Here is a 43,025-nt window from a genome sequence, read left to right as displayed (position 1 = left end):
CTTGTGCCGCGAAAGGGCCGCAAAGCGGCCCCGTCCTCTACTTACACTTTCTGGTACAGCTGGCTGCCTTCCTGGCGGAACCGCTCGGCCTGCTCGCGCATGCCCTGCTCGGCCGTCACATCGACGGTGTCGATCTTCGCGGCATACTCACGCACTTCCTGGGTGATCTTCATCGAGCAGAACTTCGGCCCGCACATCGAGCAGAAGTGCGCGACCTTGGCCGACTCCTTGGGCAGCGTCTCGTCGTGGAACGAGCGCGCGGTGTCCGGGTCCAGGCCGAGGTTGAACTGGTCTTCCCAGCGGAACTCGAAGCGTGCCTTGGACAGCGCGTTGTCGCGGATCTGCGCGCCCGGGTGGCCCTTGGCAAGGTCGGCGGCATGGGCGGCGATCTTGTAGGTGATGATGCCGGTCTTGACGTCATCCTTGTTCGGCAGGCCCAGGTGCTCCTTGGGCGTGACGTAGCAGAGCATGGCGCAACCGAACCAGCCGATCATCGCCGCACCGATGCCCGAGGTGATGTGGTCGTAACCCGGTGCGATGTCGGTGGTCAGCGGGCCGAGGGTGTAGAACGGCGCCTCGTCGCAGCACTCCAGCTGCTTGTCCATGTTCTCCTTGATCAGCTGCATCGGCACGTGGCCCGGGCCTTCGATCATGCACTGCACATCGTGCTTCCAGGCGATCTTGGTCAGCTCGCCGAGGGTTTCCAGCTCACCGAACTGGGCGGCGTCGTTGGCGTCGGCGATCGAGCCTGGGCGCAGGCCGTCGCCCAGCGAGAAGCTGACGTCGTAGGCCTTCATGATTTCGCAGATCTCGTCGAAGTGCGTGTACAGGAAGTTTTCTTTGTGGTGCGCCAGGCACCACTTGGCCATGATCGAGCCGCCGCGGCTGACGATGCCGGTGACCCGCTTGGCGGTCAGCGGCACGTAGCGCAGCAAGACGCCGGCGTGGATGGTGAAGTAGTCCACGCCCTGCTCGGCCTGTTCGATCAGGGTGTCGCGGAACAGCTCCCAGGTCAGGTCTTCGGCAACGCCATTGACCTTTTCCAGGGCCTGGTAGATCGGCACGGTGCCGATCGGTACCGGCGAGTTGCGGATGATCCACTCGCGGGTTTCGTGAATGTGCTTGCCGGTGGACAGGTCCATGACCGTGTCCGAACCCCAGCGGATGCCCCAGGTCAGCTTGGCCACTTCTTCCTCGATCGAGGAGCCCAGGGCGCTGTTGCCGATGTTGCCGTTGATCTTCACCAGGAAGTTGCGGCCGATGATCATCGGCTCGAGTTCGGTGTGGTTGATGTTGGCCGGGATGATCGCGCGGCCACGGGCGATCTCTTCGCGGACGAACTCGGGGGTGATCTCTTTCGGGATGTTGGCACCGAAGCTGTGGCCGGCGTGCTGCTGGCTCAACAGGCCGGCGGCGCGGGCTTCCTGCAGCTTCATGTTCTCGCGGATGGCAACGTATTCCATCTCGGCGGTGATGATGCCCTGGCGGGCGTAGTGCATCTGCGAAACGTTGGCGCCGGGTTTGGCGCGGCGCGGGTTGCGCACATGGGCAAAGCGCAGCTTGGTCAGCTCGGCATCGTTCAGGCGCTGCTGGCCGAAGTTGGAGCTCAGGCCTTCCAGGCGCTCGGTGTCGCCACGGGCGTCGATCCACGCCGAGCGCACATCGCCCAGGCCCTTGCGCACGTCGATGACGACGTTGGGGTCGGTGTACGGGCCGGAAGTGTCATACACCAGCACCGGGGCGTTCTTTTCGCCGCCGAAGTCGGTGGGGGTGTCGTGCAGGCTGATTTCACGCATGGGCACGCGGATGTCGGGGCGCGAACCTTCGACGTAGACCTTGCGCGAATTGGGCAGGGGTTGTACGGACTGTTGGTCGACTTGGGCCGACTCGCTCAGGCTGATAATTTTTTCTTGTTTGCTCATCACAGGCTCTCCAGACAGCTTCCTAGCGGGCGGAATGTCGGGGTGAACCTGAAAGGCGCGGACGCACTCGCGGTGACGAGTACAGTGCCGGATATGGGGTGCCATGAGCTGCATGCAGCTGTGACGATCCCGGACCTGGCACAAGAGGCTCCCGGGAAGTGAGAGCAATCTTGTTCCCTACGCAGGCGCTAACCTGATCAGGTTCAACGGGATCCGCAACTTTGCGATCTCAGCCTTTGCATCAAGGCACCCCGACAAGAACCTGCGCAGTCTAAGCTGGAGTGGTCGGCAAAGCCAAGCGGGTATTTGGGGGCATGACAAATGGCACAAACAGTGGATTGTTGATGCCTGCCCGTGGCACTACACTGGCGCACCGCTCGATACCCGACAGTACAGTAATTAAATCTTGATCAAGGATTGCCCTATGCTGCGCAAACTCTCACTGGCGATTGCCGTGTCTTGTGCGACCCACGGAGTGGCGTGGGCAGTGGATACGCCCACCACGGTCAAGACCGACCTGGTCAGCGTCTACCAGGAAGCGGTCGACAACAACGCCGACCTGGCCGCCGCCCGCGCCGACTACGGCGCCCGCCGCGAAGTGGTGCCACAGGCCCGCGCCGGCCTGCTGCCCAACCTGTCGGCCGGTGCCGAAATGATGAACACCCGCACCAAGATCGACGACCCGTCGATCACCTCCAACCGCAGCGGCAATTCCTGGAGCGCCACCCTGGCCCAGCCGATCTTCCGCGCCGATCGCTGGTTCCAACTGCAGGCCGCCGAAGCGGTCAACGAACAGGCCGCGCTGGAGCTGTCGGCCACCGAGCAGAACCTGATCCTGCAAACCGCCGAGAACTACTTCAGCGTGCTGCGCGCCCAGGACAACCTGGCCTCGACCAAAGCCGAGGAAGCCGCGTTCAAGCGCCAGCTGGACCAGTCCAACGAGCGTTTCGACGTCGGCCTCTCGGACAAGACCGACGTGCTGCAATCCCAGGCCAGCTACGACACCGCCCGGGCCAACCGAATCATCGCCGAGCGCCAGGTACAGGACGCCTTCGAGGCGCTGATCACCCTGACCAACCGCCAGTACAGCTCGATCCAGGGCGTGGTGCACACCCTGCCGATCCAGGTGCCGACCCCCAACGACGCCAAGGCCTGGGTCGAAACCGCCGGGCGCCAGAACCTCAACCTGCTGGCCACCAACCACGCGGTCGACGCCGCCGAAGAGACCCTGCGCCAGCGCAAGGCCGGCCACGCGCCGACCCTCGATGCGGTGGCCAAGTACCAGAAGGGCGACAACGACAGCCTCGGCTTCACCAACCCCTCGCAGAACGGCATCCGTTACGGGGGTGATGTGGAGCAGACCAGCGTCGGCCTGCAGTTGAACATCCCGATCTACAGCGGCGGGCTGACCAGCTCGCAGGTGCGCGAGGCCTACCAGCGCCTGAGCCAGAGCGAGCAGCAGCGCGAGAGCCTGCGCCGCCAGGTGGTGGAGAACACCCGCAACCTGCACCGCGCGGTGAACACCGACGTGGAACAGGTGCAGGCGCGCAAGCAGTCGATCATCTCCAACCAGAGTGCGCTGGAAGCCACTGAAATCGGCTACCAGGTGGGTACCCGCAACATCGTCGACGTGCTGGACGCCCAACGCCAGCTGTACACCTCGGTGCGCGACTACAACAACAGCCGCTATGACTACATCCTCGACAACCTGCGCCTGAAGCAGGCGGCGGGCACCTTGAGCCCGCAGGACCTGCAGGACCTGGGGCGGTACCTGAAGGCCGACTACAACCCCGACAAGGACTTCCTGCCGCCGGACCTGGCGGCGGCGGCGGCGAAGAACTTCGAACGCAGGCAGTGAAAGCAATACACCAGTAGCAGGGAAGGGTTTCGTGGGAGCGGGCTTGCCCCGCGATAGCGTCCGACCAGGCAACATCACTGCCTGATCGGGCCCTATCGCGGGGCAAGCCCGCTCCCACAGAGACCTACAGGTTCTTTAGCTCAAAAGCCGCGCCAACCCATCCAGCAACCGCTGCAACGCCCCCTGATTGGCCTGCATCACCGCCCTGCCCGCCTCGCCCATGCGTCGGGCATCCTGGGGCAGCTCGACCAAGCGCCGCACTTCCCCGGCCAGCCCCTCGGCATCGTCCACCTGCTGCAACGCCCCCGCCTCACGCAGCATCGCGCTGATCTCGAGGAAGTTGAACACATGCGGCCCCATCAGCACCGGCAACGCCAGCGCTGCAGGCTCCAGGGGGTTGTGCCCGCCGGTGGCCACCAGGCTGCCACCGACAAAGGCGATGTCGGCCAGGGCATAGAGGAACAGCAACTCGCCCATGGTGTCGCCCAGCAGCACCTGGGTCTGGGCCTGCACCGCCTCCCCCGTGGAACGGCGCACCGTGGCGAACCCGGCGCTGCACAGGGCATGTACCGCATTGAACCGTTCGGGGTGGCGCGGCACCAGGATCAGCAGCGCATCGCCGTGCACCTGCAGCAGTTGCCGATGCGCGTCGAGGATCAGCGCATCCTCGCCGTCATGGGTGCTGGCGGCGATCCACACCGGGCGCTGCGCCGCCCCCCATTGCTCGCGCAACGCCTGGGCGCGGGGCAGCAGTTGCTCATCGATCTTCAGGTCGAACTTGATCGAACCCGTCACCTGCACGCATTCGCTGCGCGCGCCAAGGCTGCGAAAGCGCTCGGCCTCGGTCTCGGTCTGCACGGCGATCAGGCTCATTTCTTCCAACATCGGACGGGTCAGCCCGGCGAAGCGGCCGTAGCCCCGGGCCGAACGCGCAGACAACCGCGCATTGGCCAACGCCACCGGGATGCCGCGCTTGGCACACTGGTGGATATGGTTCGGCCACAACTCGGTTTCCATGATAATGCCCAGCTTCGGGCGCACATGGTCGAGAAAGCGCCCGGCTGCCCATGGCAGGTCATAGGGCAAGTAGCAGTGCTGCACCCGCGGCTCGCCCTCGAACATCGCGCGGATGCGCTCCGACCCGGTCGGGGTCATGCAGGTCAGGGTGATCGGCAGGTCCGGGTACTGCTTGAGCAGCGCGCGAACCAAGGGCGCGGCGGCGATGCTCTCGCCCACCGACACCGCATGCACCCAGATCCCGCCCTGCTTGAGCGGCGGTAGCTTGCAGGCGAAGCGCTCATTGATGCGCGCACGGTACGCCGGCGCCTTGCGCCCGCGCAGGAACAGGCGCAGCGCGACCAGCGGCAGGCCCAGGTGAAACAGCAGGGAGTAGAGGGTTCTGTTCATGGCGGCGGAGTTTACCCGATCGCGCGCAGGTGCACGGCAAAACGCTCGGCCAGCCATTGCGCCGCCGGCCCCAGCGGCTCGTCACGGCGCCAGGCCAGCTCGGCCACCAGCGCTGGCGGGCGCCACTCGCTGTCCAGTTCGACCATCTGCGCCTGGTAGGTGGGGTACTGCACCACGTGACGCGGCAACCAGGCCCAGCCCAGGCCGCGCATCAGCAGCTCGGCCATGGCGTAGAAGCTGTCGGCACGCCAGACCTGCGGGCTGATCGCCTCGCCGCCCGGGTAACCGCTCTGCTGTGGGGTGATCAGCAACTGGCGATGACGCGCCAGTTGCTGACGGCTGACCTTGCCCTGCCCTGCCAGCGGGTGGCCGATGGCGCACACGGTGACCATCTCGACGCTGCCCAGGGCGCGCCGCTCCAGCGAGGAAGGAATGCTTTCGTGGTGGAAGAACAGGCCCAGGTCGGCACGTCGCTCCACCAGCTTGCGCGCCACATCGCCCTGGGCGCCGCTGGCCAGCTGCACTTCCAGGTAGGGGTAGTGGGTGGCCAGTTCGTCGAGGCTGTCGATCACCGGCTGGTAGGGCATGGCCTCATCCTGGGCCACCCGCAGCAAGGCTTCCTGGCCGCGCATCAGAGCCAGTGCCCGGCCATCCAGGCGCTCGCACTGGCGCAGCAGTTCACGGGCGTCTTCCAGCAGTGCCGCGCCGCTTTCGGTCAGCCGCGGCTGGCGGCCACTGCTGCGCTCGAACAGGGTCACGCCCAGGTCCGTCTCAAGCAGGGCGATGGCCGTGCTCACCGCCGACTGCGCCTTGCGCTGCTCGCGCGCCACGGCGGAGAACGAGCGCAGTTCGGCGGTGCGCACGAACAGACGCAATTGCTCCAGGTTCCAGTGTTCGGCCATGGCCAACCTATCTTGATTACAGATAGGTAATGACTTTACCCCATCCCAGCTTCCCCTAGAATGCCCGACCAGCAACGGAGGAACCGAACCATGAACGCCTATACCTATCTCGCCATCGCCATCTGCGCCGAAGTCATCGCCACTGCTTCCATGAAAGCGGTCAAGGGCTTGAGCACGCCGCTGCCGCTGCTGCTGATGATCTGTGGCTATGGCGTGGCGTTCTGGATGCTCACCCTGGTGGTGCGCAGCATCCCGGTGGGCATCGCCTACGCCATCTGGTCGGGGCTGGGCATCGTGCTGATCAGCGTCGCCGCGCTGGTGATCTATGGGCAGAAGCTGGATGTGCCGGCAATGCTGGGCATGGCCATGATCGTGGGCGGAGTTGTGGTGATCCAGGTGTTCTCGAACACTGCCGGGCACTGAGACCCGTCGCATTATTTACGTGGGAGCGGGCTTGCCCCGCGATGACGATAGTGGGGTGCCTACCTGATCGCGGGGCAAGCCCGCTCCCACGACCAGCACCGTCGCACAGCCTGTATACTGCGCACCTGTCCCAGCTTTAGAGGTGCCCGCATGCCATCCGCCATTTCCACCGACGTGCTGATCGTCGGTGCCGGGGTCGCCGGCCTCTGGCTCAATGCCCGCCTGCGCAAGCAGGGTTATTCGACCGTGCTGGTGGAGCGCGCCAGCTTGGGCGGCGAGCAGACCATCAAGTCGCAAGGCATCATCCACGGCGGCACCAAGTACGCCCTGCACGGCGCACTGACCGGTGCCTCCGAGGCCATCGCCGACATGCCGCGGCGCTGGCGCGAAGCCCTCGCCGGCACGGGCGAGCTGGACCTGACCGGCACCCGCCTGCTGTCCGATGCCCACTACCTCTGGTCCCCCGGCACCCTGGCCGGCAACCTCACCAGCTTCTTCGCCAGCAAGGCCGTGCGTGGCCGGGTCGACCAGGTCAAGGGCGAGCAATTGCCGCCGGCCCTGCAGGACCGAGCCTTCAAGGGCAAGGTGTACCGCCTGGCCGAACTGGTGATCGACGTCCCCAGCCTGCTGGCCAACCTGGCGCAGCTGGCCGGTGACAGCCTGCTGGCCGGCGAGCGCATCGAACCGCTGCGCGAGGGCGACGAACTGGTCGGGCTGAACGTCGATGGCCGCGAGATCCGCGCCCAGCGCATCGTCCTCAGCGCCGGTGGCGGCACCGAGGACCTGCTGCACGCGCTCGGCCTCAATCAGCCGACCATGCAGCGCCGCCCCCTGCACATGGTTCTGGCCAAAGGCCCGAACCTCAAGCCGCTGTATGCCCACTGCCTGGGCGGCGGGCCCAAGCCGCGCATCACCGTTACCACCCACCCGGCGGCCGATGGCCAGTGGGTGTGGTACCTCGGTGGCGACCTCGCCGAAGCCGACGGCGTCGCCCGCGAACCGGCCGCGCAGATTGCTGCCGCGCAAAAGGAAGTCGCCGGCCTATTGCCCTGGGTCGATCAGAGCCTGATCCGCTGGGCCACACTGCGCATCGATCGCGCCGAACCTGGACAAACGGGCCTGGTGCGCCCGGACAACGCCTTCCTCGCCGAGCAGCAGCGCCTGCTGGTGGGCTGGCCGACCAAGCTGGCCCTGGCGCCGGACCTGACCGACCGCGTGCTGGCCAGCCTTGAGCGCGACGGCATCCGCCCGGCCGCCCGCCCCGACCTCACCGACCTGCCGCGCCCGCCACTGGGCGTACCGGCCTGGGAGCAACTGCTGCCATGAGCCTGCCGACTCTGCACGACCATCACCGCGCACTGGGCAGCACCGGCCTGCGTGTTTCGCCACTGGGCCTGGGCACGGTCAAGCTCGGCCGCGACCAGGGCGTGAAATACCCCAACGGTTTCACCATCCCCGATGACGAAGCCGCCCGCCTGCTGCTCGCCCAGGCCCGCGAACTGGGCATCAACCTGATCGACACCGCACCGGCCTATGGCCGCAGCGAAGAGCGCCTGGGCCCGCTGCTGCGTGGGCAGCGCGACGAATGGGTGATCGTCAGCAAGGTCGGCGAAGAATTCGACGACGGCCAATCGCGCTTCGACTTCAGCGCCGCGCACACCCGCCGCTCGGTGGAGCGCAGCCTCAAGCGCCTGGAAACCGACCGCATCGAACTGGTGCTGGTGCACTCCGACGGCAACGACCTGGCGATCCTCGAACACGAAGCGGTTTATGAAACCCTTGCCGCCCTCAAGCAGGAAGGCAAGATTCTCGGCTATGGTTTCTCTGGCAAAACCGTTGCCGGTGGCCTGAAAGCCCTGGAACAGGGCGATTGCGCCATGGTCACCTACAACCTCAACGAGCAGGCGGAGCGCCCGGTGCTGGACTACGCTGCCGAGCACGGCAAGGCCATCCTGGTGAAGAAAGCCCTGGCCAGCGGGCACGTCTGCCTAGCCCCTGGGGTCGACCCGGTGCAGGCCAGCTTCGAGCTGCTGTTTGCCCACCCGGGTGTGAACAGTGCCATCGTCGGCACCATCAACCCGCTGCACTTGGCCCACAACGTGGCCACCGTCGCCCGCATCCTGGGCCGGCCCTGAGCCACCCGGGCGGGGGCCCAACGCAAGGAGGAGCCTCGTGCCGCGTACGCTGATCCGCAAGAACCCGAGCAACTTCAAGACCCTGCCGCTGCACGTCGAGGCCACCCCCGATGGCCTGACCTACCAGAGCATCGGCATGCCGCTGAACTTTGCCCAGACCCTGCAGCGGCGCAAGGCGATCCAGCTGGGCAATCCCGAACGCTTCGTGGTCGAGCTGGCCAACCTGGGCGTCTCGGTGCGCCTCACGCTGAACTGGCAGGGCCGCGACTACTGGGTGCTGGTGCGCCAGCGCCGCCAGGACCGCGGCGATGTGGTGCTCAAGCTGATTTCTGGCTATGTGCCTGCCCACGAGCTGAACCTGCCGCTGCTCACCGCTATTCAGGAAGTGGCCGAGGAATGCCTGCTGGAAACGCCCGAGGGCTGGCTGGGCGGGCGCTTCAACGATACCTGGCTGCCGGCCCCCTATGCCGCTGCCCTGCACTACCGCGAAGCACCGCCCTTCGTGCTCTCACCCGAATCCGGCGCTGCCCGCCCGGTGCACTGTGCCAACCTGATGCTGCTGGAGCGGCCACGGGCCTACGTGCACCTGCCGACGGCCTCGCTGCAACTGATCTATGACCTGCGCCTGCAGGTGCCCAGGGAAGCCAAGCCGCTGAGCCTGTTCCACGTCGATGAACGGCTGGAAGGTGATCAACTGGTGGCGCGACTGAACCGCAAGCGCCCGGACCTGTACCTGATGCCCTTGAAGGATGGCCAGCCGCTGCCTGAGCTCTACACCCTGAAGAAGGACCAGCTGCTGCCGGCGAGTACCCGCGGGTTGTGGCTGGCCGAAAGCTTTGCACGCCAGGAGGGTTGGGTAGTGCGCGATGAGCGGGTGCGCTGGCGTGATTGGCTGAAGCAACAGGGGCTGACGGAGAAGCGCAAGCCGGAAACGCACCTGCAGCGCTTCAGTGACAAGGCCCGCGAGTTGCTCGAGCGAGCACGGGGCACACTGCACAAATGATCGCGGGGCAAGCCCGCTCCCACGCTGCATGAGCGATGTGGGCTGCACCCATAAAGTGGGACACCAATCCAACCCTTGGGGCAGTCCAGTTCGTGGGAGCGGGCTTGCCCCGCGATTGCTACAGCATCAGTGCTTGCGGATCTTCTCGACGATGGCGGTGGTCGAGCTGTTCTCGACCAGCCCCAGCACCTTCACCGTACCGCCGTAGGCCTTGACGATGTCGGCGCCGACCACCTGGTCGATGCCATAGTCGCCGCCCTTGACCAGCACATCCGGCTTCACCTGGCGCAGCAGGTTCTCCGGGGTGTCTTCAGGGAAGCTGATCACCCAGTCCACCGCACCCAGCCCAGCCAGCACGGCCATGCGCCGGTCGACGCTGTTGATCGGCCGGCCCGGGCCTTTCAAACGGCTGACCGAGGCATCGTCGTTGATTGCGACAATCAGCCGGTCGCCTTGGGCGCGCGCTTGCTCCAGGTAGGTCACATGGCCGGCATGGAGGATATCGAAGCAGCCATTGGTGAAGACGATCTTCTCGTTGTGCGCACGCGCATCGTCGATCGCCAGCAGCAACTGCTCCAGGCCCAGCACGCCCCGCTCGGAACCTTCTTCGCGCTGGATGGCCCGGCGCAGTTCCGGGGCACTGATGGCCGCCGTACCGAGCTTACCCACCACGATGCCGGCGGCCAGGTTGGCCAGGGCGACGGCGTGGGGCAGCTCTTCACCGGCTGCGATGGCCGCGGCCAGGGTGGAGATGACGGTATCACCGGCACCGGTGACATCGAACACTTCACGGGCCCGGGCCGGCAGGTGCAAGGCCGGGTGGCCGGTGCGCAGCAAGGTCATGCCGTGCTCGCCACGGGTCACCAGCAACGCGCCCAGGTCGAGCTCGTCGAGCAGGGTGAGGCCCTTGGCGACCAGTTCGGCTTCGTCGGCACAACGGCCGACGATCGCCTCGAACTCGCTCAGGTTGGGCGTGATCAGGCTGGCGCCACGGTAGATGGAGAAATCCTTGCCCTTGGGGTCGGCCAGCACCGGAATGCCTTTGGCCCGGGCGGCCTGGATCAGCGCCTGGTGGTTCTTCAGCGCGCCCTTGCCGTAGTCGGAGAGCACCAGCACCTTGATGCCTTCGAGCAGACCGTCGACCTCGGCGCCCAGCGACAGCGCGTCGGTGGCGAAGGGTTCTTCGAAATCGATGCGCAGCAGTTGCTGGTGACGGCTCATGACCCGCAGCTTGACGATGGTCGGCTGGTGCGCGATGCGCTGGAAGATCGAGCGCACGCCGGCGGCCTGCAGGCTATTGGCGAGGCTGTCGGCAGCCTCGTCCTGGCCGGTGACGCCAACCAGCGCGGCGGGCGCGCCCAAGGCGGCAATGTTCAACGCGACGTTGGCCGCACCGCCGGGGCGATCTTCGATCTGATCGACCTTGACCACCGGCACCGGCGCTTCAGGCGAAATACGTGAAGTACCGCCATGCCAGTAGCGGTCGAGCATGACATCGCCGACCACCAGTACCGGGGCTTGATCGAAACGCGGCATGGACAACTTCATGGGCAACCCATATGAAAAAGTGAACAGGGGCAGGATATTAGCACAGGGTCGAGGATGGCTTTACGGCCAGCTTCACTGTGGACAACTGCAGTGACAATCGGGGCCATGCAGGCCCCGATCTTTGAGGTTTCAGGTGATATCGGCGTTTTCCGGCGCATCCAGGCCCATGGCATGCAGGCGGGCATAATAGCCATTGGCCGCCAGCAGCTCGGTATGGGTGCCGCGCTCCACCAGCCGCCCCTGGTCCATCACCAGGATCATGTCGGCCTTCTCGATGGTCGACAGGCGGTGGGCGATCACCAGGGTGGTACGGCCTTGCATCACATGGTCCAGGGCCGCCTGGATATGCCGCTCGGACTCGGTGTCCAGGGCCGAGGTGGCCTCGTCGAGGATCAGCAGCGGCGCGTTTTTCAGCAGCGCCCGGGCAATCGCCAGGCGCTGGCGCTGGCCGCCGGAGAGCAGTACGCCGTTCTCGCCGACCTCGGTGTCGAAGCCCTTGGGCAACTGGTCGACGAACTCCTTGGCATAGGCATCGGCAGCCGCGGCTTCGATGTCTGCGCGCGGCGCGCCGGCCAGGTCGCCGTAGGCGATGTTGTTGGCCACGGTGTCATTGAACAGGGTGACGTGCTGGGTCACCTGCGACACGTGCCGGCGCAGGTTGCGCAAGCGGTACTCCTCGATCTCCACGCCATCGAGCAGGATCTGCCCTTCGCTGTGGTGATAGAAGCGCGGGATCAGCGCCGCCAGCGTGGACTTGCCGCTACCGGAGCGGCCAACCAGGGCAATCATCTGCCCAGGCTCGGCGGTAAAGCTGATATCGCTGAGCACCTGGCGCTCGGTGCCGGGGTAGGTGAAGCTGAGGTTGCGCACTTCCAGGCGGCCTTCGACCCGCGCCTTCTCGACAGTGCCGGTATCGACCTCAGGTTCTTCGTCGAGCTGCTCGAAGATGCTCTCGGCACCCGCAAGGCCCTTCTGGATGGTCGAGCTGACCTCGGAAAGCTGGCGGATCGGCTTGGGCAACAGGCCCGCGGCAGTGATGTAGGCAACCATGTCACCGGCCGACGCATCGCCGCGCAGGAACAGCACCAGGAACATCAGCGCGGCCATAGCGGTGTAGATCACCAGCTGCAGCATCGGCGTGTACAGCGCGCCGGTCTTGGTCATGCGCAGTTGCTTGTCGGTGTTGCTCTGGCTGGCGTTGTCGAAACGCTGCTGCTCGTAGGCCTCGCCGCCGAAGCTGCGCACCACGCGGTAGCCCTGGATGGTCTCGGACGCGACGTGGGTCACGTCGCCCATGGCCACCTGGATCTTCTTGCTCTGCTTGCGGAATTTCTTGCTGGCGGTACTCACCATCACCGCGATCACCGGCAGGATGGCGAGCATGACCAGGGTCAGCATCCAGTTCATCCACAGCAGGTAGACGAACAGGAAGACCACGGTCAGGCCTTCGCGGATCACCACCTTGATCGCATCGGTGGCGGCACCGGTGACCATGGTCACGTTGAAGGTGATGCGCGAAATCAGGTGCCCGGAGTTGTGGTTGTCGAAATAGCGGTTGGGCAGCACCAGCAGCTTGTTGAACAACTCGACCCGCAGGTCGTGCACCAGACACAGCGAGACCTTGGCCAGGAAGTAGTTGCCCAGGAACGAACCCAGGCCCTGCCAGGCCGCGATCAGGATGATCAGCAGCGGCACGGCCTGCAGCAGTTGCAGGTCGCGCAGGTAGGGCACGTTGGGGAACAGCACGGCCTCCGGGTTGCTCAGACCGTCGACGAAGTACTTGAGAATGCCGGCCAGCATCGGCTGGGTAGAGGCGAAGATCACGAACCCGACGATGCTCAGCAGGAAAATGCCGACGTAGGGTTTCACGTAGCTCAGCAGCCTGAAGTAGATCTTCAGGCTGGAGGAGTTCTCCGCCGGGAGCGGTGTTTCGGCCATCATCGAGCTCGCTGTTCAGGTTGAACCGGCGATTTTACCACAGGGTTGTTGCCGTTCATGTGCCCAGGGCAACAACATCACCAGCGCCACCGGCAGCCAGCTGATGAACCATTCGGCGCGCGGGGTGCCGGTCAGGCTGGCGGCGTCGAACTGCATGGCCAGGGTGGAGAACACCCAGAAGCCGAACAGGACCTTGCCGAACAGCGTGGCACGGGCCCGCACGATCTCGCCCAGGGCGAGCAGCCAGACCGCCGTCCACAGCAGCATGCCGGGCAGGCCCAGCTCCACGGCGATGTGGGTGAACATGTTGTGGGTGTGGTCGAACTCAAGGCCGACCGCATGAACTCGATAGAAGGCGCCCAGACCGAGGCCGGTCAGCGGGTGCTCGCTGATCATCTGCATGGCCGCCTGGAAGATCTCCGGCCGGTACGATGAGCCCCGCTGGGTGATCAACCCGTACATCAGGTAGAAGGCCACGGCAGTCGCCAGGGCCGCCAGCAGTGCGAACAGGGCGCTGCTGCGCGTGCGATGCCAGAGCGGTGCCAGGATCACCGTCGCCACCAGCGCCAGGGCCGCGCCACGGCTCTGGCTGAACACCACGAAGGCGCCCAGGCATCCCAGCGCAAGCGCCCAGGCCAGTTGCAGGCCACGCTGGCGCGGGTTGCTGTACAACAGCCACAGCGCCGCCGCTGCGACCACATAGCCACCCAGGATCGGGTGGGAAATTTCACCGATACCCTCGATTCGGGTGACCAGTGGCTGGCCCTGCAGGCCGTAGAAGCGCACCACCGAAATCAGCGCCGCCAGCGCCAGCAACCCGCCACCCAGCATCAGCAGGCGCCACATGCGGTCGATACCCGCCTGTGCCAACAGAGGGAAGGCCATCAGGAAAAACAGGATGTACAACAGCCGCTTGGCTTCGCGCGAGACGTCCTCGGCGGTGGACCATGCCAGTGTCACGGCACTCCAGGCCAGCAAGCCCAGCAGCGCGAGCCACAATGCCGGCTGGCGCCGCCAAGCCTCGATGAACACCTGCCGGGCCGACCAGGCCAGGCCCAGGGTGGGCAACCACAGGAACAGCACCAGGCCCTGTTGATAAACCTTGTTGCTCGGCGCCAGTGCGATCGCCGCCAGGAACCAGACAAAACCCAGCCCCAGCCAGGCCTTGGCCCAGCGCTTTTCGTACAACATCCCTTTCCCCCGTTGGAACCCTGAAACACCGGCATGGTGCTAACAGATAATTTTCGGCATTATTGCCGGTCATTTTGCCTGCCCATGAAGACAAGGCCAGAACTCATGCAATGCTCCCGGCTCTCCCAGACCGACTTCGATCGGCTGATACTCGGCGCCAAGGTGCTAGAGGCAGATAGCCATGGTGCCAAAGTCTACCTGCTTGAAGATGGAAATATCCTCAAGGTTTTTCGTCGCAAGCGTCTGATTTCATCTGCGCTGCTGCGCCCGTACTCGCAGCGCTTCATCGACAACGCCCGGCACCTGGCGCAACTGGGCTTGCCCACCCTGGAAGTGATCAGCCATTACAAGTTGCCACTGCCTGGCCGTACCGCCGTGCTGTATCGCCCACTGCCGGGCGATACCCTGCTGGGCCTCTCCCGCCAACCCGGCTTCAGTTGGGACAACCTGTTGCCGCAGCTGATCGAGCTGGTCCGGCGCCTGCATCGCTCGGGGATCTACTTCCGCTCGCTGCACCTGGGCAACGTGGTGCAAACCCCCGAAGGGCTGCTGGGGTTGATCGATGTGGCCGACATGCGCTTCCTGCGTGCGCCGTTGTCATCGCGGATGGTGCGACGCAACGTGCAGCACATGGCGCGTTACATCGAGCGCGAGCAGCTGGACCAGCAGTTCCCCCTCGCACAGTTCCAGGCGGCCTTGATCGGCCAGTGATGCTCAGCCCCCCAGCAGGCTTGCCGAGCCGGCCTTGAACGCCGCCCAGCCCTGCTCGGGCGCCAGCGCCTGCCATTGCTCCCGTGCCACTGCCGGGCCATCGCGCGCGACGCAACTGGCGATGGCCTCTGCCCAGCTGGGCAGGTCGCCAACCGGCAGATAGCAGCCGGCCTCACCCAGTTGCTCACGGAACACCGGCAGGTCGCTGCAGATCACCGGTACCGCGGACAGTACCGCCTCCTGCAGTACCAGCCCGAGCCCTTCCGAGCGCGAGGGCACCAACAACCAGTCGAACGCCGGATACAGCCGCGCCAGATCGTCACGATGGCCGCAGAAACGCACGCTGTCGGCCACCCCCAGCGCCTCGGCACGGGCCTGCAAGTGCGTGCGCAGCTCGCCATCACCCAGGATTGCCAGCTGCGCGCCCGGCATCCGTGCACGCGCCTCGGCGAAGGCTTCAATCAGCATCGCAAAGCCTTTGCTCTCCACCAGCCGCCCTACCGCGCCCAGCACCGGCGCGCCTTCCGGCAGCCCCAGCGCCTGGCGGGCCTGTTCACGCCCCAGCAACTGCTGGCAGAACGCTTGCGGGTCAAGGGCGATCCGCACCGTTCGCACCGGCCGCCCAAGGTCCTGCTCAAGGGTATGCGCCAGCGTGGCCGACACCGCCGCAACCTGCAGGCGCTCGGCCGGGAACTGGCGGAACAGGCGCACATCCTTTGCATTCAGGCGGGTCGCCCCATGGAACAGCACAGCCACCTGCACGCCGGGCAGGCGGTGCAGCAGCGGCAGCAGCAGGCGAGCGACACCGACCCCGTCCAGCAGCAGCACATCGGCAGCCGCCTCACGCAGCGCGCGCAGCATGCGCCAGCGCACCCAGGACAACGCCAGACGGTGGGGCATGCGCCCCTTGAGCACCCGCGACGGCAAATGCCAGCTACGGGTTTTGCCGATACCGCTGCTCAAGCCATCGCCAAGCAACAGCCAGTTGCTGACCTGCATCCCCACCGGGGCATGCGCCAGCACCTGGCGGTGGACAGTGTGTACGGACATGAACGGTGAGCCACCCGACCACATCACATTGACGATATTCAACGGTATCGCGCCCCTATGGTCATACGGATGGGCCAGCCAGCTCTTCGATCAGCCGATGCGCACCAGCAATCGCTGCCAGAAGGTCAGCGGCGGATGCGGCCGCAGAGGGGGCTCCATGTGTTCGACAATACTTCGGCCGACCTGGGCAAAGCTGAAGCGCGACGTTGCCAGTTCGCGCCCGTTGTCGGCAATGCGCGCCGCCAGTGCCGGGTCGTCACGCAGTTGCCGCAACTTGGCCTGCAGCACCGGAATGCTGTCGTACAGCACCACGCTGTGCATATCGACAAGGCCCAGAGCGCGATTCTCCTCCTCGCCCTGGTCGTAGGCCAACAGCACGCACCCGCAGGCCATGGCCTCGAAGTTCTTGATCATGTATTCGCCCATGCCGACGTCGGCACTGACGAAAAAGCGGATGCGATTGAGGGTGTTGCAGTAATCCTCACCGGACTTGGTGCGGGTCACCACCAGGTTTTCCACCTGCCCCAGCTCGTCCAACAGCGCCTTGCGGCCGCTGTAGGCAACGCTGTTGGTACTGCCTACAAAAGCCAGTTCGATATCGCGCTCACGCCCCTGGTCGGTCAACAGCTGCTCGTCGTAGCCCTTGGGCACGAACACGGCGTCGAAGCCTTCCTGGCGCAAGCGCTCACTGACCATGTAACCGGAGCTGATCACCCGCGCCCACGGCAGCTGCCGGTAATGCGCACTGAACTTGCCGGTGTACTTGCAGGGAATGTAGTTCTGGTAGGCGTCGTGCTCGAGAATCACCAGGTTGGGGATGCTGCGAATGAACGCGACCTGACGGATCTCCTGCTTGAAGCGCAGGAAAAACACGATGCGGTCATAGCGCGTGACATCGATTTCACGCTTGAAATAGCGGCGCAGGTTGCGCTGGTCATCGTCGCTCACCCAACGCAGGTCGCAGTCGCAGTGGGCCGCGACGCCGTCGTACAGGCGATCGAGAATCGCCCGTTGTTCCTTCTGCACCAGAAATAGGACTTTCATTGCGTTCCTTGGGCGCTCGGCGCTATCGCGGTCATCATGGGTCAGGCTCACAGGTCGCGGCGCCAGAACAGCTCGTGCCGGCGAACGGCCTTGCGGAAAAATTCGTTCTCGCCATAGGGCGATGGCTGACGCCCCGCCAACCAGCGTTGCAGCAGGCGACGCAGGCGGCGCTTGAAAGCGGCCGGGGGCTGCAGGTCGTGCATCATGCCCAGGGCCATGGCTTTGTCACGCTGGGTCGCGGTATCCAGCACCAGGCTGCAGGGCGCCCAGGCTTCAGGGCTTTCCAACTGCGGCGGCAAGGCCACGCCATCACCGCTGTCGCCCATCGGCCAACGGTCGTTGTCGTGCAGGTGGTTGGCGTAGCACAGCAAGGTTTGCGGCTGCCAGGCCAGGCCTTGCAGCGCTTCGCGCACGGCGGCCTGGGCGCAGATGTGGTCGGGGTGCGGGTCGAGGGTCGGGTGCGGCATCACCAGCACTTGCGGCCTGGCCAGCTCCAGCAGCGCGCGCAGGTCGGCCAGCAGGTTGTGCCAGGTAGGCGCACCGTCGGCATCGGCGGGCAGCGGGAACGGGTTGAAGCAGCGGAACGGGCGGGTATCGGCCATATCCGCTTCGCGCGAACCCTGTGGCTGGTCCGGCGCCGCCTGCATGGCAGGCAATTGCAGGCAGAAATAGCCCAACTGCACGCAACGCGATTCCGGCACACCCGCCCAACGAGGCACGGCGATACTGTCCCAGGCCCGCAGCCGGCCCTTGAGCCGCGCGGCCTCGGCCTTTTGCATGCCCATCTGCTGGTAATGCTCGGCTTCAATCTCGCCAGCGGTCAGGGTGACCACCCAGGTTTCCTCGGCCTGGCTGTACAAGCCATAGGCAGCCAGCTCTGCGTCGTCGGCGTGGGGCGCGATCACCATCACCCGGCGCTTGCGCAACTCGACGGCCGGGGTTATCCACAGGCGCGGCGTTCCCTGCAGCCGGCAATGGCGCCCGCGCAGGCGCAACGTGCCTGCCGCCAGGGGCTCGGCCAGGCCGGTGAGGTTGAGGTAACGCACGCCGTTGGCGCCGCGCTCGAAGGTCTGCACGTCACGCCCCGCGCCGCCCAGCAGCTCGACGCGCGGATCGAGGAAGCGCCCCAGCCAACCGCTGCTGATGCCGACTTCAAGGATCAGCGTCTCATCGCCCTGCAAGGCAGCATCGGTGCGCAGCAGATCACCCTGCAGCGTCGCGCCGGCTTCGCGGGTCTGCTCGCCGAAACGGTAGGCATAGTCTTCACCGGGCGCATAGAACAGGTGGTCGGCGAACCAGGCTTCATGCGCGGCCCACAGCAGCGGCAGCAGCAACAGCGGCAGCCACCACCAACTGAACAGCCCCAGCGCGACCAGCAGCACCAGCCCGGCCAGCAGCCCCAGGCGCTTGTTGCGCCGATGGCGCTTGAGCAGTTGCTGCTTACGGCTCACGACTGGAACACCGGCACAGGGTTGCACCAACGGTCCTTGTACTCACGGTCGGCACGACCAAAGGAGAAGCGCAACGCCTTGCCACAGCTGTTGGCATCCTCCCAGGCGGCCTGGGTGTTGAGGAAGCTCAGCACGCTGCCGGGGCTGAACGCCTTGGTCTCAGGGTCGACGCCACCATTGACGTACTCCACGCTGATCCACTGCGGCGCCTCGACGCGGTACACCAGTTGGATGGCAATGGGGGCGTCGTTGAGCAACAGTACCGAACCGACCAGCAGCTCGCGCAGGCGCTCGACCACCTCGGCCATGTGCGCCGCACCGGTGGCCGGGAACCCCCAGCGGCGCTGGAACAGGTCGCAGTACATGGCGGCGATCTGCGCCGAGGTGAAGTCACCGATCGGCCGCACCTGCCCGCCCGCCTCTTCCAAAAGGCGCAGCTCGCGGCGCTGGTTGTAGCGGAACTTCTTCGACAGATCCTCATGGGCGCGGGCCATGGCCAACTGCTCGGGCTGCGCCTTCAGGCCGCTGAAACGGCCCTGGTTGAGCTCCGACAGGTAGCGCCCGGCATGGCGCAGCGGCGCGGCCGCATCGGCGGCGGCCGGCAGGATGATCTCGGCATTGCCCAGGTCGAACAGGCCCTTCTTGCCATGGCGCTTGAGCACGTCCTTGGACAGCGCCAGGTGACGCCCCCACACCGGCAAGGCAGCCTTGATCTCACCACCCTGTGGATAACCGAGGTAACGCACCGGGATCTGCGCCAAGTCGGCCAGTTGCTCGATCACCCGCGGATGGGTGGCGACACTGCCGCCAAAACGCTGCCAGGCCTCGTTGTAAGCAGCCGCATCGATGACCTGCCAGCCGCGCTCGCGCCAGCCCTGGATAAAGTTGAGCATCAGGCCTCCGCAACCAGTGCACGGACTTGCGGCAGTTGCCAGAAGGTTTCGCGTACCGCCCGATCACTGAACCGCTCACCCAGGCGCTGCAGCATGTGCTGCGCACAGGCCGCCTGCTGCTGCGGGTCCAGCCCGGCCAAGTGCTTCAGGCCCTGGGCCAGCTGCGCGGTATCGCCCAGCGGGAACAACACGCCAACCCCTTCGACCACCTCGCGCGCACCGCCGCAGGCCGTGGCCAGCAACGGCACGCCGGCGACCATGGCCTCGAGCAGGACCATGCCGAACGGCTCATGGTCGGAACTCAACGCGAAGACATCGAACGCCTTGAAATAACGACGGGCATCCGGCACCTGTCCGAGGAAGTCGACCTGCGCGGCAATCCCCAACTCGGCGGCCAGCGCCTTGAGGTTCGACTCCAGACGGCCCTTGCCCAGGATCGCCAGACGCGCTCCGGCCGGCAGCCCCGGCAGTGCTTCGGCAAAGCCGCGCAGCAGGGTGGCCTGGTCCTTGTCCGGGTGCAGGCGGCCGACATTGCCGACCACCCAGGCCTGCTCGTCGAGCCCCAGGGCCCGGCGCGCCTCGGTGCGCGGCACCAGGCTGGCCTGCAGCGCCTCGACATCGATGCGGTTGTAGAGGGTCTGGATACGCTCGGCGGGCCACTGCGCCAGGCAGCGGCGCATGTCGTCACGCACCGCGTCCGAGACACCGAGCAGGCTCAAACGCTGGCGGAACAGGTTGGCGAACAGCCGCCGGCCCTTGCGATCATAGTCGCCAAAGGCATGGTGCACACCGATCACCGGCAAGCCGGTGCCCAGCAGCGCCACGTAGATCGGCTTGAAGCGGTGGGCAATGCAGAAACTGAAATTGCGCTGCGCGGCGATCTTGCGCAGCGCAGCGATGGCGCCCAGCTTCAGGCCGCGCACGGCCTTGGAGCTGAACTCCAGGAACAGCACCTCGTCCGAGGCGCAGCCCGCCGCCACTTTGGCGTTGGCTGCCCCGGTGAGGAACACGGTGGTGACCTTGTAGCCGCTGCCCTGGAACAGGCTGGCGTATTGACGGGCGCAATCGAGAAACGGCCCGTCATAGCCATGGCAGAACTGCAGGATCCGCGGTTCAGAGCGGCTGGTCATAAGGCGCCGCGCCGTCCTTGACCACCAGGATGTCTTCCATGATCAGGTACTGCAGGTCCGAACCGAAGAACATGTTCAGGGCATCGGTCGGCGAGCAGATCATCGGTTCGCCACGGCGGTTGAGCGAGGTGTTCAGCGACACGCCGTTGCCGGTGAGGTTTTCCAGCGCCTTCATCATGTCGTAGTAGCGCGGGTTGTACTCGCGCTTGAGCACCTGGGCACGGGAGGTGCCGTCCTCGTGGACCACTTCCGGCACGCGGGTCTTCCACTCTTCAGCCACTTCGAAGGTGAAGGTCATGAACGGCGCAGGGTGGTCGATCTTGATCATCTGCGGCGCGACGGTGTCGAGCATCGACGGGCAGAAAGGCCTCCAGCGCTCGCGGAACTTGATCTGGTGGTTGATGCGGTCGGCCACGCCCGGCACGCTCGGGCAACCGATGATCGAACGACCACCCAGCGCACGCGGGCCGAACTCCATGCGGCCCTGGAACCAGGCCACCGGGTTGCCGTCGACCATGATCTTGGCGATCTGCTCAGGCATGTTCTCGAGCTTGCGCCAGACAGGCTTGCTCGGGTGACGGGCGCAGGCGGCGATCACGTCTTCGTTGGAGTACGCAGGGCCGAGGTAGACGTGTTCCATCTTCTCGACCGGCACGCCACGGGCGTGGGACACATAGGCCGCCGCACCGACTGCGGTACCGGCGTCGCCGGAGGCCGGCTGCACGAACAGCTCCTTGACGTCCGGGCGGGCGATGATCTTCTGGTTCAGCTTGACGTTCAGCGCGCAGCCGCCGGCGAAGGCCAGCTTGCCGGTTTCTTTCAGCGTGTCGCCCAGGTAGTGGTCGATCATCTGCAGGGCCAGCTTCTCGAACAGCGCCTGCATGCTCGCCGCGTAGTGGATGTACGGCTCGTCGGCGATGTCGCCTTCGCGTTTCGGGCCCAGCCATTCGATCAGCTTGGGCGAGAAGTAGAAACCCTTGCCCTTCTCTTTATAGCGGCGCAGGCCGATGACGTTGGCGTACTCGGTGTTGATCACCAGTTCGCCGTTTTCAAAGCTGGCCAGGCGCGAGAAGTCGTATTTGCTGGCGTCGCCGTACGGCGCCATGCCCATGACCTTGAACTCGCCGTCGAGCATCTCGAAACCGAGGAACTCGGTGATCGCGCCATACAGGCCACCCAGCGAATCCGGGTCGAAGAATTCCTTGATCTTGTGGATCTTGCCGTTTTCGCCGTAGCCGAAGAAGGTGGTGGCGTACTCACCCTTGCCGTCGATCCCGAGGATCGCGGTCTTCTCCTTGAAGCCCGAGCAGTGGTAGGCACTGGACGCGTGGGCCAGGTGGTGCTCGACCGGCTCGATCTTGATCTTCTTCGGGTCGAAGCCCAGCTGCTCCAGGCACCAGACGATCTTCTTGCGGTAGCGCTTGTAGCGGCGGTTGCCCATCAGCAGCGCGTCGAGGGCGCGGTCCGGGGCGTACCAGTAGCGCTTGGCGTAGTGCCAGCGGGCCTTGCCGAACAGGCTGATCGGGGCGAAGGGGATGGCCACCACATCAACGTCCGACGGCTTGATGCCGGCCTGCTCCAGGCAGAACTTCGCCGACTCGTAGGGCATGCGGTTCTTCGCATGCTTGTCACGCACGAAGCGCTCTTCTTCGGCGGCGGCAATCAGCTTGCCGTCGATGTACAGGGCCGCGGAAGGGTCATGGCTAAGGGCGCCGGACAGGCCAAGAATCGTCAGTGCCAAGGGGTTAGCCTCTCAAATCGGTAGAAGTGCGCCACCGGCCACGCAGGCGGGCGACGGCTAAAGGGGCGGGATTATAACGCAAAGATCAGGGACACACCGCCCCCTTGTGGGAGCGGGTTTACCCGCGAACACCGGCGCAGCCGGTGCCATGCACCGCGTTGCCTTCTTCGCGGGTAAACCCGCTCCCACAGGGCCTGCGGCGTGCCTGCAAAAGCAGTTCTCTGCGAGACAGCGCAACCCTGAGGGCTGGGTGATCTCCTGCAGGGTTCAGCGCCGGCTCATTCCGCGATCAGCCAGTCCATGCGGAAGCTGCCTGCGGTCTGCGCCAGCTCTTTGGCCAGCCACGGCAGCAGTTCCTTGAGCTCGTCCTCCAGCCCCCACGGCGGGTTGGCGATGGCCAGGCCCGAGCCGTTCAGGCCCTGCGGGCTGTCCTGGTGATGCACGTACAGTTCCACCCACAGCAGCTTGGGCGCGCCGGTGCTGGTCAGGTCCTGGTAGAAGCGCGTCAGCGAGCGCTGGTCCTTGATCGGGTACCAGATCGCCGCGACGGTCTGGCGCATGCGGCCGATCGCCTCTTTCATCGCCACGGTGCAGCGCTTGAGCTCATCAGCCTGCTCGAACGGCGGGTCGATCAGCATGATCGCGCGCTTTTCCTGCACCGGCAGCAGGGCCCGCGGGATATGCCAGCCCTCGCCCAGGTGCACGGTGACGCGCGGGTCCTTCTTCATGTTCTCTTTGAGCAGCACGCCGTCTTCAGGGTGCTTTTCGTTGAGCTGCGCACGGTCCTGCTCGCGCATCAGGCGACGGGCCAACTCAGGCGAGCCCGGGTAGTAGCGCAGCTCGCCGTTCTTGTTCAGGCGCTTGATGACGCCCAGGTAGTCGGCGGTGACGGCAGGCAGGTCATCGCGATTCCACAGGCGGGCAACGCCTTCGAGGTATTCACCGGTACGGCTCGCCTGGTCGCCTTGCAGGTCGTACAGACCCAGCCCTGCATGGGTGTCGATATAGGCGAACGGCTGCTCCTTGCGCGACATCAGGGCGATGAGGCGGGTGAGCACGATGTGCTTGAGGACGTCGGCGTGATTGCCGGCGTGGAAGGCGTGACGATAGTTCATGAGGACTCCTGCGGGGGCACCAAGTTTACCTTGCCTTGGCGGCCGCAAAAAGCATCGCGGGGCAAGCCCGCTCCCACGCCACTTGTAGCGGCTGTGTGGGAGCGGGCTTGCCCCGCGATAGGGACAACGCCGATTCAGCAGGTATTACTTGTCGGCGTGATACTGCGCATCAGCGGTTTCAAAGCGCATGACCATGCTTTTCGACGGGCTGCCCAGCTTGCTCACCAGGACGATGGCGATGCTGGCGAACAGGAAGCCCGGGATGATCTCGTACAGGCCGGTACCCAGCTGCTTCCACAGAATCACGGTCAGCGCACCGACCACGATGCCCGCCAGCGCACCATTGCGGGTCATGCCTTTCCACAGTACCGAAAGCAGCACCACCGGACCGAAGGCGGCACCGAAGCCAGCCCAGGCATAGGCCACCAGGCCCAGCACGCGGTTCTCAGGGTTGGCGGCCATGGCAATGGCGATCAGCGCAACGGCCAACACCATCAGGCGGCCGACCCACACCAACTCCTGCTGCGAAGCGTTCTTGCGCAGGAAGCTCTTGTAGAAGTCTTCGGTCAGGGCGCTGGAGCACACCAGCAGCTGGCAGCTCAGGGTGCTCATCACCGCCGCCAGAATGGCCGACAGCAGCACACCGGCGATCCACGGGTTGAACAGGATCTTGGCCAGCTCGATGAACACGCGCTCATGGTTCTCGGTGACCGGGCCGGCGAGGTCCGGGTGCGCCGAGAAGTAGGCGATACCGAAGAAGCCCACGGCACAGGTACCGGCCAGGCACAGGATCATCCAGGTCATGGAGATACGGCGGGCGTTGGCGATCGACTTCACCGAGTCGGCGGCCATGAAGCGCGCCAGGATGTGCGGCTGGCCGAAGTAGCCCAGGCCCCAGCCCATCAGCGAGATGATGCCGATGAAGGTCGCGCCCTTGAACATGTCGAAGTGCGCCGGGTTCACCGCCTCGATGGCGAGGAAGGTGGTGTCGAAGCCACCGGTGGAGATCAGCACGATGATCGGCGTGAGGATCAGCGCGAAGATCATCAGCGAGGCCTGCACGGTGTCAGTCCAGCTCACCGCCAGGAAACCACCGACGAAGGTGTAGGCGATGGTCGCGGCGGCACCGGCCCACAGGGCGGTTTCGTAAGGCATGCCGAAGGTGCTTTCGAACAGACGGGCGCCGGCGACGATGCCCGAGGCGCAATAGATGGTGAAGAACACCAGGATCACGATGGCGGAGATGATCCGCAGCACGCCACTCTTGTCTTCGAAGCGGCTCGAGAAGTAATCCGGCAGGGTCAGCGCATCACCGTTGTGCTCGGTCTGCACGCGCAGACGGCCGGCGACGAACAGCCAGTTCAGGTAGGCACCGACGGTCAGGCCGATGGCGATCCAGGCCTCGGAAAGGCCGGCGAAGTAGATGGCGCCCGGCAGGCCCATCAGCAACCAGCCGCTCATGTCGGAGGCGCCGGCGGAAAGCGCGGTTACCACGCTGCCGAGGCTACGGCCGCCGAGAATATAGTCGGAAAGGTTCTTGGTGGAGCGATAGGCGGCGAAGCCGATCAGCACCATTGCCGCGATGTAGACCACGAAGGTGATCGTTAGTGGATTGCCCATGAGTTGTGCCCTGGCGTTGTTTTTATCTCCAGCGACCGCCGTGCATGACGACGGTTGCACCCAGGCGGCGCATCCTATGCAACAACGTGAACCAGGTGCAACCACTTTTCATTTGCAAGTTGCACCCAATCCTGCATTTTCGGACAGAAGCGTGTTTTTGCTCCATTTCGGAGCAAACGCAGCGTTTTCCATAACAAAAAATACCGAGAAAGACCTTTTCCGCTATGCGGAAACGCCCTTCAGACGAGTTGCACCTTTGCCCCGAAAATTTCGGGTTGCACCCGGTTGCACCCGAATTGTCCTACAGGCTAATCTTGCCTTCAGCTTAGGTCACACCCGTGGCCAATAACGAGGATAAGAAATGGCGACGACCACCCTTGGGGTCAAACTTGACGACCCTACCCGTGAGCGACTCAAAGCAGCTGCGCAGTCCATCGACCGCACGCCGCACTGGTTGATAAAGCAAGCGATCTTCAACTATCTCGAGAAGCTCGAGGGTGGCGCCACCCTGAACGAACTCAACGGCCACGTCGCCAGCCTCGGCGACGACGCCGGTGAAGTCGCCGCCGACCACGCCCACCAGTGCTTCCTGGAGTTCGCCGAAAGCATCCTGCCGCAGTCGGTACTGCGTTCGGCGATCACCGCCGCCTACCGTCGCCCCGAGCAGGAAGTGGTGCCGATGCTGCTGGAGCAGGCGCGCCTGCCGGCCGCCCAGGCCGAGGCCACCAACAAGCTGGCCGCCAGCCTGGCCGACAAGCTGCGCAACCAGAAGAGCGCCGGCGGGCGTGCCGGCATCGTCCAGGGCCTGCTGCAGGAGTTTTCGCTGTCGTCCCAGGAAGGCGTCGCGCTGATGTGCCTGGCCGAAGCCCTGCTGCGCATCCCCGACAAAGGCACCCGTGACGCGCTGATCCGCGACAAGATCAGCACCGGCAACTGGCAGCCGCACCTGGGCAATAGCCCGTCGCTGTTCGTCAACGCCGCCACCTGGGGCCTGCTGCTGACCGGCAAGCTGGTCAGCACCCACAACGAATCCGGCCTGACCTCCTCGCTCACCCGCATCATCGGCAAGAGCGGCGAGCCGATGATCCGCAAGGGCGTCGACATGGCCATGCGCCTGATGGGCGAGCAGTTCGTCACCGGCGAAACCATCGCCGAAGCTCTGGCCAACGCCAGCAAGTTCGAAGCCAAGGGCTTCCGCTACAGCTACGACATGCTCGGCGAAGCCGCGCTGACCGAGCACGACGCACAGAAATACCTGGCCTCCTACGAGCAGGCGATCCATTCGATCGGCAAAGCGTCCCATGGCCGTGGCATCTATGAAGGCCCGGGCATCTCGATCAAGCTGTCGGCCCTGCACCCGCGCTACAGCCGCGCCCAGTACGAGCGCGTGATGAACGAGCTGTACCCGCGCCTGCTGTCGCTGACCCTGCTGGCCAAACAGTACGACATCGGCCTGAACATCGACGCCGAAGAGGCCGACCGCCTGGAGCTGTCGCTGGACCTGCTCGAGCGCCTGTGCTTCGAGCCGTCGCTGGCCGGCTGGAACGGCATCGGCTTCGTTATCCAGGCCTACCAGAAGCGCTGCCCGTACGTGATCGACTACGTCATCGACCTGGCCAAGCGCAGCCGCCACCGCCTGATGATCCGCCTGGTAAAAGGCGCGTACTGGGACAGCGAGATCAAGCGCGCCCAGGTCGAAGGCCTGGAAGGCTACCCGGTCTACACCCGCAAGGTGTACACCGACGTGTCCTACGTCGCCTGCGCCCGCAAGCTGCTGGCCGTGCCGGAAGCCATCTACCCGCAGTTCGCCACCCACAACGCCCACACCCTGTCGGCCATCTACACCATCGCCGGGCAGAACTACTACCCAGGCCAGTACGAGTTCCAGTGCCTGCACGGCATGGGCGAGCCACTGTACGAGCAGGTTGTAGGCAAGGTCTCCGAAGGCAAGCTGAACCGTCCGTGCCGCGTGTATGCACCGGTCGGCACCCACGAAACCCTGCTGGCCTACCTGGTCCGCCGCCTGCTGGAAAACGGCGCCAACACCTCGTTCGTCAACCGCATCGCCGACCATTCGATCTCGATCCAGGAACTGGTCGCCGACCCGGTCACCAGCATCGAGCGCATGGGCACCCAGGAAGGCAGCATCGGCCTGCCACACCCGCGCATCCCGATGCCGCGTGAACTGTACGGCAGCGAGCGGGCCAACTCGGCCGGTATCGACATGGCCAACGAACACCGCCTGGCGTCGCTGTCCTGCGCCTTGCTGGCCACCGCCCACAACGACTGGAAAGCCGCCCCGCTGCTGGCCTGCGCCGCCAGCGAGCAAGCCGCGGTTGCGGTGCTCAACCCATCGGATCACCGCGATGTGGTCGGCCACGTGCAGGAAGCCACCGTTGCCGACGTCGACAACGCCATCCAGTGCGCGCTGAACGCCGCACCGATCTGGCAGGCCACCCCGCCGGCCGAGCGTGCCGCGATCCTGGAGCGTGCCGCCGACCTGATGGAAGCCGACATCCAGCCGCTGATGGGCCTGCTGGTGCGCGAAGCCGGCAAGACCTTCGCCAACGCCATCGCCGAAGTGCGCGAAGCCGTGGACTTCCTGCGCTACTACGCAGTGCAGGCGCGCAACGACCTGCGCAACGACAACTGCCGCCCACTGGGCCCGGTGGTGTGCATCAGCCCGTGGAACTTCCCGCTGGCGATCTTCTCCGGCCAGGTGGCCGCAGCGCTGGCCGCCGGCAACCCGGTACTGGCCAAGCCCGCCGAACAGACCCCGCTGATCGCTGCCCAGGCCGTGCGCCTGCTGCTGGAAGCCGGCATCCCCGAAGGCGTGCTGCAACTGCTGCCGGGCCAGGGCGAAACCGTCGGCGCCGGCCTGGTCGGTGACGAACGCGTCAAGGGCGTGATGTTCACCGGTTCCACCGAAGTCGCCCGCCTGCTGCAACGCAACATCGCCGGCCGCCTGGACAACCAGGGCCGCCCGATCCCGCTGATCGCCGAAACCGGCGGCCAGAACGCCATGATCGTCGACTCCTCGGCCCTCACCGAGCAGGTGGTGATCGATGTGGTGTCCTCGGCGTTCGACAGCGCCGGCCAGCGTTGCTCGGCCCTGCGCGTGCTGTGCCTGCAGGAAGACTCCGCCGACCGCGTGATCGAGATGCTCAAGGGCGCCATGGCCGAAAGCCGCCTGGGCAACCCCGAGCGCCTGTCCGTGGACATCGGCCCGGTGATCGACGCCGAAGCCAAGGCCGGTATCGAGAAGCACATCCAGGGCATGCGCGACAAAGGCCGCACCGTGTATCAGGTGGCCATCGCCGAAGGTGAAGAGGTCAAGCGCGGCACCTTCGTGATGCCGACCCTGATCGAGCTGGAAAGCTTCGACGAGCTGCAGCGCGAGATCTTCGGCCCGGTGCTGCACGTGGTGCGTTACAACCGCAAGGACCTGGACCAACTGATCGAGCAGATCAACGCCTCCGGTTACGGCCTGACCCTGGGCGTGCACACCCGCATCGACGAGACCATCGCCAAGGTGGTGGGCAACGTCAATGCCGGCAACATGTACGTCAACCGCAACATCGTCGGTGCCGTGGTCGGCGTGCAGCCATTCGGCGGTGAAGGCCTGTCCGGCACCGGCCCGAAAGCCGGCGGCCCGCTGTACCTGTACCGCCTGCTGTCGACCCGCCCGGCCGACGCCATCGCCCGCCACTTCCAGGCCGACGATGCCCGCAGCCCGGCCGACACCACTCTGCGCGACCAGCAGATCAAGCCGCTGAACACGCTCAAGACCTGGGCGGCCGGCAGCCAGCTGAGCGACCTGGCCGCGCTGTGCGAGCAGTTCGCCGAACAGTCGCAGAGCGGCATCACCCGCGTATTGCCTGGCCCGACCGGCGAGCGCAACAGCTACAGCGTGCTGCCACGCGAGCACGTGCTGTGCCTGGCCGACAACGAAGCCGACCTGCTGGCGCAGTTCGCGGCGGTGCTGGCGGTGGGTAGCTCGGCGGTGTTCCAGGACGGCGAGCCGGCCAAGACCGTGCGCGGCCGCCTGCCGAAGGAGCTGCAAGCGAAGATCAAGCTGGTGGCCGACTGGAACAACGACGACGTGGCCTTCGACGCGGTGATCCACCACGGCCACTCGGACCAGCTGCGCGGCATCTGCGAGCAGGTGGCCAAGCGTGCCGGTGCGATCGTTGGTGTGCATGGGCTGTCGAGTGGCGATCATCAGATTGCCCTGGAGCGCCTGGTGATCGAGCGGGCGGTGAGTGTTAACACCGCTGCGGCGGGGGGTAACGCTAGCTTGATGACCATCGGTTAAGCCAACTGACGCCATCGCGGGGCAAGCCCGCTCCCACGCCAATAGCTGCATGGCGTGGGAGCGGGCTTGCCCCGCGATGCTTTTGGGGTGTCAGTGCTTCATGCCGAGTTCGGCATCATCCATCAGTGCCTTGGCCAAGGCGCTCAGGTAATAAGACGCCCAGAGCAACTGCGGCTTCTCCTCCATGATCCCGGTGATGGTCAGGTCACGCACGCAGCCCATCAGCTCCGATGCCTGGTCGCGGGCATGCTGGCAAGGGATGCCGGGTTCGATGCAGAACAGCGGGGCGGTCATGCCCTCGCCTTGGTAGAACTTGGTCTTGCCGACGGTGGTGTGGGTGTCGTCTGTAGTCATAGTTCTCTCCCTGAAATGGTCGGTGCCTGTGCAGGCCCAATCGCGGGGCAAGCCCGCTCCCACGTCAGGGCTCGATAGCGTGGGAGCGGGCTTGCCCCGCGATGGCGTCAGCCCAGGCGCTACATGCCTCGCGGCCTAATGCATCGCCTGCGGCTGCGCCGGCATCTGCACCTGAATCAGTGCCGATTCGAGCAACACCCGCAGCGCTTCGGTCTCGTGCATCGCCGTCATCAACAAGACCGAAACGGGCGACTTGGGCTGCAGCAGCATCGCCTGATGGACCACGGTCACTGCGCACAGGGCGTACTCGGTGGCCTGGATCAGGGTGTCTTCAAGGGAGTGATGGTTGTGGGGTGGATCGGGGACGATCTTTAGCATGGTATGGCTCTCTCAAAGTGGGCCACCACCATCTGCTGTCAAACAAAAGGGTGGCAGCTGTACGTGGGTTGACAGACCGGTGAGAGAACCTAACCCGGCGCACACAAGGTGCCCCACGCACAACCGCCATAACGCAGAAGCCATGCGCAAGGTTCTCAGCGGCCTGTCAAAGCCGATCGCTGCATTCGCAACGACCGCCCGAGACTAGTGACCAACCCAGAGCACCGCAATGGCTTGAAAGAGGCCAGGAGCATGTTTGGGAAATGGACTACAAGCAACAGGGAAAAACTGAAAATTTATTCACAAATGGCAATCAAATACCGAGCACTTCGCCAGCAAAGGCATACTGACGCCCGAGACCAATCAGCTCTAGAATCGACCGTACCGCATCCCCCGACACTGATTGCAGGGAGGTTTTCATGAGTGCAAAAACACAGAGCAGGTCGAGAGCCGAAAACCCACACATCGAGGCAGTCCAGCGCATTCGTCAGCTCGCACAGATTCTGTCACGCAACCCCGAAGAAGCCAGGGCATTCTGGGTAAAAACCGGGGTTTTCACAGAAGAAGGTGAACTTAAGGCTCCTTATCGCTAGATGTATCAATACCTTCCATCATTCGTCTTGGGCTTCCATGGCTGCGATCGCGAGGTAGGCGAAGCCATCCTCGCTGGCGAACCTATTTCACCCAGTGTCAATGCTTACGACTGGCTCGGTGAGGGCGCCTATTTCTGGGAAAACAGCCCCGACCGCGCGCTTAGTTACGCCCAACGCCTGAAGGCGCATAAGCGCGGCCGGGGAAGTATAAAAAGCCCCTATGTAATTGGAGCGGTAATCAACCTCGGCTTGTGTCTGAACCTCACGGATGAAGGTGCACTACAAGAGCTTGGTGTCGCCTACCAGTTACTGATAGATAAAGGTGGGGAAATTCCTGAAAACGCACTGGGGTTCCCAGGCGATATGGACAACCTCAAGCGGTATCTGGACTGCGCTGTTTTCCAACTCCTTCACACCGCCCGAGAACTGGTTGAGTTAGAGCCCTATCAATCTATCCGCTCTCCTTTTCTGGAGGGCGCCGAGCTGTACCCCGGCACCGCCTTCCGACAGGAGACGCACATTCAACTCTGCGTACGCGATATGAGCTGCATAAAGGGCTTTTTTCGCCCCCTGAAATCAAACGGCGCATTGTTTTTGGCCTAGAGCTGCGGCCCCAAGCTAAGAGCGCTGCTCGACAGAGTAGAACCAAAGACTCCAGACCTTTGCCAGCCCGGATGCAGTGACCAGCACGATCAAAGCCAGAGAACCTGCCGCGAAATGAAAACCGTCATACGTTATTGGCGCACTTCATTTCAAGGTCTTGTAGAGGCTGCCAGGTGTTCGCCGAAAGGCTTCTGGCGCTTATGAGATCGAGCGCCGCGCGGGCGGCGCTCGATCTCATAAGCGCTGAAGAACTTTCGGCGAACACCTGGCAGCCCTCACCTAGCCCCCCCGAAAACACAGCCTTCTAAACCCATATCACCCAAACCAATTAACCTGTCCCCTGCCCCACCACCCCGCCTAGACTCGCCGCACCTCGACCCAGGAATGCCGCCATGTCCGAGCAACTCCTCAGCAGCCGCAACCTCGCCTTCGAACTCTACGAAGTCCTCGACGCCGAAGCCCTGACCCAGCGCCCGCGCTTCGCCGAGCACAGCCGCGAAACCTTCGACGCCGCGCTGGCCACCGCCCGCACCATCGCCGAGAAGTACTTCGCCCCGCACAACCGCAAAGGCGATGAAAACGAGCCCCGCTACGTGGACGGCCGCGCCGAACTCATCCCGGAAGTAAAACCAGCAGTCGACGCCTTCCTCGAAGCCGGCTTCCTCAACGCCAACCGCGATTTCGACGTCGGCGGCATGCAGCTGCCAAGCCTGGTATCGCAAGCCTGCTTCGCGCACTTCCAGGCCGCCAACGCCGGCACCACGGCCTACCCGTTCCTGACCATGGGCGCGGCCAACCTGATCGAGAGCTTTGGCACCGAAGAACAGAAGCGCCTGTTCCTGCAACCGATGATCGAAGGCCGCTACTTCGGCACCATGGCCCTGACCGAGCCCCACGCCGGCTCCTCGCTGGCCGATATCCGCACCCGCGCCGAGCCTGCCGGCGATGGCAGCTACCGGCTCAAGGGCAACAAGATCTTCATCTCCGGCGGCGATCACGAGTTGTCGGAGAACATCGTGCACATGGTCCTGGCCAAGCTGCCGGGCGCGCCGGCTGGCGTGAAAGGCATCTCGCTGTTCATCGTGCCCAAGTACCTGGTCAACCACGACGCCAGCCTGGGCCCGCGCAACGATGTACTGCTGGCCGGGCTGTTCCACAAGATGGGCTGGCGCGGCACCACCTCCACCGCACTGAACTTCGGCGACAACGGCCAGTGCGTCGGCTACCTGGTCGGCCAGCCGCACCAGGGCCTGGCCTGCATGTTCCAGATGATGAACGAAGCGCGCATCGGCGTCGGCATGGGCGCGGTGATGCTCGGTTACGCCGGCTACCTCTATTCACTGGAGTACGCCCGCCAGCGCCCGCAAGGCCGCCTGCCGGACAACAAGGACCCACACAGCCCGGCCGTGCCGATCATCGAGCACAGCGACGTGAAGCGCATGCTGCTGGCCCAGAAGGCTTACGTGGAAGGCGCCTTCGACCTGGGCCTGTACGCCGCCCGGCTGTTCGACGATACCCACACCGCGCCGGATGAAAACACCCGCCAGCAAGCCCAGCAACTGCTCGACCTGCTGACCCCGATCGTCAAATCCTGGCCCTCGACCTTCTGCCTGAAGGCCAACGAGCTGGCGATCCAGATCCTCGGCGGCCATGGCTACACCCGCGAATACCCGGTCGAGCAGTACTACCGCGACAACCGCCTGAACCCGATCCACGAAGGCACCGAGGGCATCCAGTCCCTCGACCTGCTTGGCCGCAAGCTGGCGCAGAACGGCGGCGCCGGGCTCAAGCAACTGATTCGCCTGATCGCCGGCACCTGCGAGCGCGCCAGCCATCACCCGAACCTGGACAACCTGCGCCAGCCGCTGGAGCAACTGGTCAATCGCCTGCAAGCGGTCACCCTGGCCCTGCTCGGCGACCTGGCCCAAGGCGAGGTCGCCGGGGCCCTGGCCAACTCGGCGCTGTACCTGAAGGCCTTCGGTCACTGCGTGATCGGCTGGCGCTGGCTGGAGCAGGCCATCCATGCCGAAGTCGGCCTGCTCAAGGGCAGCGACCGCGACTTCTACCAGGGCAAGCTGCAGGCCGCGCGTTATTTCCTCACCTGGGAAGTACCGGGCTGCCATAATGACCTCGCCTTGCTCGAAGCACGCGACGATACGTGCCTGGGCATGCAAGAGGGGTGGTTCTAGGGGGAGCCACCGCGCCAACGGAGGTTTCCCATGTTCGATTCCAGCGCCCTGCTGCGCCAGCGCTTCGCCGCGCTGCGCAGCACGGCCGAAGTGTTCTCGCTTCGCCACGTCAAGCAATCGCACCAGTCCCTTTCAGTACGCCGCAATGTCGCCGAGCCGCCGCACTTCAGCCAGGACGAAGGCGCCATGCTCACCGTGCGGGTCAACGGCGTCGAGGCCTACGCGGCCACCGCCGACCTGTCGCAAAGCGGCCTGCAGCGTGCCCTGGAGCAGGCCGAAGCACTGGCCCGGCGCATCAAGGCCCACAGCCTGCTCGACCTCAGCGGCCAAGCCGCCCCAAGCGAGCGTCACGATCACGTTTCGCCCAACTTCGACCAGCCCCTGCCCAACCTCGCCGACTGCCTCGACCTGCTGGCCGCAGAATCCGCCAGCGTGCCCAAGGACAGCCGCCTGGTGGACTGGCAGGCAAGCCTCGGCATCAGCCTGGTCGAGCAGACCTACCTGAACTCCGCCGGCGCCGAGCTGCGCCATGCCCAGCGCTTCGTCTACCCGGGCCTGGGCGTCACCGCCAGCGACGGCCAGGACAGCCAGAGCCGCACCCTGGGCCGCGACAACTTCGGCCAGCAAGGCAGCGTCGAGGTGATCGAGCGCTGCGGCCTGGTCGGCGCGGCCCGCCGCGTGGCCGACGAAGCCCTGCAACTGCTGCTGGCGCCCAACACGCCGAGCGGCACCCGCGACCTGCTGCTGATGCCCGACCAGATGATGCTGCAGATCCACGAGTCCATCGGCCATCCACTGGAGATGGACCGCATCCTCGGCGACGAGCGCAACTACGCCGGCACCAGCTTCGTCAAAGCCGCCGACTTCGGCCACCTGCAGTACGGCTCCACGCTGCTCAACGTGACCTTCGACCCCACCATCGGCGAAGAGCTGGCCAGCTACAGCTTCGACGACGACGGCACCCCGGCCAGCAAGCAGTTCCTGATCCGCAACGGCTTGCTGGTGCGCCCGCTGGGCGGCGCGCTGTCGCAACTGCGCTCCGGCCTGGACGGCGTGGCCAACAGCCGCGCCTGTGGCTGGAACCGCGCGCCGATCGACCGCATGGCCAACCTCAATATCGAGCCGGGCGACCAGCCACTGGCGCAGCTGATCGGCGGCATCGAAAACGGCATCCTGATGCGCACCAACCGCTCGTGGTCCATCGATGACGCCCGCAACAAGTTCCAGTTCGGCTGCGAATGGGGCCAGTTGATCGAGAACGGCGAGCTCAAGGGCGTGGTGAAAAACCCGAACTACAGGGGCATCTCCGCCGACTTCTGGCGCAACCTGTCGGCCGTGGGCGACAGCAGCACCTTCCAGGTGCTGGGCACGCCCAACTGCGGCAAGGGTGAACCCAACCAGGTGGTGCGGGTCGGCCACGCCTCGCCGGCCTGCGTGTTCCGCCAGATCGACGTATTCGGAGGGGACGCCTGATGAGCACTTATCAACAACGCTTCGAAGACCTGCTCGGCGCCCTGCGCGATGCGCTGCAACCCGGCGAGCAATTCACCCTGGGCTACAGCGCCGAGCACTCGCAGTTCGTGCGGTTCAACCATGCCAAGGTGCGCCAGGCCGGGCTGGTCAGCCAGGCCAGCGTGCAGCTGCGGCTGATTCGCGATGGTCGCCAGGCGGAGCAGCAGATCACCCTGGGCGATGACGCCGAGCTGGATCGCCAGCGCCTGCATGACGGCCTCGGGCAACTGCGTCAGACCCTGCCGCTGCTGCCGCTCGATCCGTACCTGAGCCTCGACGAGAGTGCCTGGCGCAGCCACAGCCTGCTGGAGCAGCCACTGCCCGAGCTGGATGAAGTGCTGGCCTTGGTCGAGCGCGAGGCCAACGACCTGGACCTGGTCGGCATCTATGCCGCCGGCCCCATCTGCCGAGGCTTCGCCAGCTCGTTCGGCGCCTTCGGCTGGCACCAGGCCAACAGCTTCAACTTCGACTGGAGCCTGTTCCACGCCAACGGTCAGGCGGTCAAAGCCAACTACGCAGGCCAGGCCTGGAGCGGCGAAGCTTTTGCCGCACGCCTGCGCCTGGCCCGCGAACAGCTGGAACACCTGGGCCGCCCGGCCATTACCCTCAAGCCCGGCAGCTACCGCGCCTACCTGGCGCCAGCGGCGATGGACGAGATTGCCGGGATGCTCTGCTGGGGTGGTTTCTCCGCCCAGGCACTGGCCACGGGGAACAGCTCGCTGCAGCGCCTGTACAACGGCGATGCACGACTGAGTTCGTTGGTGAGTTTCAGCGAACAGGTCAGCGGCTCGTTGAGCCCGGCGTTCTCCGACGAGGGCTCGCCGCGTCGCGACCTGCTACTGATTGGCGAGGGCCTGGCACGCGAGCGTCTGGTCAGCGCTCGCAGCGCCGCCGAGTTCGCACTTCAGGCCAATGGCGCCGACAGCTACGAAGCGCCGTGCGCACTGAGCCTGGCACCGGGCGACCTGCCCAACGCGCAGATCCTCGAACGCCTGGGCACCGGGCTGTACATCAGCAACCTGTGGTACCTGAACTACTCGGACCTGCCCGCCGCGCGAATGACCGGGCTGACCCGGTTCGCCACATTCTGGGTGGAAAACGGCCAGATCCAGGGGCCGGTGAGCACCATGCGCTTCGACGACAGCCTTTACAGCCTGCTGGGCAGTCAGCTCGAAGACCTGACCCAGGAGCGCGAGATGATCCTGTCGACCAGCACTTATGGGCAACGCAGTACCGGGTCGAGTCATCTGCCGGGTGCTTTGGTCAAAGGACTGACCTTGACCTTGTAAAACTACAACGTGGGAGCGGGCTTGCCCCGCGATAGGGCCAGCCAAGGCAACATCAATGTCCGGTCCGACGCCATCGCGGGGCAAGCCCGCTCCCACACCTGCTCCCCTCCCACAATGGGCCCTACACTCGCCTGAGGTTTCTCATGCCCGAACGCGCCCCACTGGACCCCGTCACCGCCCGCTGGATCCCCTGGGTGGTGGCCATCGCCTTCTTCATGCAGTCGCTGGACGGCACCATCCTCAACACCGCGCTGCCGGCCATGGCCCGCTCGCTGGCCGAGGACCCGTTGCGCATGCAGGGCGTGATCATCGCCTACATGCTCACCGTGGCGTTGCTGATCCCAGCCTCGGGCTGGATCGCCGACCGCTTCGGCACCAAGCGCATCTTCTTCAGCGCGATCCTGCTGTTCAGCTTCGGCTCGCTGCTGTGTGCCATGGCCAACAGCCTGGGCTTCCTGATCTTCGCCCGGGTGGTGCAGGGCCTGGGCGGGGCGCTGATGCTGCCGGTAGGCCGGCTGGTGGTGCTGCGCGCCTACCCGCGTAGCGAGCTGGTGCGGATCATGAGCTTCATCACCATCCCCGGCCTGCTCGGCCCGCTGCTCGGCCCGACCCTCGGCGGCTGGCTGGTGGAGATCCTGACCTGGCACTGGATCTTCCTGCTCAACCTGCCGGTCGGCGCCCTCGGTTGCTATGCGGTGTGGAAGTTCATCCCCGACCTGCGCGGCGCCGAACGCACCCGCTTCGACGGGCCGGGCTTCGTGCTGTTCGGTGCGGCGATGGTGCTGATCACTATCGCCATGGAAGGCCTGGGCGAACTGCACCTGCCGCACCTGCGGGTGATGCTGTTGCTGTTCGCCGGCATGGCCTGCCTGGCGGCGTACTGGCTGCGTGCCGGGCGCGACCCCGAGCCGCTGTTCTCGCCGTCGCTGTTTCGCGTGCGCACCTTCGCCATCGGCATCCTCGGCAACCTGTTCGCCCGCCTGGGCAGCGGCGCCCTGCCCTTCCTGGTGCCGTTGCTGCTGCAGGTGGCGCTGGGCTACTCGCCGGCCCAGGCGGGCATGAGCATGATCCCGCTGGCGGCGGCGGCGATGCTGGCCAAGTCGGTCGCCCGGCCGCTGATCGAACGCCTGGGCTATCGCATCGTACTCACCGGCAATACCTTGCTGCTGGGCCTGCTGCTGGCCAGCCTGGGGCTGGTCGATGAACAGACGCCCTATGCCCTGCTGCTGGTGCAACTGGCGTTGCTGGGGGCGGTGAACTCGATGCAGTTCACGGCGATGAACACCGTGACCCTGATCGACCTCGACGACGCCAGCGCCAGCAGCGGCAACAGCCTGCTGTCGGTGGTCGCGCAACTGTCGCTGAGCCTGGGCGTGGCCTGCGCCGGTGCGCTGCTCGGCGGTTTCACCGCGGCCGGCAGCGCCGAAGGCGTGCAAAGCACCCTGGGGGCGTTCCAGCTGACCTTCGTCACCATCGGCGTGATGGCCATGCTGGCGGCGGCGATCTTCCTGCAACTGGCGCCGACAGACGGAAGGCGCGCTCGTCGTCCGGAAGAGCACGTCGAGTCGTAGGGCGAATGGCCATGAGGCTGGTAGACTGTGCGACATTTTTCGCTTCGCACCGTAGGCCCGCCTCGTGACCGTTGAAACCACCGCCTTTGCCACCCTCCCGCTGTCCGCCGCCATGCTGGCCAACCTGGACGCCCTGGGCTACGCCTCGATGACCCCGATCCAGGCCCAGAGCCTGCCGGTCATTCTCAAGGGCCAGGACCTGATCGCCCAGGCCAAGACCGGCAGCGGCAAGACCGCCGCCTTCGGCATCGGCCTGCTCAATCCGATCAACCCGCGCTACTTCGGTTGCCAGGCGCTGGTGCTGTGCCCGACCCGCGAGCTGGCCGACCAGGTGGCCAAGGAGCTGCGCCGTCTGGCCCGGGCCGAGGACAACATCAAGATCCTCACCCTGTGCGGTGGCGTTTCGCTGGGCCCGCAAATCGCCTCGCTGGAGCACGGCGCGCACATCATCGTCGGCACCCCGGGGCGCATCCAGCAGCACCTGGACAAAGGCACCCTGGTCCTCGACGGCCTCAACACCCTGGTACTCGACGAAGCCGACCGCATGCTCGACATGGGCTTCTTCGACGCCATCGCCAGCATCATCGGCAAGACCCCGTCGCGCCGCCAGACCCTGCTGTTCTCGGCCACCTACCCGGCCGGCATCGAGCAATTGGCCAAGGACTTCATGCGCCAGCCGCAGCAGGTGAAGGTCGAGGCGCTGCACAGCGACAACCAGATCGAACAGCGTTTCATCGAGATCGACGCGCAGCAGCGCCTGGAAGCCGTGACCCGCGTGCTCGGCCACTACCGCCCGCAGTCCTGCGTGGCGTTCTGCTTCACCAAGCAGCAGTGCGAAGACGTCGTGGCCCACCTCACCGCCAAGGGCATCGTTGCCCAGGCGCTGCACGGCGACCTGGAGCAGCGCGACCGCGACCAGGTGCTGACCCTGTTCGCCAACCGCAGCAGCTCGGTACTGGTGGCCACCGACGTGGCGGCCCGCGGCCTGGACATCGATGGCCTGGACATGGTCATCAACGTCGAGCTGGCGCGTGACGCCGAAATCCACGTGCACCGTGTCGGCCGTACCGGCCGTGCCGGCGAGAAGGGCGTGGCGATCAGCCTGGTGGCCCCGGCCGAGGGCCACCGCGCCCAGGCCATCGAAGACCTGCAACAGAAGCCGCTGCGCTGGGAGCAGCTGGACAACCTGAAGAACAAAGGCGGCGAGCCGCTGCTGCCGGCGATGACCACCCTGTGCATCGGCGCCGGGCGCAAGGACAAGCTGCGCCCGGGCGATATCCTCGGTGCGCTGACCGGCGATGCCGGCTTGCCGGGCAAGCAGGTGGGCAAGATCGCCATTTTCGACTTCGTGGCGTTCGTCGCCGTGGAGCGGGCGGTGGCCAAGCAGGCCATGCAGCGCTTGAACAGCGGCAAGATCAAGGGCCGCGCCCTGAAAGTGCGCATTATTTAAACCGATCAGCAGATCGCTCGTGGGAGCGGGCTTGCCCCGCGATGGCGTCAGCAATGCCAACATCATTGCCTGCACCACCCCATCGCGGGGCAAGCCCGCTCCCACGCTTCCCCCTACTTTGCCAAAGGTTCCAACCGTGCACTCCACCGACGTGATCATCCTCGGCGCCGGCGCCGCCGGCCTGATGTGCGCCCAGCTCACCGCCCGCCGTGGCCGTCGGGTGCTGCTGCTCGACCACGCCAACAAACCGGGCAAGAAGATCCTCATGTCCGGCGGCGGGCGCTGCAACTTCACCAACATGTACACCGAGCCTGCCAACTTCCTCTCGCACAACCCGCATTTCTGCAAGTCGGCGCTGGCCCGCTACACCCAGTGGGACTTCATCGAACTGGTGTGCAAGCACGGCGTGCCGTACCACGAGAAGAAGCTCGGCCAGCTGTTCTGCGACAACAAGTCCAGCGACATCCTCGACCTGCTGCTGGCCGAGTGCGACGCGGCCGGCGCCGAGCTGCGCATGAACACCAGCATCGAACAGATCGAAAAAACCGAAGGCGGCTACCGCCTGCAGACCAGCGCCGGTCCGTTCGCCTGCCAGTCGCTGGTGATCGCCACCGGCGGCCTGTCGATCCCGACCTTGGGCGCCACCGGCTTCGGCTACCAGGTCGCGCGCCAGTTCGGCCACGAACTGCTGCCGACCCGCGCCGGCCTGGTGCCGTTCACCATCACCGAGCCCCAACTCAAGGCACTGTGCACCGAGCTGTCCGGCACCTCGCTGGACTGCATCGCCAGTTGCAACGGCACCAGCTTCCGGGAAAACCTGCTGTTCACCCACCGCGGCCTGAGCGGCCCGGCAATCCTGCAGATTTCGTCGTTCTGGGAGGCCGGCGACACGGTCGAGATCAACCTGCTGCCCGACCGTGATGCCCTGGAGTGGCTGCAGGGCCAGCAAGTCGAGCGCCCCAACAGCGAGCTGAAGACCGTGCTGGGCGAGGTGTTCACCCGCAAGCTGGCCAACCTGCTGGCCGAGCAGTGGTTCGAATCCAAGCCGTTGAAGCAGTACACCCCGGCCCAGTTGGCCGAGGTCGCCGACAAACTGGCGGCCTGGCAGGTGGTGCCGGCGGGCACCGAGGGCTATCGCACGGCCGAGGTGACCCTGGGCGGCGTGGATACCCGCGAGGTGTCGTCCAAGACCATGGAATCGCTGAAGAGCCCCGGGCTGTACTTCATCGGCGAGGTGCTGGACGTGAGCGGGCACCTGGGTGGTTTCAACTTCCAGTGGGCCTGGGCTTCGGCCAACGCTGCGGCGCAGTTCGTGTAGAGTAGAATCCATTCAGCAGCACGGAACGCTTCTTGCTGGTCTGTGTTGTGAAGGGTGCAAAACCATCGCGGGGCAAGCCCGCTCCCACAAAGGCCTCCTGTGTCTCGTGGGAGCGGGCTTGCCCCGCGATGAGGCCCTCAAGGTTCTAGTCCGCAAACTGCCCAGCAGGCCATCATGTCATCGAGCTCGTTCCGCCATTCATTGCGTCGCCTGTGGGGCCAAGACAAGTTCAGCTACGCCATTCGTGTGACCATCGCCCTCACCGGCAGCATGGCCTGGTGCTGGTACCAGAACGAGATGAGCCTGCTCATCCCGCTGTTCCTCGGCATCATCGCCAGCGCACTGGCCGAGACCGATGACGGTTGGCAGGGCCGCCTCAGTGCCCTGCTGGTCACCCTCGGCTGTTTTGCCATCGCCGCCCTGTCGGTGGAGCTGCTGTTCCCCTACCCCTGGATCTTCGCCATCGCCCTGGCCCTGGCCGCCTTCGGCCTGACCATGCTCGGCGCACTGGGCGAGCGCTACGGGGCGATCGCCTCGGCGACGCTGATCCTGTCGGTCTACACCATGATCGGCGTGGACCAGCGCGGTGGCGAAGTCAGCGACTTCTGGCACGAGCCGCTGCTGCTGGTGACCGGCGCCGCCTGGTACGGGCTGCTGTCGGTGCTGTGGCAGGCGCTGTTTTCCAACCAGCCGGTGCAGCAAAGCCTGGCCAAGCTGTTCTTCGAACTGGGTAGCTACCTCAAGCTCAAGGCCAGCCTGTTCGAGCCGATCCGCGGCCTGGACGTCGAGGCCACGCGCCTGGAACTGGCCAAGCAGAACGGCAAGGTGGTGGCCGCGCTCAACGCCGCCAAGGAAATCATCCTGCACCGTGTCGGCAACAGTCAGCCCAACTCCAAGGTCAGCCGCTACCTCAAGCTGTACTTCCTGGCCCAGGACCTGCACGAGCGGGTCAGCGCCTCGCACTACCCCTACAACGCCCTCAACGAGGCGTTCTTCCACAGCGACGTGATGTTCCGTTGCCAGCGCCTGCTGCGCAAACAGGGCGCTTCCTGCCAGGAGCTGGCGCGCTCGATCCGCCTGCGCCAGCCGTTCGTGCTCGCCAGCGGCTACCCCGAAGCGCTGGAAGACCTGAATGCTTCGCTGGAGCACCTGCGCGAACAGAACAACCCGGCCTGGCGCGGGCTGCTGCGCTCGCTGCGAGCCCTGGCCGCCAACCTGGCCACGCTGGACCGCCTGCTGGGCGCCGCGAGCAACCCGGACAGCCTGGCAGACGCCAGCGACAGCAGCCTGCTCGACCGCTCGCCGCGCAACCTGAAGGATGTGTGGCAGCGCTTGCGCACCCAGCTGACCCCCACCTCGCTGCTGTTCCGCCATGCCCTGCGCCTGTCGCTGGCACTGTCGGTGGGTTACGGCATGGTGCACCTGATCCACCCGACCCAGGGCTACTGGATCATCCTCACCACGCTGTTCGTCTGCCAGCCCAACTACGGGGCGACCCGGCGCAAGCTGGGCCAGCGGATGCTCGGCACCGCCATCGGCCTGACCGTGGGCTGGGCGCTGTTCGACCTGTTCCCCAACCCCCTGATGCAGTCGGCCTTCGCCGTGGTCGCCGGGGTGGTGTTCTTCGTCAACCGCACCACCCGCTACACCCTGGCCACGGCGGCGATCACCCTGATGGTGCTGTTCTGCTTCAACCAGACCGGCGATGGCTACGGGCTGTTCCTGCCGCGCCTGTTCGATACCCTGGTCGGCAGCCTGATCGCCATACTCGCAGTGTTCCTGTTCCTGCCCGACTGGCAGGGCCGCCGGCTGAACAAGGTGCTGGGCAATACCCTGGCCTGTGCCAGCCAGTACCTGCGCCAGATCATGCAGCAGTATGCCCACGGCAAGCGCGACGACCTGGCCTATCGCCTGGCCCGGCGCAACGCGCACAACGCCGACGCCGCGTTGTCCACCACCCTGGCCAACATGCTCATGGAGCCCGGGCATTTCCGTAAGGAAGCGGATGTCGGCTTCCGCTTCCTGGTGCTGTCGCACACCTTGCTCAGTTATCTCTCAGGGCTTGGGGCGCACCGCGACACCGCGTTGCCGGCCGAGGTCCATGAACAGCTGATCGAGGGTGCGGGCCAGACCTTGGCCGCCAGCCTCGACGAAATCGCCAACGGCCTGGCCGCGCGCCTGCCGGTGGCGATCCACAGTGACGCGGAAGAGGCCCTGGCCAATGCGCTGGAGCAGATGCCCGAGGAGCTGGACGAGCACCAGCGCCTGGTGCAGACCCAACTGGCGCTGATCTGCCGTCAACTGGGGCCGCTGCGCACGCTGGCGGGGCATTTGATCAAGGAAAGTGAGCCGAGCTGATTGCGGGGTGACC

31 protein-coding genes and 1 riboswitch are annotated in these 43,025 nt (G+C 65.4%); of the genes, 15 read left to right on the top strand and 16 right to left on the bottom strand.

The features are described 5' to 3' along the window. Window positions 1-41: 41 nt before the first annotated feature. On the bottom strand, window positions 42-1,922 hold the full coding sequence (gene thiC / locus DM373_RS23260; protein WP_110995819.1) for a phosphomethylpyrimidine synthase ThiC: 1,881 nt from the start codon (window positions 1,920-1,922) through the stop codon (window positions 42-44). 157 nt (window positions 1,923-2,079) lie between these two features. Continuing rightward, window positions 2,080-2,186, bottom strand: a riboswitch (TPP riboswitch). Between the two features lie 160 nt (window positions 2,187-2,346). Here thiC and DM373_RS23255 point away from each other — a divergent pair. After that, window positions 2,347-3,780 carry a TolC family outer membrane protein gene (locus DM373_RS23255; protein WP_110995818.1) on the top strand — a complete coding sequence of 478 codons (1,434 nt, stop codon included), beginning with the start codon at window positions 2,347-2,349 and terminating at the stop codon, window positions 3,778-3,780. A 135-nt stretch (window positions 3,781-3,915) separates the two neighbouring features. Here DM373_RS23255 and waaA read toward each other — a convergent pair whose 3' ends face one another. Beyond that, window positions 3,916-5,187, bottom strand: coding sequence for a lipid IV(A) 3-deoxy-D-manno-octulosonic acid transferase (gene waaA / locus DM373_RS23250; RefSeq protein WP_110995817.1), 1,272 nt, complete (start codon window positions 5,185-5,187; stop codon window positions 3,916-3,918). An 11-nt stretch (window positions 5,188-5,198) separates the two neighbouring features. After that, window positions 5,199-6,089, bottom strand: coding sequence for a LysR family transcriptional regulator (locus tag DM373_RS23245; protein WP_110995816.1), 891 nt, complete (start codon window positions 6,087-6,089; stop codon window positions 5,199-5,201). A gap of 90 nt (window positions 6,090-6,179) precedes the next feature. Here DM373_RS23245 and DM373_RS23240 point away from each other — a divergent pair, with 90 nt between their 5' ends. The 4 genes from DM373_RS23240 (at window position 6,180) to DM373_RS23225 (ending at window position 9,650) form a co-directional block, all read left to right on the top strand. Further along, on the top strand, window positions 6,180-6,512 hold the full coding sequence (locus DM373_RS23240; protein ID WP_011535981.1) for a DMT family transporter: 333 nt from the start codon (window positions 6,180-6,182) through the stop codon (window positions 6,510-6,512). A 150-nt stretch (window positions 6,513-6,662) separates the two neighbouring features. Further along, window positions 6,663-7,838, top strand: a complete 1,176-nt coding sequence (locus DM373_RS23235; protein ID WP_110995815.1) for an NAD(P)/FAD-dependent oxidoreductase — start codon at window positions 6,663-6,665, stop codon at window positions 7,836-7,838. Then, a complete protein-coding gene (locus DM373_RS23230) occupies window positions 7,835-8,647 on the top strand; it encodes an aldo/keto reductase (RefSeq protein ID WP_110995814.1) in 813 nt (270 codons plus the stop codon). The genes DM373_RS23235 and DM373_RS23230 overlap by 4 nt, the downstream gene beginning before the upstream one ends. Before the next feature lie 37 nt (window positions 8,648-8,684). Beyond that, window positions 8,685-9,650 (top strand): metal ABC transporter ATPase, encoded by a 966-nt coding sequence (locus DM373_RS23225; RefSeq protein ID WP_110995813.1) that lies wholly within the window; start codon window positions 8,685-8,687, stop codon window positions 9,648-9,650. Between the two features lie 126 nt (window positions 9,651-9,776). Here the strand turns inward: DM373_RS23225 and hldE are convergent, their stop codons facing one another. From hldE to DM373_RS23210, 3 genes are all read right to left on the bottom strand, one after another. Next, window positions 9,777-11,198, bottom strand: coding sequence for a bifunctional D-glycero-beta-D-manno-heptose-7-phosphate kinase/D-glycero-beta-D-manno-heptose 1-phosphate adenylyltransferase HldE (hldE, locus tag DM373_RS23220; protein WP_110995812.1), 1,422 nt, complete (start codon window positions 11,196-11,198; stop codon window positions 9,777-9,779). 129 nt (window positions 11,199-11,327) lie between these two features. After that, entirely contained in the window at window positions 11,328-13,136 is a 1,809-nt protein-coding gene (msbA, locus tag DM373_RS23215; RefSeq protein ID WP_110995820.1) for a lipid A export permease/ATP-binding protein MsbA, read from the bottom strand. A gap of 15 nt (window positions 13,137-13,151) precedes the next feature. Next, window positions 13,152-14,327 carry an O-antigen ligase family protein gene (locus tag DM373_RS23210; RefSeq protein ID WP_110995811.1) on the bottom strand — a complete coding sequence of 392 codons (1,176 nt, stop codon included), beginning with the start codon at window positions 14,325-14,327 and terminating at the stop codon, window positions 13,152-13,154. A 105-nt stretch (window positions 14,328-14,432) separates the two neighbouring features. On the opposite strand from DM373_RS23210, the gene DM373_RS23205 reads away from it, so the two are divergent. Continuing rightward, window positions 14,433-15,038, top strand: coding sequence for a BUD32 family EKC/KEOPS complex subunit (locus DM373_RS23205; RefSeq protein WP_110995810.1), 606 nt, complete (start codon window positions 14,433-14,435; stop codon window positions 15,036-15,038). 3 nt (window positions 15,039-15,041) lie between these two features. On the opposite strand, the gene DM373_RS23200 is transcribed toward DM373_RS23205, so the two are convergent. The 8 genes from DM373_RS23200 to putP form a co-directional block, all read right to left on the bottom strand. Then, window positions 15,042-16,130: a glycosyltransferase gene (locus DM373_RS23200; protein WP_110995809.1), complete on the bottom strand. Its 1,089-nt coding sequence runs from the start codon at window positions 16,128-16,130 to the stop codon at window positions 15,042-15,044. A 48-nt stretch (window positions 16,131-16,178) separates the two neighbouring features. Beyond that, a complete protein-coding gene (locus DM373_RS23195) occupies window positions 16,179-17,132 on the bottom strand; it encodes a glycosyltransferase family protein (protein ID WP_110995808.1) in 954 nt (317 codons plus the stop codon). Between the two features lie 47 nt (window positions 17,133-17,179). After that, window positions 17,180-18,583, bottom strand: coding sequence for a PIG-L deacetylase family protein (locus tag DM373_RS23190; RefSeq protein ID WP_110995807.1), 1,404 nt, complete (start codon window positions 18,581-18,583; stop codon window positions 17,180-17,182). Further along, on the bottom strand, window positions 18,580-19,476 hold the full coding sequence (locus DM373_RS23185) for an antimicrobial resistance protein Mig-14 (RefSeq protein WP_110995806.1): 897 nt from the start codon (window positions 19,474-19,476) through the stop codon (window positions 18,580-18,582). The genes DM373_RS23190 and DM373_RS23185 overlap by 4 nt, the downstream gene beginning before the upstream one ends. After that, the gene (locus DM373_RS23180) at window positions 19,476-20,606 is read right to left on the bottom strand and encodes a glycosyltransferase (RefSeq protein WP_110995805.1); all 1,131 of its coding nucleotides are present in this window, start codon (window positions 20,604-20,606) and stop codon (window positions 19,476-19,478) included. The genes DM373_RS23185 and DM373_RS23180 overlap by 1 nt, the downstream gene beginning before the upstream one ends. After that, entirely contained in the window at window positions 20,590-22,347 is a 1,758-nt protein-coding gene (locus tag DM373_RS23175) for a carbamoyltransferase family protein (protein ID WP_110995804.1), read from the bottom strand. Before DM373_RS23175 ends, DM373_RS23180 begins: the two co-directional genes overlap by 17 nt. A gap of 278 nt (window positions 22,348-22,625) precedes the next feature. Then, entirely contained in the window at window positions 22,626-23,462 is an 837-nt protein-coding gene (locus DM373_RS23165) for a 23S rRNA (adenine(2030)-N(6))-methyltransferase RlmJ (RefSeq protein WP_110995802.1), read from the bottom strand. A 144-nt stretch (window positions 23,463-23,606) separates the two neighbouring features. After that, window positions 23,607-25,082: a sodium/proline symporter PutP gene (putP, locus tag DM373_RS23160; protein WP_110995801.1), complete on the bottom strand. Its 1,476-nt coding sequence runs from the start codon at window positions 25,080-25,082 to the stop codon at window positions 23,607-23,609. Window positions 25,083-25,443: 361 nt separating this feature from the next. Between putP and putA the strand changes: the two genes are divergently transcribed. Continuing rightward, window positions 25,444-29,397: a trifunctional transcriptional regulator/proline dehydrogenase/L-glutamate gamma-semialdehyde dehydrogenase gene (gene putA / locus DM373_RS23155; RefSeq protein ID WP_110995800.1), complete on the top strand. Its 3,954-nt coding sequence runs from the start codon at window positions 25,444-25,446 to the stop codon at window positions 29,395-29,397. Between the two features lie 90 nt (window positions 29,398-29,487). Here putA and DM373_RS23150 read toward each other — a convergent pair whose 3' ends face one another. After that, window positions 29,488-29,751 (bottom strand): DUF3077 domain-containing protein, encoded by a 264-nt coding sequence (locus DM373_RS23150; RefSeq protein WP_110995799.1) that lies wholly within the window; start codon window positions 29,749-29,751, stop codon window positions 29,488-29,490. Window positions 29,752-29,886: 135 nt separating this feature from the next. Next, on the bottom strand, window positions 29,887-30,129 hold the full coding sequence (locus DM373_RS23145) for a hypothetical protein (RefSeq protein ID WP_110995798.1): 243 nt from the start codon (window positions 30,127-30,129) through the stop codon (window positions 29,887-29,889). A 593-nt stretch (window positions 30,130-30,722) separates the two neighbouring features. Between DM373_RS23145 and DM373_RS23140 the strand changes: the two genes are divergently transcribed. The 8 genes from DM373_RS23140 to yccS all read left to right on the top strand — a co-directional run bounded on the left by DM373_RS23140 (window position 30,723) and on the right by yccS (window position 43,012). Beyond that, window positions 30,723-31,325: a hypothetical protein gene (locus tag DM373_RS23140; protein ID WP_110995797.1), complete on the top strand. Its 603-nt coding sequence runs from the start codon at window positions 30,723-30,725 to the stop codon at window positions 31,323-31,325. Between the two features lie 392 nt (window positions 31,326-31,717). Beyond that, the gene (locus tag DM373_RS23135) at window positions 31,718-33,514 is read left to right on the top strand and encodes an acyl-CoA dehydrogenase (RefSeq protein ID WP_110995796.1); all 1,797 of its coding nucleotides are present in this window, start codon (window positions 31,718-31,720) and stop codon (window positions 33,512-33,514) included. A gap of 30 nt (window positions 33,515-33,544) precedes the next feature. Beyond that, on the top strand, window positions 33,545-34,987 hold the full coding sequence (locus DM373_RS23130; RefSeq protein ID WP_110995795.1) for a TldD/PmbA family protein: 1,443 nt from the start codon (window positions 33,545-33,547) through the stop codon (window positions 34,985-34,987). Further along, window positions 34,987-36,315 (top strand): TldD/PmbA family protein, encoded by a 1,329-nt coding sequence (locus DM373_RS23125; protein WP_110995794.1) that lies wholly within the window; start codon window positions 34,987-34,989, stop codon window positions 36,313-36,315. Before DM373_RS23130 ends, DM373_RS23125 begins: the two co-directional genes overlap by 1 nt. Before the next feature lie 143 nt (window positions 36,316-36,458). After that, entirely contained in the window at window positions 36,459-37,886 is a 1,428-nt protein-coding gene (gene mdtD / locus DM373_RS23120; protein WP_110995793.1) for a multidrug transporter subunit MdtD, read from the top strand. A 112-nt stretch (window positions 37,887-37,998) separates the two neighbouring features. Further along, window positions 37,999-39,336: an ATP-dependent RNA helicase DbpA gene (gene dbpA / locus DM373_RS23115; RefSeq protein WP_244215121.1), complete on the top strand. Its 1,338-nt coding sequence runs from the start codon at window positions 37,999-38,001 to the stop codon at window positions 39,334-39,336. A 136-nt stretch (window positions 39,337-39,472) separates the two neighbouring features. Further along, window positions 39,473-40,654 (top strand): BaiN/RdsA family NAD(P)/FAD-dependent oxidoreductase, encoded by a 1,182-nt coding sequence (locus DM373_RS23110; RefSeq protein ID WP_110995791.1) that lies wholly within the window; start codon window positions 39,473-39,475, stop codon window positions 40,652-40,654. Window positions 40,655-40,828: 174 nt separating this feature from the next. After that, window positions 40,829-43,012 carry a YccS family putative transporter gene (gene yccS / locus DM373_RS23105; protein WP_110995790.1) on the top strand — a complete coding sequence of 728 codons (2,184 nt, stop codon included), beginning with the start codon at window positions 40,829-40,831 and terminating at the stop codon, window positions 43,010-43,012. The last annotated feature ends 13 nt before the right edge of the window (window positions 43,013-43,025 follow it).

It is taken from the genome of Pseudomonas sichuanensis, from assembly GCF_003231305.1.
GTDB lineage: Bacteria > Pseudomonadota > Gammaproteobacteria > Pseudomonadales > Pseudomonadaceae > Aquipseudomonas > Aquipseudomonas sichuanensis.
This window is presented reverse-complemented; position numbering and strand designations above follow the sequence as displayed.

What these genes read in the sequence shown, in the direction of transcription:
- thiC (WP_110995819.1), bottom strand. Translation starts at nt 1,922, where the DNA reads ATGAGCAAACAAGAAAAAATTATCAGCCTGAGCGAGTCGGCCCAAGTC.
- DM373_RS23255 (WP_110995818.1), top strand. Translation starts at nt 2,347, where the DNA reads ATGCTGCGCAAACTCTCACTGGCGATTGCCGTGTCTTGTGCGACCCAC.
- waaA (WP_110995817.1), bottom strand. Translation starts at nt 5,187, where the DNA reads ATGAACAGAACCCTCTACTCCCTGCTGTTTCACCTGGGCCTGCCGCTG.
- DM373_RS23245 (WP_110995816.1), bottom strand. Translation starts at nt 6,089, where the DNA reads ATGGCCGAACACTGGAACCTGGAGCAATTGCGTCTGTTCGTGCGCACC.
- DM373_RS23240 (WP_011535981.1), top strand. Translation starts at nt 6,180, where the DNA reads ATGAACGCCTATACCTATCTCGCCATCGCCATCTGCGCCGAAGTCATC.
- DM373_RS23235 (WP_110995815.1), top strand. Translation starts at nt 6,663, where the DNA reads ATGCCATCCGCCATTTCCACCGACGTGCTGATCGTCGGTGCCGGGGTC.
- DM373_RS23230 (WP_110995814.1), top strand. Translation starts at nt 7,835, where the DNA reads ATGAGCCTGCCGACTCTGCACGACCATCACCGCGCACTGGGCAGCACC.
- hldE (WP_110995812.1), bottom strand. Translation starts at nt 11,198, where the DNA reads ATGAAGTTGTCCATGCCGCGTTTCGATCAAGCCCCGGTACTGGTGGTC.
- msbA (WP_110995820.1), bottom strand. Translation starts at nt 13,136, where the DNA reads ATGGCCGAAACACCGCTCCCGGCGGAGAACTCCTCCAGCCTGAAGATC.
- DM373_RS23210 (WP_110995811.1), bottom strand. Translation starts at nt 14,327, where the DNA reads ATGTTGTACGAAAAGCGCTGGGCCAAGGCCTGGCTGGGGCTGGGTTTT.
- DM373_RS23205 (WP_110995810.1), top strand. Translation starts at nt 14,433, where the DNA reads ATGCAATGCTCCCGGCTCTCCCAGACCGACTTCGATCGGCTGATACTC.
- DM373_RS23195 (WP_110995808.1), bottom strand. Translation starts at nt 17,132, where the DNA reads ATGAAAGTCCTATTTCTGGTGCAGAAGGAACAACGGGCGATTCTCGAT.
- DM373_RS23185 (WP_110995806.1), bottom strand. Translation starts at nt 19,476, where the DNA reads ATGCTCAACTTTATCCAGGGCTGGCGCGAGCGCGGCTGGCAGGTCATC.
- DM373_RS23180 (WP_110995805.1), bottom strand. Translation starts at nt 20,606, where the DNA reads ATGACCAGCCGCTCTGAACCGCGGATCCTGCAGTTCTGCCATGGCTAT.
- DM373_RS23165 (WP_110995802.1), bottom strand. Translation starts at nt 23,462, where the DNA reads ATGAACTATCGTCACGCCTTCCACGCCGGCAATCACGCCGACGTCCTC.
- putP (WP_110995801.1), bottom strand. Translation starts at nt 25,082, where the DNA reads ATGGGCAATCCACTAACGATCACCTTCGTGGTCTACATCGCGGCAATG.
- putA (WP_110995800.1), top strand. Translation starts at nt 25,444, where the DNA reads ATGGCGACGACCACCCTTGGGGTCAAACTTGACGACCCTACCCGTGAG.
- DM373_RS23150 (WP_110995799.1), bottom strand. Translation starts at nt 29,751, where the DNA reads ATGACTACAGACGACACCCACACCACCGTCGGCAAGACCAAGTTCTAC.
- DM373_RS23145 (WP_110995798.1), bottom strand. Translation starts at nt 30,129, where the DNA reads ATGCTAAAGATCGTCCCCGATCCACCCCACAACCATCACTCCCTTGAA.
- DM373_RS23140 (WP_110995797.1), top strand. Translation starts at nt 30,723, where the DNA reads ATGTATCAATACCTTCCATCATTCGTCTTGGGCTTCCATGGCTGCGAT.
- DM373_RS23135 (WP_110995796.1), top strand. Translation starts at nt 31,718, where the DNA reads ATGTCCGAGCAACTCCTCAGCAGCCGCAACCTCGCCTTCGAACTCTAC.
- DM373_RS23130 (WP_110995795.1), top strand. Translation starts at nt 33,545, where the DNA reads ATGTTCGATTCCAGCGCCCTGCTGCGCCAGCGCTTCGCCGCGCTGCGC.
- DM373_RS23125 (WP_110995794.1), top strand. Translation starts at nt 34,987, where the DNA reads ATGAGCACTTATCAACAACGCTTCGAAGACCTGCTCGGCGCCCTGCGC.
- mdtD (WP_110995793.1), top strand. Translation starts at nt 36,459, where the DNA reads ATGCCCGAACGCGCCCCACTGGACCCCGTCACCGCCCGCTGGATCCCC.
- dbpA (WP_244215121.1), top strand. Translation starts at nt 37,999, where the DNA reads ATGCTGGCCAACCTGGACGCCCTGGGCTACGCCTCGATGACCCCGATC.
- yccS (WP_110995790.1), top strand. Translation starts at nt 40,829, where the DNA reads ATGTCATCGAGCTCGTTCCGCCATTCATTGCGTCGCCTGTGGGGCCAA.